Annotated in this window: 39 protein-coding genes (1 of these 39 running past the window's edge); 14 read left to right on the top strand and 25 right to left on the bottom strand. The window is 45.5% G+C overall.

All coding sequences use genetic code 11. The annotated features are described in order from the left end of the window. Together DW640_RS14540 and DW640_RS23770 are read right to left on the bottom strand one after the other, a co-directional pair. A protein-coding gene (locus DW640_RS14540; protein WP_054960385.1) for a TonB-dependent receptor crosses the window boundary here: on the bottom strand, window positions 1–1,057 show its beginning. Its footprint begins 2,051 nt before the window's first position; only the first 1,057 of its 3,108 coding nucleotides appear in the window; the start codon lies at window positions 1,055–1,057; its stop codon lies beyond the left edge, outside the window. Window positions 1,058–1,088: 31 nt separating this feature from the next. Next, window positions 1,089–2,495: an IPT/TIG domain-containing protein gene (locus DW640_RS23770; protein ID WP_199610385.1), complete on the bottom strand. Its 1,407-nt coding sequence runs from the start codon at window positions 2,493–2,495 to the stop codon at window positions 1,089–1,091. 216 nt (window positions 2,496–2,711) lie between these two features. On the opposite strand from DW640_RS23770, the gene DW640_RS14525 reads away from it, so the two are divergent. Further along, window positions 2,712–3,572 carry an AraC family transcriptional regulator gene (locus tag DW640_RS14525; protein ID WP_008767033.1) on the top strand — a complete coding sequence of 287 codons (861 nt, stop codon included), beginning with the start codon at window positions 2,712–2,714 and terminating at the stop codon, window positions 3,570–3,572. 76 nt (window positions 3,573–3,648) lie between these two features. On the opposite strand, the gene DW640_RS14520 is transcribed toward DW640_RS14525, so the two are convergent. The 7 genes from DW640_RS14520 to DW640_RS14495 all read right to left on the bottom strand — a co-directional run bounded on the left by DW640_RS14520 (window position 3,649) and on the right by DW640_RS14495 (window position 12,856). Continuing rightward, on the bottom strand, window positions 3,649–4,038 hold the full coding sequence (locus tag DW640_RS14520; RefSeq protein WP_081030174.1) for an L-rhamnose mutarotase: 390 nt from the start codon (window positions 4,036–4,038) through the stop codon (window positions 3,649–3,651). An 11-nt stretch (window positions 4,039–4,049) separates the two neighbouring features. Then, window positions 4,050–5,693: an alpha-L-fucosidase gene (locus DW640_RS14515; protein WP_117578580.1), complete on the bottom strand. Its 1,644-nt coding sequence runs from the start codon at window positions 5,691–5,693 to the stop codon at window positions 4,050–4,052. A 118-nt stretch (window positions 5,694–5,811) separates the two neighbouring features. Further along, complete coding sequence (locus DW640_RS14510; protein WP_074858098.1) at window positions 5,812–7,728, bottom strand: glycoside hydrolase family 97 protein; 1,917 nt, start codon at window positions 7,726–7,728, stop codon at window positions 5,812–5,814. An 11-nt stretch (window positions 7,729–7,739) separates the two neighbouring features. Then, on the bottom strand, window positions 7,740–9,152 hold the full coding sequence (locus DW640_RS14505) for a glycoside hydrolase 43 family protein (RefSeq protein ID WP_233525445.1): 1,413 nt from the start codon (window positions 9,150–9,152) through the stop codon (window positions 7,740–7,742). Continuing rightward, on the bottom strand, window positions 9,095–9,256 hold the full coding sequence (locus DW640_RS23580) for a hypothetical protein (RefSeq protein ID WP_008767038.1): 162 nt from the start codon (window positions 9,254–9,256) through the stop codon (window positions 9,095–9,097). Before DW640_RS23580 ends, DW640_RS14505 begins: the two co-directional genes overlap by 58 nt. 99 nt (window positions 9,257–9,355) lie before the next feature. Continuing rightward, window positions 9,356–10,741, bottom strand: coding sequence for a family 43 glycosylhydrolase (locus DW640_RS14500; RefSeq protein ID WP_062695788.1), 1,386 nt, complete (start codon window positions 10,739–10,741; stop codon window positions 9,356–9,358). A gap of 171 nt (window positions 10,742–10,912) precedes the next feature. Further along, the gene (locus DW640_RS14495) at window positions 10,913–12,856 is read right to left on the bottom strand and encodes a glycoside hydrolase family 97 protein (RefSeq protein ID WP_117578576.1); all 1,944 of its coding nucleotides are present in this window, start codon (window positions 12,854–12,856) and stop codon (window positions 10,913–10,915) included. A 227-nt stretch (window positions 12,857–13,083) separates the two neighbouring features. On the opposite strand from DW640_RS14495, the gene DW640_RS14490 reads away from it, so the two are divergent. After that, window positions 13,084–15,933 carry a two-component regulator propeller domain-containing protein gene (locus DW640_RS14490; RefSeq protein WP_233525444.1) on the top strand — a complete coding sequence of 950 codons (2,850 nt, stop codon included), beginning with the start codon at window positions 13,084–13,086 and terminating at the stop codon, window positions 15,931–15,933. 84 nt (window positions 15,934–16,017) lie between these two features. Beyond that, window positions 16,018–18,492: a glycoside hydrolase family 31 protein gene (locus tag DW640_RS14485; protein ID WP_080979824.1), complete on the top strand. Its 2,475-nt coding sequence runs from the start codon at window positions 16,018–16,020 to the stop codon at window positions 18,490–18,492. Between the two features lie 875 nt (window positions 18,493–19,367). Here DW640_RS14485 and DW640_RS14470 read toward each other — a convergent pair. The 12 genes from DW640_RS14470 to folP form a co-directional block, all read right to left on the bottom strand. Further along, the gene (locus tag DW640_RS14470; protein WP_117578574.1) at window positions 19,368–21,836 is read right to left on the bottom strand and encodes an alpha-L-arabinofuranosidase C-terminal domain-containing protein; all 2,469 of its coding nucleotides are present in this window, start codon (window positions 21,834–21,836) and stop codon (window positions 19,368–19,370) included. A gap of 69 nt (window positions 21,837–21,905) precedes the next feature. Then, on the bottom strand, window positions 21,906–24,341 hold the full coding sequence (locus tag DW640_RS14465; RefSeq protein WP_117578572.1) for a family 43 glycosylhydrolase: 2,436 nt from the start codon (window positions 24,339–24,341) through the stop codon (window positions 21,906–21,908). 50 nt (window positions 24,342–24,391) lie between these two features. After that, on the bottom strand, window positions 24,392–25,363 hold the full coding sequence (locus DW640_RS14460; protein WP_117578570.1) for a glycoside hydrolase family 43 protein: 972 nt from the start codon (window positions 25,361–25,363) through the stop codon (window positions 24,392–24,394). Between the two features lie 70 nt (window positions 25,364–25,433). Then, the gene (locus DW640_RS14455) at window positions 25,434–27,770 is read right to left on the bottom strand and encodes a beta-galactosidase (protein ID WP_055229081.1); all 2,337 of its coding nucleotides are present in this window, start codon (window positions 27,768–27,770) and stop codon (window positions 25,434–25,436) included. 296 nt (window positions 27,771–28,066) lie between these two features. Then, window positions 28,067–28,633, bottom strand: coding sequence for a hypothetical protein (locus DW640_RS14450; RefSeq protein ID WP_008767050.1), 567 nt, complete (start codon window positions 28,631–28,633; stop codon window positions 28,067–28,069). 37 nt (window positions 28,634–28,670) lie between these two features. Further along, a complete protein-coding gene (locus DW640_RS14445; protein WP_055229080.1) occupies window positions 28,671–29,459 on the bottom strand; it encodes a DUF1266 domain-containing protein in 789 nt (262 codons plus the stop codon). A 28-nt stretch (window positions 29,460–29,487) separates the two neighbouring features. Continuing rightward, window positions 29,488–30,519 carry a DUF3137 domain-containing protein gene (locus tag DW640_RS14440; protein ID WP_055229144.1) on the bottom strand — a complete coding sequence of 344 codons (1,032 nt, stop codon included), beginning with the start codon at window positions 30,517–30,519 and terminating at the stop codon, window positions 29,488–29,490. A gap of 7 nt (window positions 30,520–30,526) precedes the next feature. Beyond that, window positions 30,527–31,087, bottom strand: a complete 561-nt coding sequence (locus tag DW640_RS14435) for a LemA family protein (RefSeq protein ID WP_008762595.1) — start codon at window positions 31,085–31,087, stop codon at window positions 30,527–30,529. 293 nt (window positions 31,088–31,380) lie between these two features. Further along, window positions 31,381–32,700, bottom strand: a complete 1,320-nt coding sequence (locus DW640_RS14430; RefSeq protein WP_008762594.1) for a TldD/PmbA family protein — start codon at window positions 32,698–32,700, stop codon at window positions 31,381–31,383. Between the two features lie 31 nt (window positions 32,701–32,731). After that, a complete protein-coding gene (locus tag DW640_RS14425) occupies window positions 32,732–34,273 on the bottom strand; it encodes a TldD/PmbA family protein (RefSeq protein ID WP_016269758.1) in 1,542 nt (513 codons plus the stop codon). An 18-nt stretch (window positions 34,274–34,291) separates the two neighbouring features. Beyond that, on the bottom strand, window positions 34,292–35,056 hold the full coding sequence (cdaA, locus tag DW640_RS14420) for a diadenylate cyclase CdaA (protein ID WP_008762592.1): 765 nt from the start codon (window positions 35,054–35,056) through the stop codon (window positions 34,292–34,294). A 74-nt stretch (window positions 35,057–35,130) separates the two neighbouring features. Further along, a complete protein-coding gene (gene folP / locus DW640_RS14415; protein WP_008767053.1) occupies window positions 35,131–35,994 on the bottom strand; it encodes a dihydropteroate synthase in 864 nt (287 codons plus the stop codon). 127 nt (window positions 35,995–36,121) lie between these two features. On the opposite strand from folP, the gene DW640_RS14410 reads away from it, so the two are divergent. Next, a complete protein-coding gene (locus DW640_RS14410; protein WP_008762590.1) occupies window positions 36,122–38,137 on the top strand; it encodes an ATP-binding protein in 2,016 nt (671 codons plus the stop codon). A 74-nt stretch (window positions 38,138–38,211) separates the two neighbouring features. Further along, the gene (gene murF, locus DW640_RS14405; RefSeq protein ID WP_061473613.1) at window positions 38,212–39,510 is read left to right on the top strand and encodes a UDP-N-acetylmuramoyl-tripeptide--D-alanyl-D-alanine ligase; all 1,299 of its coding nucleotides are present in this window, start codon (window positions 38,212–38,214) and stop codon (window positions 39,508–39,510) included. A gap of 131 nt (window positions 39,511–39,641) precedes the next feature. On the opposite strand, the gene DW640_RS14400 is transcribed toward murF, so the two are convergent. After that, on the bottom strand, window positions 39,642–40,034 hold the full coding sequence (locus DW640_RS14400; protein WP_117578568.1) for a hypothetical protein: 393 nt from the start codon (window positions 40,032–40,034) through the stop codon (window positions 39,642–39,644). Between the two features lie 103 nt (window positions 40,035–40,137). On the opposite strand from DW640_RS14400, the gene DW640_RS14395 reads away from it, so the two are divergent. Together DW640_RS14395 and DW640_RS14390 are read left to right on the top strand one after the other, a co-directional pair. Continuing rightward, entirely contained in the window at window positions 40,138–41,508 is a 1,371-nt protein-coding gene (locus DW640_RS14395) for a sodium-dependent transporter (protein ID WP_008762587.1), read from the top strand. Then, window positions 41,508–42,437: a helix-hairpin-helix domain-containing protein gene (locus DW640_RS14390; RefSeq protein ID WP_117578567.1), complete on the top strand. Its 930-nt coding sequence runs from the start codon at window positions 41,508–41,510 to the stop codon at window positions 42,435–42,437. The genes DW640_RS14395 and DW640_RS14390 overlap by 1 nt, the downstream gene beginning before the upstream one ends. Before the next feature lie 202 nt (window positions 42,438–42,639). On the opposite strand, the gene DW640_RS14385 is transcribed toward DW640_RS14390, so the two are convergent. The 3 genes from DW640_RS14385 to DW640_RS14375 are packed head-to-tail and all read right to left on the bottom strand — an operon-like array spanning window position 42,640 to window position 46,157. Beyond that, window positions 42,640–43,296: an ABC transporter ATP-binding protein gene (locus tag DW640_RS14385; RefSeq protein WP_008762585.1), complete on the bottom strand. Its 657-nt coding sequence runs from the start codon at window positions 43,294–43,296 to the stop codon at window positions 42,640–42,642. A 9-nt stretch (window positions 43,297–43,305) separates the two neighbouring features. Continuing rightward, entirely contained in the window at window positions 43,306–44,022 is a 717-nt protein-coding gene (locus DW640_RS14380) for a ThiF family adenylyltransferase (RefSeq protein ID WP_022472078.1), read from the bottom strand. Continuing rightward, on the bottom strand, window positions 44,022–46,157 hold the full coding sequence (locus DW640_RS14375; RefSeq protein WP_008762583.1) for a cation:proton antiporter: 2,136 nt from the start codon (window positions 46,155–46,157) through the stop codon (window positions 44,022–44,024). Before DW640_RS14375 ends, DW640_RS14380 begins: the two co-directional genes overlap by 1 nt. 184 nt (window positions 46,158–46,341) lie before the next feature. On the opposite strand from DW640_RS14375, the gene DW640_RS14370 reads away from it, so the two are divergent. The 7 genes from DW640_RS14370 to DW640_RS14340 all read left to right on the top strand — a co-directional run. Beyond that, complete coding sequence (locus DW640_RS14370; protein ID WP_117578565.1) at window positions 46,342–48,081, top strand: ATP-binding protein; 1,740 nt, start codon at window positions 46,342–46,344, stop codon at window positions 48,079–48,081. Window positions 48,082–48,148: 67 nt separating this feature from the next. Next, window positions 48,149–49,156 carry an aspartate-semialdehyde dehydrogenase gene (locus tag DW640_RS14365; protein ID WP_008762581.1) on the top strand — a complete coding sequence of 336 codons (1,008 nt, stop codon included), beginning with the start codon at window positions 48,149–48,151 and terminating at the stop codon, window positions 49,154–49,156. Window positions 49,157–49,905: 749 nt separating this feature from the next. Next, window positions 49,906–52,719: a TonB-dependent receptor gene (locus DW640_RS14360; protein ID WP_062695796.1), complete on the top strand. Its 2,814-nt coding sequence runs from the start codon at window positions 49,906–49,908 to the stop codon at window positions 52,717–52,719. Window positions 52,720–52,723: 4 nt separating this feature from the next. Continuing rightward, entirely contained in the window at window positions 52,724–53,959 is a 1,236-nt protein-coding gene (locus DW640_RS14355; protein ID WP_062695797.1) for a DUF4876 domain-containing protein, read from the top strand. Continuing rightward, a complete protein-coding gene (locus tag DW640_RS14350; protein WP_117578563.1) occupies window positions 53,952–55,460 on the top strand; it encodes a DUF6850 family outer membrane beta-barrel protein in 1,509 nt (502 codons plus the stop codon). The genes DW640_RS14355 and DW640_RS14350 overlap by 8 nt, the downstream gene beginning before the upstream one ends. Before the next feature lie 32 nt (window positions 55,461–55,492). Continuing rightward, window positions 55,493–57,115: a fimbrillin family protein gene (locus DW640_RS14345; RefSeq protein WP_117578561.1), complete on the top strand. Its 1,623-nt coding sequence runs from the start codon at window positions 55,493–55,495 to the stop codon at window positions 57,113–57,115. A 57-nt stretch (window positions 57,116–57,172) separates the two neighbouring features. After that, window positions 57,173–57,671 (top strand): hypothetical protein (locus DW640_RS14340; RefSeq protein WP_117578559.1); only part of this gene is annotated, 499 nt, incomplete at its 3' end.

Raw genomic sequence — 57,671 nt, 5'->3', positions numbered from 1 at the left:
TAAAATATTTACTGGATTTATCCTGTTGGTAAGCAGAAGTCTCGTTAGAACCATTTAAGCTGATAAAGTACCGTGCTATACTACCACCGCCCCGGGCACTCAAATAATAGGTTTGTTGCCAATAAGACCTTTTGAGAACTTCATCCTGCCAATTGACATCCGGATATAAATCCGGATCCAGGCCGTATTTAATGATATCCAGTTCCTGATTCGTATATTTAGGATCATCGCCACGTACTACGAGTGCTTCATTCGCCAATTTCGCATAGTTATATCCGTCACAATATTCCGGCAAGCGCTTTAGCCATGATATAGTAGCATTTGCACGTGCGGTAAAACTCAGTTTTTCTTGTTTTCCCCTTTTGGTGGTGACAAGTACTACACCATTTGCTCCACGTACTCCATACATGGCTGTTGCCGAAGCATCCTTTAATACGGAGAAGCTTTCAATATCAGCCGGGTCTACATCATTTAGGCTACCTTCCAGACCGTCAATGAGAACAAGTGCTGATGCGTTTGCTCCAAATGTTCCGATACCACGTATCCAGAAGTCTGAGATATTTTTACCCGGTTCGCCACTGCCTTGTGTCGAGATGATACCGGCAACTCGTCCTCCCAGCATATTAGCCAGGCTAGTGGCAGGAGTCTGTAATGTCGCTACATCTACGGAAGTGACGGCACCTGTCGTTGTTATTTTACGAGTCTTGCTTCCATAAGCTTCTACTACCACTTCATCAAGTGCACTTACATCCGGTACTAATTGGATAACCAGTTTTTTTTCAGTTTTTAATGCTAGATACTCGTGTCTGGCATATCCTATAAAACTGAACTGCACTTTATCTCCACGATCGACTTTCAAAACGAATTTTCCGTCCATATCGGTATTTGTACCTATGCCTGTTTTATCTTTTACATATACGCTGACTCCCGGGACAGGCTGTCCTGTTTCATCTTGGACTATACCGGATATCTCAAACTTTTGCTGTGCTTGTGCCATTATGGTAATGGAGCAGAAAAACAGCATAAGATATATTCTATTTGTTATATAAGCTTTCATTTTTTCTTCTTTAAACGATTACTACTCATCATTACATAAATGCCAGTTTCATTATTACTTTATTACCTGCATCTGCAATGTAAATGTCATTTTCGGGAGTTATACAGATACCATAAGGTCTGTTCATTCTTGAAACTGTAGGATTTCCGGCAGCATATCCGGATTTCCCGCCTATTCCTGCTACGGTACTCATTAATTTTGTTTCCATATTGTACATACGTACACAGTTATTGTTGGCATCACAAATGTATATCACCTTTTCTCCGGTTTCAGGGTCGTGCATTGACAAAATCTGTTGAGGATTGTTCAATCTTGCCACAGAAACGTGTCCATCTTGATATGCTCCTGGTCCCTGTATGCCGCAGACATCTGTCTCAAAGCCGCTGTCTTCCGGATTCTTTGTCAAATCAATACAGGTTATTTTGTTGTATTCATTCAAGGCACAATAAATCTTGGTCGGGTCGTCGGGGTCTGTAGCCAGACATGCATCTGATTTGGCAAAAGTGGTGACATAATCGTAGACACGATCTTCAAGTTTGAAACGGAAGAATTGACCTTGCCACGTCCGGCAATAGATAAAACTTTCGCCATTAGCATCTGTTGCACGAGCATAGGAACACATATACTCCAACTTCTGACCGCTTGGTACCGGACGATATCCTTTTGCCTGATAACTGGCGTCGGGAGCAATCAACTTCCTTTTCACAAAAGACCATGAATCCTTAGGATCAACTTCCCAAAAAAATGGAGCATGGTGCGCACAGAAGTAAACCTTCTCTGTTTTTTCATCATAATACGGAGTGCTAGGCGAACCTCCGTTTTCAGTAGATGCCCCATAATCCAAAAACTTAGAGTAGTTCTCAGGTTCATTAATATAAATAAGACTGCCACTTTGACCTGTATTTTTATGGTTCATATATATGATGCCACTGGGATCGCACGCTAGATGCTGCATACTATTGGCAAATGTTGTGGTTTCCAAGCTTCCTTCTACAAATGTTTCTGTATTGGAGTTGAGCTGTCCGGCTACATATATCAACTGATAATTCTTTTCATAGGCGAAATGCTTTTCTGCGAAAATAGTATCGGTGGTGTTACCGTTTAAAAGCATACCTATCTTACAATCATCACCCGGGAGTTTCGGGACATGAACCAGTACCCGATCGCCGGATGCTCCTACAACAATCGCTTCTTTTTTATTAAAGAATACACGTACCTTTTTAGGGTTGTTGCCAAAGTTTTCACCCTGGAGGATTACTTTATCAAAGTATCCGCCTTCCTGGGGAGACAATTCGCTAATTCTGACCGGAAGATTAGGGTTATACCCGTCTTCTTCTTTGTCATCGCTGCATGAAACAATTGTAAACGCTGTGGTCACAAAAAGAAAAGTTCGGAGTCCAATAAGAGGAAGCCATGTGTTTTTTCTCATACTTTTCATAAATATTCCTATTAGATTATATACCGCAAATGTAACAACTCGGCAGTTCACATTGTAGGACTAATACGATTTAGAGTAATACAATATCGACATGAACGACTATAGTAGGATTTATTATAAAACAATATCGATATATTATTTAAAATTATCGACATCAAAAGAATTATATTTATTTTTTATATATCTTTATCTTCACATTAATAAACCCTATATGCTATGGCTTCATTTGTTGATAAATTGCACCCGCTTGTTTTGAACATAGGTTTGGCTATTCATAATGCCGATTGGAACTGGAAAAATGTCAATAGCCCTTTTACACGTTTATATTATGTGACAGAAGGTACTGCACAAGTCTTAATATCGGGTAAAACTCAGATTCTAAAAGCTAACCACATGTATTTTATTCCAGCTTTTACCAAACATAGCTATATCTGCAACTCTTATTTTTCCCACTATTATCTGCATATATATGAAGAACACCAGTCAGACAGCAACTTACTGGACAATTGGGATTTTCCAATAGAAATCCCGGCTGTCGAAATAGATTTGGCATTATTTCAGCGGCTCTGCACTATAAATCCACATATGACCTTACAGAAATCAGACCCGACTTCTTACGATAACAATTACACCCTTATGCAGAATCTGCTAAAAAACAAACAACGGACCTTGTCTGATAAGATAGAATCAAGAGGTATCGTATATCAATTGCTAGCACGTTTCCTAAAAAGAGCTCAAGTAAAAATGGAATTGAAAGACAATCGGATAGAAGAAGCCATTCACTATATCCGTAAACATATAAATGAAACTATTGATTTAAGAGTACTCGCTGAGAATTCCTGTTTATCAAAAGACCATTTTATTCGTCTATTCAAAAAAGAGACAGGAGATACCCCCTTAAAATACATTAACCGTAAGAAAATAGAAAAAGCTCAACTCATACTAATAACCGATGATATGTCAATCAAAAATGTTGCATTAAATCTTGCTTTTGAAGATTATTCATACTTCAACAGGTTATTCAAAAAAATCACAGGTATTACTCCCCAAGAATATCGCACCTCTTATCACTCTTAAGCAGAAAAAAAGGAATAGCAACTTTCACACTATTCCTTTTTTCTCAACACGTAGTAAACGATTACGTTATCCTCAACTAATCTTCATACAGATAAAACATACGTTCCATCAACTTCCATTTTTCAGCAGAAGAACTCAAACACGGACAGTCTTGAAATTTAGACACATACTTTTCCCACTCAGCCTGCCGCGGAAGATTAGACAGTTTATCCATAGCTATCTTCCAATCAAAGTCCAGTGGAGTTTCTATAATCATAAAAAGTTGTGATCCCAATATATAAATTTCCATTTCCAGAATCCCTACTGCACGTATCCCCGCCCTTATTTCCGGCCATGCCTTTTCTTCACTATGTATCTTACGATACTCTTCAATCAGAATCGGATTATTTTTAAGGCTTAAAGTTTGGCAATACCTCTTTGTAGGCATGCTATACTCTTTCATTTTGTATCCCTGAATAGACGACATAGTAATAACTTTTATTTTCTAATTTTCAAGACAGGGGCTATATTCTTCAACGATTTAGCGGGTATATCAACAACAAGTCCCTTATCAGTACGTGTAAAAGATACTTTTCCGTAACCAAGCAACTCTACTCTGCCTATTTTAGTGGGATATAACCCGTTACCTTCCGCTAAAGACCTAATTAAGATTTTCCCATCTTCAGGCCATCCTAAAACTGTAACATACAAATTTTTATCTGTTTGTGTAAAACGTATTTCCTTTGCATCAGCTTTACTATAGGCCCATTCGTTAAACCCCTGGGCGTTGAGTTGAACATCTTTATCCGCTATAGGTCCCTCACCAAATATTTTCCATGGACGCGTTTGATAGATTGCTTCCTTATTGATATTCATCCAATTACCAAATTCATTCAATATCTTTTCTTCTTTTTCATCAAATGTACCATCTGCACGCAACGGGACACTCAGAAGTAAGTTACCATTTTTACTGACAATATCAACTAACAGCTTCACTACGTCAGCTGCCGACTTATATTGATTATTATTATAAATAGACGTATTATAATGCCACCCGCCAAGGCACGAACATGACTGCCAAGGTTCATCTATTATTTTATTAGGAGCTCCACGTTCTACGTCCCATACCAAAGCTTTACGTTGATTTGCATCAAGAATCTTACCAAACATTACGGCATTCAATTTACCCTTTTGCATTGACATATTATGATTATAAAAATGAGCCGCAATTTTTAAGCCTGCATCACTTATAGGATAAAAAGGTGCAACAGTTACATCAAAATACAACAAATCCGGATTATAACGGTTTATTACATCAAGTGTACGATTATAGAAATTAGTGCAATATTCCTGTGTTGGTAAACAAACTCCATTTCCCCATGCCCATTGCCTATGAATTGTACCATTATCCCAACTATCCTGACTTAACGGATGATTCTGAGCATACAAGTCCTGAGGATCATATCCTTCCCACCACTTTCCTTTTCCATCAGCTTTCGTTAATTTCCCATCATACGGAATACCTTTTTTAGGACCTTGAGTATCGTGTCTTTGGGAAGTCTCATACCAACTCCAAGCATGGTCTGCATGCAGACTGACCCCCAAATAAAGTCCATGTTTACGCGCTGCTCTTTCCCATCCTTTCAATATATCTTTTTTAGGCCCCATATTAACCGAGTTCCATGGTTGATACTTACTATCCCAAAGGTCCATATTATCATGATGGTTACCCAAAGCAAAAAAATACTGAGCACCTATTTTTTTATAAAATGCAACCAACTTATCGGGGTCCCATTTTTCAGCCTTCCATAACGGAATAATATCTTTAAAGCCAAATTCAGAAGGATGACCATAGTTCGCTATATGATGTCGATATTCAGGCGAATTTTCCATATACAAAGAACGAGCCATCCAATCGCCAGATCCTTCCACACATTGGGGGCCCCAATGAGCCCAAATACCAAACTTTACATTTCTAAACCATTCCGGTATTTTATAATTAGCCAATGATTCCCAAGTAGGCTGGAATTTCCCTTGCATCATAGGTTCATCTTGCTCCGAAACAGGAACCTGATAGTTTTGAGCAGATAAAGTCTCCGTTATAAATAACAAGGATAGTAATAGTAATTTTTTTGCTTTCATAAATATTACGATTGAATTATATAATGCAAACGTAGCGCTTTTTTAGTAGAAAAAAATAGGATGAATACGATTTACAATAAAACAATATCGACATTTAAAACAATATCATTTATTATCCTTACTTTATTACTGCCACAAATCCTCCACGAGGAAGACATGACATATCCATTTTATCGTTTGATAACTGGATGTTTTCTTCGATGGCAAAACTCTTATCGTCCACCCCATCCTTAAATACATCCATCGTTTTTCCTTCAACTTGCAGAGGAGCCAATGAAAAAGAAAGAATTTTATTCTCGTTAGTTCCGTTCAATCCTCCAATATACCATACATCTCCCTTACGTCGTGCCAGTACGATGTCAGTACCCGGATAACCACACAACAGTTTTGTATCATCCCAGGCAGTAGGTAATCCCGAAAGGAATTCTCTTACTTTTCGAGGTAATGAACTGTACACCTCCGGCCTATCAGGCATATGCTGCAATGCTGACTCAAACACAACAGACAAAGCTAGTTCATGCCCACAAGTAGTGATATGAGGATGTTGGGAATCAGAGAATGTACCAGGTGTATAATCCATTGAGCCAATGACATTTCTGGTAAATGGCAATGTTACATTATGTTCAGCAGCACGATCTGTAAGTATTGGCTTATTGTTATACCACTCTGCCCCATAAACGGCTTCCATAGTCATCAGATGAGGATAAGTCCTTTGCCATCCACGAGGAATAGTAGCTCCATGAAAATTGACCATTAATTTATATTTAGCTGCATCTTCCAGCAAATCAATATAATAATCTATATTAGACGAATAATCATCAGGAAAAAAATCAATCTTAACCCCTACTACACCTGACTTTTGAAGCCAAGTATATTCCTTTATTCTATTTTCCTTACTATTCAAGCGGTAAAGAGGACCCGGCCCCATCCAAGCAGTTGACGAATTATACCAAATCATAGGCTTTATATTTCGACTAAGAGAATAGGTTATCAAATCTTCAATATCTCCACCGTTTGACATTTCATTCCATTCCGCATCTATCAGACTATATGGCCACTTCATATCAACAGCCAAGTCAATGTAGTCTTTTACAATCTTGAAATTTTTGGAACCATGATTATGCGCCCAGTATACCCATGATGCAGAGCCCGGCATAATCCAACTTGTATCAGAAATTTTGTTAGGTTCAGAGACATCTGTCACTAAAGTAGATTCTACAACATCAGACAAAGAACCTATCATAAGAACTCTCCATGGCGATGTGAATGAATCACCCAAGGCTAATTTATCATCTGTCATCCGCACTTGATATTGATTCATATCATTTCCATTATACAATCTGGAACCACTATGTCCACGAAGTATATTGGCCTCAGTTATCAACACAAACAATGAATCGGCTGGTTCCAAAAGTAATGGATAGCCCCACATATTGTCTTTGCCTCTTTCTGCTCTGGTTTTCAATGGATAGAAACCTTCATAACCAACAGAATAATTCTGTATCCATCTTTTCGTTCCTTCTGGAATATAGTAAGCTGTATGTTCAGATGTCAGACTATCCTTATCTTGAACAGATGGTAAGCTATATCGAAATACAATCCCGTCATCGTAAGCCCTGAAAACGATATCTAAGGTTTCTGCCTTCTCATTCTCAAACCGAAATATCCTTTCATTTCCTCTATTCTGACAATGACTTCTTTTACCGGTAAGCATCACATAATCATCTTCAATTAGTTTAGTACCGGACACAGATTTCAACCTGATGTTATCGGTAAATGACATAAGCTGGGTTTCCAAGCCAATTCGGGTATCAGATAGAACCCTTCTGGAAGTTTTACCATCTTTGTACTCTACATTAAAAAAGACTTTGCCAAAACCGTCTTTTTCAGTATCTTCCTTTATTTCAACAGAAAGACATATCTTCCCATTAGGAGAAATCACACCTGTATCTTTTTGAGAACAAGAACAGAATGGAATACAAATGAGCACATAAAGCAGTAATTCATAACTTAAACAATTAAAGGAATGTTTCATACACTAAACAGTTAATATAAATAAATAAACTCATCCACATCGATATACCCCGCATCCGCTATATTATTAAAACAGTAAATCCCAATGCGGCTTCCCCGGTAATATCCCCATTCAAGTTGATATACCTCTCCGAACGGGGTAAACTTCCTGCCATCTGTACTATATGAAAATTGGCTTTTTCCATCCAGCCCCCATACAGATTTAATCCACACCTTGTTTCCCTTTATCGCAGGACCTGTGATTTTCTCTTTATTGGTCTGAAATTCCAGATTCCGGTCTTTGCCGGACTGGCGTACCCCCACCATGGCATAACTCTTAGAGTAATGACACAGTCCGGCTTTCTGTCCGTCAACCATGCCCTCAATGTTCATTTTTACAATAACCTCATTTTTGTTTGTACAAAAACAACGCTGAGTCAAGGTATTTCCCGCTTTCAGCAAATTATCCGTGACTAATGGACGAAAAGCTTTTAACCGCAAATTGCCTGGTCTTTCCGTTAATGACCACATCTCGTCCCGGGGCTGGTAGTTCCATTCCCATTGAGGAGAAAGTACCGACTTGCTAAAATCATCAGATGATTGTGGAGTCCGAACCGGATACTCATTGGAAGGCTTGGCCGCTTGCCATACCATTGTGCCAATGCCATCCTGCCCAACCTCACCAATAATCGGCCAACCATCGACCCAATATACCGGTAGCAGACTAGCAATCCGACCTGCCCAGTCACCCGTACCATGGTGGGTAAAAAAATACCACTTCCTGTCAGGACCTTCAACAAGTCCGCCTTGATTAGGCTCATTATATTCACGCTGTACATGACTTAATTGTTTCCTTTCAAGATACGGTCCTGTAATTGAAGAAGAACGTTGCATCATGATATATCTACCGCCATTTTTAACTTCACTGAAAAAATGATAATATGTTCCGTTGATTTTATAAAGTTTACTTGCCTCGCGACCATACCCCTCATTAATTAATATTTTAGAGTTTTCGATCAAGGTCTTCCCATCAGGTGTCATCCGGTACAGGTAAGTTTTGTATTTATCAGCAAAATGGGTACCTACAAAATATAGTTGCCCGTCATCGTCAAAGAAAGGACAACAGTCATCCCATCCCTTTTCTGCTTTTACACAGTGCAACGGTTCCCACGGTCCCGCAGGATCGGTAGCTGTCGACATAAAATAACCTTCATCCGGTGTACCGAAATACACATAGAATTTTCCCTGATAATAACGAATTGCCCCTGCCCAAATACCTCGGCCATAACGATTCATACGCGTCCAGTTCATTTCTTCACTGATCTGTCTCAGATCAGAAACCACATGACCTTTAATCGTCCAGTTCACCAAATCCTTGGAATGTATGATCACCATACCTGGGGAATATTGAAAGGTAGAAGAAATAGCATAATAATCATCCCCCACACGAATACAATCAATGTCACTGTAATCGGAAGGAAGGACAGGATTACAATAGGTGCCATCTCCCTGATCGCCCCAAGTTGTCCATTCTCCTCACTTGTAATCATTCTGTGCAAATACATTTACTGTTGACAAAGTAAAAATCAATACTACAATACATGTGGGGACTTTCATATTCATTTTTATATTCATACACTTTTGGCTTATTAATAAATATTCCATTCCCAGATACCGGGGACTCCTTTTAGGATTTTAATTCTCAGATAACGGAACCTTTTATTCAAGACATCGGTATGTGGTGAACACATCTTCCTATCTTGATGGACAGCGAACTCTTGCCAGACTTTTCCATCTATCGATGCTTCAATAACATAAGCATGTCCGGCAGTAGGGCGTACAAAATAAATTTCACTGCGTCTGACCTTCTTTACAGTACCCAAATCTGCCACAATCCATGGATTAATACTATCTTCGGCAGCAGACATCCATCGGGAACCATTTGCCCCGTCCACCGCAAAAGAAGGAACAAAATATTCTGTCCGCAGACATGTCGGGTCTTTCATCGGTTCAATCTTCAACGGCACTTCAATACTAGACGCATAAACAGTATCTATTTTTATTTTTTTATCTGATTTCACCTTCTTCAATGCCCCCACTCCATCCATTGTTAGTTCGACAGGGCGAATCGTACCGTCTTCATTAAATTTCAGTTGATTCACATATGTCTGACGGTTTGTACTTCGCCTGCCAAACTCTAAATATGCGAAATAATAATTATCCGTACCCTCAAGATGAAAGACACAACCATGTCCCGGTCCGAAGATTCCCCGTTCATAATTGGTAGTAGATATTATATCCTGTTCAGGAGCTTCAAAAGGTCCCATAGGGGAAACCCGGCTCATTACATACGCATATTGATATTTCTCATCCCCTCCGATAGTGTACAAATAATAATATATTCCTTTACGTTTGAAAAAGATAGGTCCCTCAGAGTACTCCTTGCGAGGAGTAGAAATTACCTGTACTACAGAATCCACCGTAATCATATCCTCGTTGAGTTTGGCTACATGCCTTCGTCCCCAAAACACATAAGCCTGTCCATCGTCGTCAACAAAGATTTCAGCATCAATCCCGCCCGGATTCTTACTCTGCAATAAAGTAGAAGGAGTAAAAGGCTTATAGAATTCGTCTTTCCCACGTGCCAGTTTAAACGGTCCTTCAGGCTTATCAGCTACAGCAGGATACATATACCCATTGATAGTGGGATATATATAATATTTACCATTAGCAAAAATTGCTTTACTGGGAGCCCAATACTTCTCCTTTGCAGCCGAAGGGAAGTAAGTTCCATCAAAACTCCAGTGTACAAAGTCTTTTGATTTCCATACTACCGGAGGGCCTGATGTTTTAAGTCCCTGCCCATAGCCATCAGTAGTGGCATAGCAATAAAAGACACCATTAATTTCCTGAATACTCGCATCGGCAATCATATCCGGAATCAATGCATTGCCAAAAGGATTATTGTGCTGAGCTTTCACTTTCCCTAACAACATCATTACCAGCACAAAACTAAAAAAGATCTGTTTTTGCATACTATTATCTATTATCCAAAGTTAATGCCTGATTCATACAAAAATTACAGTTGAATAAGACAATGCAAACGTACTTTTTTTCTGGTAAGTTTAATAGGATAAATACGATTTACGATAAGACAATACCGATATTTAAAGTAACAGCATTTACAAATAAACCATATTGACAGGCTACTTTATACAAAGAATACCTCCTTGAGGGCGGATTTCCAACTGCACCTTACCGTTTTCCTTCACTTTCAGTGACGTTAACTCCGGTTCTCCCTTTTTATCATCCTTATAAAGAGCCACCGTCTTTCCGGCAAACATTTCCAAATCCAGTTTTAGTTTCAGCGGTTCTTTGCCGGCATTTACAGCCGCCAGATACCAGGTATCTCCCTGACGACGGGCCAACACCACATACTTCCCCGGATAGCCATCAACAAACCGTGTCTCATCCCACGTTGTGGGCACCCGCTTCATAAAGTCCATGCAAACAGCCGGAACATCTTTCAGATTGTTAGGAGCCAGTGCAAAGTTCTGAACCGGATTCTGAAAGAGAACGGTAGTCGCCAACTGGAACACGTCCGTAGTCCGGCGTGTCGTACCGCCGTCGTTATTACGGTTCAGGCGCTTATTCAGAAAGCAGCCGCCAAACTCCATCGATCCCACCGTATTGCGGATAAACGGATGCAGGCAAGTATTGAACGCTTCCTCATCACAGAAATGCTGATTGAACACCATATTTTCCGAAGCCAGCACTGCTTCACTGCCCACATAATTCGGATACATACGCTCCCATCCGCGAGGTAATGTGCAACCGTGGAAAATCACCATCAATCCGTGATCGTCCGCATCGCTCAGAATATCTTCATACAGCCGCATTGTCTCCTGCTTGTCACCGCCGAAGAAATCAACCTTGATTCCCTTCACACCGAGACTTTGCAGCCATTTCATTTCACGTTTACGAATGATTGCATTATCCATTCGGTTCACCGGTCCCTGTTCAATGTCATTCCAATAGCCGGAAGAACTATACCACAAGAACAACTCGACACCTTTATCGCGTGCATACTCAACCAGCGACTTCATACGCTGATGCCCGATTCTAGTATCCCACCAGTTATCGATCAACGCATACTCATATCCCATAGCCGAAGCAAAATCAATGTAACGTACCTGATCATCATAGTTGATACTGCCGTCCTGCCAAAGAATCCAGCTCCACGTGCCACGCCCGAAACGATAATCATGTTTTGTTTCATAAAGCGGGCTTACCACATCCCACGGAACGGTTGTTTCTACAATCGGCTTCAGATGATCTCCCACTGTGATGGTACGCCACGGAGTAGCGCCGGGCAGTGCAAAAGCAGGAGCGACCGTTCCGTTTCCATTATTTTCTTCCGCCATCGGAAAGGCGACCGTATATAAATTCCCTTCACTCACATCACTCAAACGTGAACCGCAATAACGACTGTCCACACCCGTCTCGCTGACCAGCACCCAACCGTCATTTCCTATACGAAACAAACAAGGGAACGTATACCCATGTCCGTACTGCGAACGGTCGCTCATCGGCGCATCCGCTTTATATTCTTCTTCATAACTGGGTTTCGTACGTTTCCAGCCAATCATCGCATCGCTCTGCGGACACAAGAAAGTAGTAGTCTGCTCCGGAAAGCGGAAACCTGTTTGTTCTTCCTTCACCGTCACACTCGCTTTTCCTCCCTGATGCGGCAAAGTATAGCGGAAAGCCACATCATTATCACTCACCCGAAAAACAACTCCCAGCTTTTGTTCCTGCTCATTCTCTAAATGACAAGTCAGTTCATTGGCACGGTAATGTACGTTGGAAACTTTGATACGTGTCTGTTGATAAACAGTGTCGATCTTGTCGACGGAATGTCCGGTCAGTTTAAGATTCTTCGTAAAATCACCGATATTGGTATTCATGCCTAAAGGAGACTTTTCCAACATCGTCTTTCCGTTGTAACTCACAGAATAACAAGGCTTCGTCTCGTTTTGCACAAATACCGCCAACTGCAACTTTTCGTCCGGTCCTTTTACAACCACATCCTGTGCTGCAAGAGTGCTTATACCAAGAATCGCTGTCAAAGTGCTTACAAGTTTCTTCATAATATTATTTTTCTTTTATGATTAAATGTCCTCATTGTAACAAAAGCAAAAATAGGGAATATAATTATATTCGCATACAAACTTTCATCGTTTGCATGATTTCCCCCCTTTTTTGATTGATATGCAGACATTCCCTCCCGAAACCCTTTACAAAAAGAACAGTTTATCCAAGTATAACCCCGACTTTTTTTATCTTTGCATCATCGAACATCATAATCCTTATCCCAATGGCGGCAAATAACCAGAAAAACACCCGAATACTACTATTCCTCCTCCTGTGTATCAGGATAACACTGACGGTGGACGCCAATGACTTCCTGTTTACATCGATCAACACGGCACAAGGATTGAGCGACAACCAGATACGCTACATACTCCAACTCCCCGACGGAAGAATGGTATTCACCACCAACGGGAATGTCAATCTGTATGACGGCGTACATTTCAGCTACCTTCACCGCACGGCAGAAGACATTTCCCCGCTGAAACAGTATGAAGGATGTTACCGCATCTATCAATGCGGAGATTCACTCCTATGGATTAAAGATTATCATAAACTGATGTGCATCGATCTCCATCAAGAAAAATACATACCTCACCTTGACTCCTATTTCCGGGGAAAAGAGATACACGAACCGGTAGAAGACCTTTTCGTCGACAATTCGGGACGTATCTGGCTACTTACTTCTCAGGAGTTGCGGGAACTGGAAACGGGCATCCGCCTCGCCCTGCCGGAAAATGAGCATCGAAAGCTACAGGACATACATTCGGATGAACTTGCGGTTTACCTATTCTATCATACCGGCGAAGTCGTTTGCTACGACCCGAAAGCCGGAAAGCAGTTGTATGACAGAGCTGCTTATCCCGCCTCGGAACAGGAGGACTTCAACCGTACTTCTCTCGTTGTCAAAAGCCAAAAAGGATTCTACCAGTTACGCAACGGCCGCAAAGGAGGATTCTTCTACTTTAATCCCCAAAACCGGACATGGGAGAAGCTGTTCGAACAGAACTACACGCTCAACACCCTGATCATCACTCCACAGGGCGATAAAGCTTATATCAGTTGTGTTCACGGTTTCTGGATCATCGACCTCGAAAGCAGGGAACAGCAATACATCCCCGTACTGGAAACAAAGAAAGGACAGCTCGTTTCGACCGAAGTCAGCACCATCTTTCAGGATGCCCAGGGCGGTTTATGGGTCGGCACACTCAATCGGGGATTACTCTATCATCATCCTGCCACACACAAACTGATTCACGTCAGCCGCACTGCTTTCCCCGCATCACCGGAAGAGGATGTCGCTGTCAAAGCCTTTGCAGAAGATGATAACGGCAATATCTATCTGAAAAGCCATTCCACAATCTATCAGTTAGCTGTCGATCAGGACGGTTCACGGACTCTGCTGCCTGTACCAGCCTCATCGGTCTCTGCAGAATTGGCAAAGGAATTAGATCAAAGAGGTGGAAACAAATATTACAGAGGGCAATCATACACCGCCCTATGCACCGACACACGGGGCTGGACATGGGCAGGGACAGCCGACGGACTGGAACTCTTCACCGATCAAGAGCAAACACCGGATAGCAAACCGACCACACAAACAGCAGATAATCAATCCGCCTCACCTAATAAACAAGCCCACCGCATTTTCTATCGTGAAAACGGACTGAGCAATAACTTCGTACAATCAATCATCGAAGACAGAAACAACTATATCTGGGTAACTACCAGCAATGGCATCTCACGTATCCATATCAATCCGGAGAATCAGGAAATCGGCTTTACCAACTTCAATCAACTGGACGGGGCTTTAGAAGAGGAATATATACAGGGAGCTATCTTTGAGTCTTCGGACGGTACACTCTATTTCGGAGGCATCGACGGCTTTACCATTTTCCGTCCCGACCATGAATCCGCCACTCCGGGCCTGCCTTACAAACCGGTTTTCACCAACTTACATCTCTACGGTGAAAAAGTAAACACAGGAGAAAAGTACGGAAACCGCATCATCCTGCCGCAAGCCGCCCCTTACACAAAGGAGCTAGAACTGGACTATAACCAGAACTTTCTGACCTTCGAATGTTCGGCACTGAACTACGTGAACAGCGAACGCACCTACTACCGCTACCAACTGGAAGGCATCGACCAACAATGGATGAACGCTTTTGCCAGCGGACAAGGGAATGCAACAGTCGGCAACGGCATCCTGCAGGCATCCTATACCAATCTACCGCCGGGAGAATACACATTCAAAGTCGCTGCATCCGACAACCTGTTACAATGGAACGATAACATCACAAAGATACACGTCACTATCCACGCTCCCTGGTGGAAAACGACTACCGCCTACGTTCTGTATACGGTTTTCGTGTTACTGATTGTCTTAGCAAGCATCCGCCTCTATATCTATCAGACCAAGAAAAAGATGAAACAGCAACATAAAGAAGAAATCCTGCTGCTCCGCATCCGCAACCTGATAGAGCAATGCAACAGCTATGAAGCCGAACAGAAAGCCCGTTCGGAGAAGAAAAGCCACCCTTCCGTCTGCGACAGGAACGAAACGGCAGATGATAATGAAAAGCCAAACGGCATAGAACCGGACAGTGCAGAGTCCAACCGTACTGTACAAAATATCCCCGAACCGGACAGTGCAGAATCCGCCTTCCTGGTACAAGCGATAGAACTGGTAGAAAAGAACCTCGACGTCAACGGCTACTCCGTAGAGCAACTAAGCCGTGACCTCTGCATGGAACGCACCGGACTCTACCGCAAGCTGGTGACTTTGCTCGACCAGTCCCCCAGCCTCTTTATCCGCAACATCCGTCTCCAACGGGCAGCGCAACTACTTGCCGAAGGCAAACTGAGCGTAACCGAAATAGCGGAACGTACCGGCTTCAGCAGTTCCAGCTACCTAAGCAAATGTTTTCAAGAAATGTATGGATGCCGTCCCTCGGAATATACAGAGAAAGCGAAGAGAATGGGACAAGAAGAGAACAGAGCAAAAGCAGGGCAAGCAGAGAACGAGAAGCCACATGAGAAAGCAAAAGAAGAAAAGGAAATGAAGAAATCAACCTGATTGTTGTTTGTTTCAACATAGCTATTGTCCGCAAAATGTCCTTCCATCCTACCTTTGCCGTATCATAAAGCACTTAAAGAAACCATGAAAATGAATCTAAGAAAAACAGGCATCCTGTTGGCATGGGCCATGATCATTGCCGCAAACGGTACGGCACAAAACGTACAACGTACTTCCCAAGGCATCAAGTATGCAGCACAAGGGATGAACGTCAGTGTAGAATTTTATTCGCCTTCCATCGTCCGGGTATATAAGACGCCCGGTGAGACAGCTTCCGACAAAGAAAGCCTCGTTGTCATCAAAGCACCGGAACAAACCCCGGTTTCCTTCGGTGAAAACGGGAAAAATGTAACATTGAGCAGTCAGATGATACAAGTGGAAGTGAACCCCGAAACAGGCGGCATCTACTTCTTCGACAAGCTAGGGCAACGGCTGCTGACCGACAAAGACTACGGAACACAGTTTACCCCTTTCAATGACGCGGGCGTCCCCTCCTACAATGTCCGTCAGGCTTTTCTGCTGGATAAGGACGAAGTAATCTACGGTCTGGGCCAACAGCAGACCGGCAAAGTGAACCAACGCAATCAGAAACTCTTTCTCCGCAACCAGAACATGAGTATCTGTATCCCCTTCATCCACTCCATCAAAGGCTATGCCCTCTACTGGGACAATTACTCCCCTACCACCTTCCTCGACAATCCGCAGGAAACCTCCTTCGACTCGGAAGTAGGCGACTGTGCCGACTACTACTTCATCTACGGCGGCAACGCCGACGGAGTCATAGCCGGAGTACGCGACCTGACCGGACAAGCCCCGTTGTATCCTCTCTGGACACTGGGCTTCTGGCAATGCCGCGAACGCTACAAAAGTCCGGACGAACTGTGCGAAGTCGTAGACAAATACCGGGAGCTGAAAGTTCCTCTGGATGGAATCATCCAAGACTGGCAATACTGGGGCTGCAACGAGAACTGGAACTCCATGAAATTCCAGAATCCCCGCTACATCAACAAGATGGGTGACCCGGAATACATGAAATTCCTCCCGAACGGAGAAGACAAGAATGCCGACTACGGCACTCCCCGCATCAAAAGCCCCAAAGAAATGATCGACTACGTGCACAAGCAGAACGCCCACATCATGATCTCCGTATGGGCCTCCTTCGGTCCGTGGACAGAAATGTATCAGAAGATGGACAGTCTGAAAGCACTGCTCCATTTCGAAACGTGGCCGCCCAAAGCCGGAGTCAAACCTTACGACCCGTATAATCCGGCAGCACGGGACATCTACTGGGAAGCGATGAAAAAGAACATCTTCGACCTCGGCATGGACGCCTGGTGGCTCGACTCCACCGAACCGGACCACATGGATATCAAAGACCAGGACTTCAACACGCAGACTTATCTGGGTTCTTTCCGCAGGGTACACAACGCCTTCCCCTTAATGTCCAACAAAGGCGTATACGAACACCAACGCGCCACTACTTCCGACAAGCGCGTATTCCTGCTTACCCGTTCCTCCTTCCTCGGACAGCAACGGTATGCTTCCCATTCATGGAGCGGAGACGTAACTTCCGAATGGTCCGTCATGCGCAAGCAACTAGCGGCAGGACTGAACTATGCGTTATGCGGCATCCCGTACTGGAACACAGACCTAGGTGGCTTCTTCGCATGGAGATATAACAATAACGTAAACAACATCGCCTATCATGAACTGCACGTCCGCTGGTATCAGTGGGGAGTATTCCAGCCGATCATGCGTTCGCACAATTCCAGTCCGGTAGCCGTAGAAATCTACCAGTTCGGCAAGAAAGGCGACTGGTCATACGATGCACTGGAGAAATACACTCACTTACGTTACCGCCTGCTGCCATACATCTACAGCACTTCCTGGGAAGTGACCAGCAAAGCAGGCAGCATCATGCGCCCGCTCATGATGGACTTCCCGAAAGACAAGAAAGTGCTCGATATGGACACCGAATATATGTTCGGACGCAACTTCCTGGTTCGCCCGGTGACGGATTCATTGTACACATGGCAAGACAAGAAGCAAAACGGTCATCAGAAAGACATGAGCAAAATCGGAAAGACCGATGTTTACCTTCCCCAAGGTGCCCGCTGGATCGACTTCTGGACCGGACAAACACTGGAAGGCGGACAGACCCTGCAACGTGAAGTTCCGATCGACATTATGCCGATCTACGTCCGTGCCGGCTCTATTCTCCCCTGGGGTCCCGCCGTGCAATACTCTACGGAAAAGAAATGGGACAATCTGACCATCCGTATCTATCCGGGAGCGAACGCGGAATTTACCCTTTACGAAGATGAGTTCGACAACTACAATTACGAAAAGGGAGCTTACTCTACCATTACCTTGAAATGGAACGACCAAGACCGTACACTGACCATCGACGACCGGAAAGGCAGCTATAAAGGAATGCTGAAAAGCCGCAAATTCAACCTCATAGTTGTAGAACCGGGAAAAGGCTGTGGCGACGGAGACGCAACCACCTTTGACAAATCCATCTCCTATAGAGGTAAGAAAGTGATTGCCAAGCTATAAACTGACGATAATCAGATAACTAACACGAGTTCGATATGGCCCAACTTGTTGGATTATATCGAACTCGTACCATAGTAATAACATGCTTTTCTATTGTCACTTATCACCTTTGAAGGATAATAAACTGATTATCAGCAATCATTTGGTGATAATAAGGGGTGATAATAGGGTGACAATAGCCATATATCACACATTTTATTGTCACCTTTCCCCATCCTACCACATATTACCTATTACTTATGATTCAATGCCTATTACTTATTACTTGTTACTTATTACTTATTACGTTCCCCTATATTCGGCCCCTGACCCTATACAACAAATACCATATACTACCGGTATCTTTCACTTATAGTGCCTTTATTCTTCCATTAAGACGCCGATATTGTTAGTTGTTCACGGCCGTGGCAAGAATTGATCACAACCGTGAGCAATGCTCTTCACGGATGTGATCAGACCTGTTCACGGCCGTGAACAACTAAAGATATCGGCGTCTTATTCCTACTTTCCCTATAGGAAAAAGCAAAGATGCAAGAGGTTAAAGAGAACTTTAGTACTATCTTACGGCTGATTACACTATAGACAGCAAACGAACCACCCGTTCGGTGAAAGATGAAAACCATCTTTTCTATTATGAAGAAGAAAAGAGAAGGTACAAAAGTCAATAATACCTAAACCTGGGCTGACTAAAAAGTCGATTCTATCTCGAATCTCCTCCTTCGGGAAGGAGGAGTGGTCGAAGACCGAGGTGGTAGGAGAAATAATGTTTGTTCCTATTTCTTTGTAAATGATAGGATTATGTATTCACCTACCACCTCCCCAAAATAAACTAACCCCTATTGAAAACCAGTTTATTGTTTATAGTTTATAGTTTCTTATTTCACCTTTTGTGTCTTCAAGCGGATGACCGTGAACGAATAAGCAGGCAATTCCTGCTTAAAGCTGGTTCCTGCCTCTATCGTATCCGTCACCGGAAGCGGAGTCGCCTCGGGTGCACCTGCCAGTACAGTCCGCGTAGCGGAAGACTGGATACCATCCATTCCCGGCAACCGGACATCGGTCTCTATGCTGACGGGCAACAGATTGACTAACTTCACAATCACATCCCCCGTCTTACTGTCACGAACGATGGAAGAACCAACACGGAGTTTTACGCGACTGTCCTGATTATCAAGGTTTACCTGTGAAGGGATGTAATGGTCGCCTGCGTGCTGACCGTAGAGTTTCTGCACATAGTAACCCGTTGTCGGTCTTACTTCCCGATTGTTGAAGTAGATCAAGTCCGGATTCCACTGCGTCCGTCCGTCTTTTGCCAGCAGAGGAGCATAAGAAGTCATGTGCACTACGTCTCCATTCCGTTCCAAAGCAGCCAGATAAAGCGCTTCGGTCAAAGCAGTTTCCATATTCGCTCTGCGTCCGGAGATATGAGTGGCATATTCGCCCAGATATACTTTCGTTTTTTTAGAGCGGTCGTACTTGTCATAGAAGTCCTGATTGTGCAGGAACCATCCCGGAGACTGATAATAATGTTCGTCTACCATCGGAACACCGAGTTTGTCCGCCAGTTTCCAGCCTTCCACATAGTCTGTTCCCTCATTGAAAGGGCCTACCGTACCGACAACGATCATCTCCGGATACTTCTCTTTGATAGCAAGGTATATCATCGTGAAACGTTCTTCGAAGACATCGGTGATCAAGTCTTCATTGCCGATGCCGATATATTTCAGATTGAAAGGCTTCGGATGACCGGATTCGGCACGTATCTTGCCCCATTTGGTCTTCCTTGCATCACCGTTCGCCCATTCTATCAGGTCGAGAATATCCTGAATGTAAGCACCCATTTCACTCATCGGGATACCGCCTTGCTGACCGCCCCTCAAATCGCCATGACAGGCGGAGTTCTGACAAGGAACACCTGCCGCCAGTACCGGAAGCGGTTCCGCACCTATGTCTTCGCAGAACTGGAAGTATTCATAATAACCCAGTCCCATGCTCTGGTGATATCCCCAAAGGTTACGGGCAGGTTTACGGGCTTCCAGCGGTCCGATAGTATTTTTCCATTGATAGATGTTCTTCAAACCGTCTCCATGAGCCACGCAGCCTCCGGGGAAACGGACAAAGCGCGGGTGCATATCGGCAAGTGTCTGTGCAAGGTCGGGACGCAAACCGTTCTTTCTGCCTTTGAATGTATTCTGCGGGAAGAGAGAAATCATATCCAGTTCAATTTCACCTGCCGATTGCGGGCGAAGTTCCAGACGGGTATCGGCGGACGTTTTCGCTGTCAGCACTGCTTTATACGTTTTCCACGAACGGGAAGAGACGGTAACTGTCGTTTCACCCTGTACGGTGCCGTCGGCATCTACGAGGCGTACCAGTAGTTTTCCGGACTTGCTGCCTTCCGGGATACGGGCAAACAAGGAGAAATCATATTTCTCGCCTGCTTTAAGGGCGATTCCGTCAAAACCGGTGTTGGTCAGAGCGGCTCCCGGCTGGTTCGTCTTCAAGACGGCATAATGCGGATTGTTCGGATGGATAGGATCCGAAGTCGATATGGTAAAGGTGGCGTTTTCTCCTTCCAGCTTCCATGAATGGGTGCTGTTCCAGTTCTTGTCCCCTTCACGGTCGGACGGGTCGTATTCGAAGTCCCGGTTCTGGATCAGTTCGGCATACAGGCCGCCGTCGGCGGAGTAGTTGATGTCTTCGAAGAAGATACCCATCAATAAATCGCTGATTTCTTTTGTTTCTTCCGGTTGTGCTGTGACGGTGGCTTTGATCGGTTTCAGTCCGGCAAAGCGTTCTTTATCTTGTACAGGGCGTTCGCCATACAGGGAGTTACGGTATTGGTTCCGTTCGTACGTCCGGGTCAGTCCGTCCACTACCGACCAGGGCACTTGGCTGACGGTTCCCGTTTCTTCGTGTCCGGCAATCTTTGCTTTGACTCTTGTTCCTTCAAAATCGGAAGTCGTACGGGGATATTGCTGGGCTTCCCAGTAGATCAGGTCTTTTGATCTGGCCTGACCGTATCCGTCGTGGTCGTTCAACTTCCAGATACAGAGCCATTCTCCGCCGGGAAGTTGTTTCAGATTCGGGTCGAGCATCTTCTTCTGCGATCCCCAACGGCCGTAATCGCAACGAAGATAGCCGTAGTTTTGTCCTATTTCAAACCAATGTTTCCCGTCCATGCTCCATGCAAAGCGGAGTCCGCTACGGCCGTCGTCACCTCGGGTGGCGTAAGCAAAAAGGGATACTGAATCGGGAGTAGCAGTCGTTTCATGCATTGCGGCAAATGCGGCCGGCTGCAACGATAGTAGTAATACACTAAATAGTAGAAGTAAATGTTTCATGGTATAAATTATAATATAAGATCTCTGCAAAAAAGAGTACGTATTCACTAAAAAAGGTCTGATACTCTGTTATTTCCTGTTTTCCCAATGACTTCTCAGTTTGGCGGCTTCTTCTTTTGTCAAATGGATCACCGCGCCGTGTTTGGGCGACGAGAAATTAGTCGTCTTCATCACTCCTTCGTTGAAACGTCCCAGGTTCTTGAAATTCACGAAGTCGGAAGTTTCGATGAAAGCGAAGTTATGGGGGTTGATGCCGTAGACGTCATACATCAATACCCATTTGTCTTCTCCGATACGCTTCCAGAGGTTGGGAGCTTCGCAGGCCCTAGGTTCGAAGTCGTACCAGCGAGGGTCATATTCGTAATCACCGTTGATGCGGTCTGATACGGCCTGTTTGATTCCGGCGCCTCCGTCGTGCGAAACGTAGAACATACGATACCGGTCGCCTACCTTGGTGATGTCGCCGTCGATAGCCGATATTTTCTCGTTGGGATACTCGAAGAGGATTTGCGGGAGTGTCTCTATCCGGTCGAAGTCATCGTTGACATAGACATAGTACAGTTTGTTCGCCTCGTTCTTGAAACGCATGGTGAAGTAAATCATCAGTTTACCTTTCTTGTCATCATAAGTCACTTCGGGCGCCCATACGCAGCCGATTTCACCCAAGCCTGCCGATAACAGGTCGAAACGGGCATTGGTACGTTTCCAGTTGATCAGGTCCCACGATTTCATCAGTACGAGTCCGCGGTTGTTTCCCCAGCCGTATTCTTTTCCGTCACGTTCCCATTCGGTATCACGGAAGCCGTCTTTCTGCGCATAGATGTGCAGGTCGGTCATGGAAAGGTAGAAAGCTCCGTCCGGACCGCGGAAGATGTGCGGGTCACGGATGCCTTTTTGCAGGGCGATGGTATCTCCGGCGATCACCGGTTTGCCATCGTTCAAGGCCGTAAATGTATATCCGTCGTCACTGACGGCCATGTAAAGGCTGTGCGTTTCGTCTTTATGGAAGACCATCAAGTAAGCCCCCATCTCCTTTTCCTGCGGGATGGCGTTGCGGTAACGAAACTGACGGAAGCCGGCGCTGCCTTTTCCGGAGGAGAGCAGTCCGATGCGTAAAGCGTAGAAGCCGCCGTAGTTGTTATGGTGCAACTGAGATACATCCATGTTTTCTACCAGCGTAGTCCATTCCTTACCGTCCTTGCTGACTGCCAGCCGGACACTGTTTCCCTGATTCTGTATTTTGGCGAAGAAGCGTTTGCCCAACTTGTTAGGGAGGGTAAAGCTGTTTTCCGCGTTTCTGTAGATAGTGAAGTCCTTTCCGTCGGACACGACTCCAAAGTAGGCCTTTTCGCTGTAATATAGAAGAAGTCCGGCTGTGTTACCCTTGCCTACGTTGACTTCCACCTGTGTTTCGTAATTCTTGTCTTCGGCGGTGGTCAGCAGTAGGCGGGCATCGGAAGGGGTACTTCCTTTCGCATCCATCCATAAAGTCTGTTTCTTGAAGCTGAGCGACTGAGGGGCATATTCTTTCCAGAAAGTCCATTGGAGTCCCGGTTCCGGTCCTGCGAAATCATCCGAGAGGTTGAGTCCGTGTTTAATGGACGAATCGGTCTTGATGGGAGTGGCGGTGGATTTGGTTCGATACCATCCGTCGGCGGTCCATTCAATCGGTTCGATGAGGGTGGAGCGTCCCAGGGTGTGATAGCCTTTGGCATAGGCATGATATACGACCCACCAGTTGCCGTTCACATCATCAATCAGTGTGCCGTGCCCTTTCGACCACCAGTTGTCATGGGCGCTATAGGTATGCACTACCGGATTATAGGGAGAATTTTCCCACGGTCCGGTGACACTCTTCGAACGGGCAGCAACTGCCATGTGGCTTGTTGCCGGGCCGGCTGTTCCTCCCTGCGCGGAAGTCAGGTAATAATAACCGTTATGGTAATTCAGCTTCGGCGATTCCAGACACATACATTCTGTTTCCCAATGGTTGGGATATCGCCAGCCTTCGTACACTTTCTGTTTTTGGCCGATGGTGGCCAGTCCGTCGTCCGTCAGTCGGATGACTTCTCCTTTGTCGACATATAAATATCTGTTCCCCTCCTGATCGGCTATGTGTCCGGGGTCAATGCCACTCACTTTCAAGTCGATGGGTTTGCTCCACGGGCCCTTGATGTCATTTGCCCAGATCACCCAGTTTGTTCCTTTGGCCGGATAATAGATGTAGTATTTTCCTTTGTACTTCAATAAGTCGGGCGCCATTGCAGAGCCTTCGTATTCGGGCATTACGCGGCAAACGGGTTCCCAGTTCATCAAGTCACGGGAGTGCCATATGAGGAATCCGGGAGCGTAGTAAAAAGGAGAATGAGTCATGTAATAATCCTCACCATCGCGCATGACAGAAGGGTCCGGGTAGTCACCCGACAAAATGACTTTCGGGTATTCTTGCGAATAGGCCTGTACTGTTGCACAGACAAGCAAAATGAACAACAGGAGTTTTTTCATGGTATTTATTTATGGGCTATTATAACCTGATGATGGTGCATCTGATGGCTTTACATCTTATCGGGTTTGCCGTAGGCCTTGTACAAGCGTTTCAGCTCCTTGTAGGTTATCGGCATTACGGTGCCGTGGCGCGGATGGAAGTTCATGCTAATGGCATTGTCTATGACTTTGAAATTCTCCAAATCGGTGCTTTCCGTAAACTGATACTTGCCTTTCATATATACATCGTACATCAGGATGTACTTGTCCGTACCTATCAGCGGGAAGATGCCGGCACCTTCTACAGCTTCTTTCGTCTGTTGCTTATAATCTTCCGATTCTTTCCATTGTCCGGAGGTCAGGGAGGCGGTGGTTGCTTTTTTAATTCCATTGCCGTCTCCTTCCGTTTTATAGAACAGGTGGTAAAGTCCGTCTTTGTAAATGATGTCTCCGTCAATACAGGACTTGCCATTCTTCGGGAGGAACAAAGTTTTGGGTTCTCCTTCTATATCGGTGAAATCTTTGTTGGCGTATGCGTAATAAATAATGTCCGGGCCGTTGCCATGCTGCATTGACCAGTAGACCATGTATTTCTTCGCTTCTTTATCATAAATAGTTTGCGGTGCCCATACCCGTTTCAAATCTTCCTGGTTCGGGTATTTCTTCTGGATGTTCACGATGTTGGAGGTCCAGTTGACGAGATCTTTCGATTTCAACAGTACCATGGCACGGTTAGAACTCCATCCGTTGCCGGAGACCATGTCGGTTACGACCATGTAGAATGTCTTTCCGTCTTCACAACGAAGGATGTGCGGGTCACGCACTCCACCCGTAGAACTGATTTCACGGGAATCAATGACCGGCTGGTTTCCGTTCAATGCATAGTAGTTGTATCCATCGGGGCTGACAGCCATCCGGATGGCTTCCTCACTCATCCTGTTTCCGGTGAAATAGACAAACAGGTAGGCAGACTGCTGGCTGTATCCTGTCAGCACTCCTACTAAAAGGAGTGCCAGAAGTAAAGTATATTTTTTCATATTCATTTGAGAGTAAATGCTTATTTATAAAGTGAATGCTTTATTATCAAAAGGCCGATATTGGCTTATTATTGGTTTAATACTTGAAATCAGACGGTTTCACATAGACGCGGTATTCACGAATCATGCCCGGAAAGTCCTTCTCGGCACGGGGCAGATAACGGAAGCCAGTCACTGTTTCCACTTTGCTCAGGTCGATTACCAGTTGGTGGGGATAAGCGACATTATCAACGGTCATCCAGAAAGTGGATTCCTGCAAGTCGAATATCTTATCCGCCGTACGGTTTCCGCTGCGTGTCTCTTCGCTATCGGCATAACGGATTTTCCAATGTTCGCGGGATACGGGTTTGCCGTCGGCTCCCAGCACATCGAACTCTGCAATAGCGGCAATATTGTTATTGGCTTGCGGAGAGAGTGCTTCCAGACAGAAGAAACGTCCTTTCACCGGAGCGGCGAAACGTACTTCCTGCCAGCCGTTGCCCGGAGTGAAGGCTCCTTCGTGCGCAACCTTTTCTCCTGTCAGCTTCAACTTTTCTCCATCCTTGCGATGTGTTTCCGGTGCTTTCTCGCGGAGTACGTCGAGGATCGGTTTCTTCAGACCTTTGATTGATGATTTCGTCGGACCTTTCAGGTCGAGAACGAGAATTTCATTCTCGCCTTCTTTCAGCCAGCAGCCCGGTATGAAGAGTGTCTGCTGGGGACCGATTTCCCAGAAACGTCCCATCGCATGACCGTTCACCCATACCATACCTTTGCCCCATGTGCTCATGTCGAGGAAAGTGTCGCCTACTTTATCGAGTTTGAAAGATGATCGATAGTAAGCGGGCATAGTCGGTAATATCTTCGTATCCTTGTAGTTCTTGTTCTTGATAAATGAGTAGTCTACGGGGAAGTTATATACAGTCCAGTTTTTCAGTTCTTTCACCTGATTGCCCGAAAGGAGTTCTACCTTTTCGGTGATTCCCTTCCGGTCGTGGATGGACTTATCAAAGTTGACACGTCCCATTGCCTCTACCAGAATATCCAGTTGCGTACCTTTCTTCAAGGCCGGCAAGATAGTGGTAAATTCTCCTTTGCGGCGGTCGAGACGGGCCAGCAGCTTGCCATCAGCGTAGATTTGTGCCCAGTCGTGCACTTCGGTGATTTTCAATGTAGTGCCTGAGGTTACTGCTTCGGGCAATGTGGTACGGTACAGGATTGTTCCCCACCCTTGGTTGAATTGCTCCATCGGCTGGATATCCACCGACTGTTTGGCATCCGGCAAGTTGGAGAAAAGCGGAGCTACTTTGGTAAAATGAAATTCGGGTACTTCAATGACCGGCATTGCAGCAGGGACTTCCGGCAGTGCTTCACCGGCAGGAAGATACGTTTTCAGCAGGTCGCGGAGGAGATAGTATTTCTCTGTCGTCCATCCGGCTTCGCTGATCGGGGCATCGTAGTCGTAAGAACTGCACATAGCGGAGTAGGCAGGATTGTTGGCACCACCCCAATGTCCGAAAGTCGTTCCTCCGTGAGTCATATAAAGGCTGAAGGAGATGTTGCGGTCGAGCATTTCTTTGATGCCCTGTACCATATCTTTGGCAGGACGTGTTTCATGTTTCCGTCCCCAGTGGTCGAACCATCCGCTCCAGAACTCGCTGCACATCAACGGAGTTTCCGGACGAAGTTCTTTCAGTTTCTTAAATTGCTGGTCTATATTGGCGCCTGTTCCGAAGTTGATGGTCCAGATCAGGTCGTCGAGTGCATTCCGTGTAAAGTTACTGCTCCAGTCGCATTGGAAGAGAGGTACATCGGTAAAACCGGATTCGCGCACCAAGTCGCGTACGGCAGAAACATAAGGCTTGTCAGTGCCGTAAGAACCGTATTCGTTCTCCACCTGCACCATGATAATATTTCCGCCCTTATTTACCTGTAGCGGCGCCAGTTGCTTACCGACTTCTTTCATGAAGATGCCTACCCGTTCCATATAATAAGGATCGAGCGTGCGCAGTGCCACATCTTTCTTCTTCAGCAACCACCAGGGCAGGCCGCCCATTTCCCATTCCGCACACACATACGGACCGGGGCGGATGATGACATACATTCCGTGTTTCTGAGCGGCACGACAGAAGGCAGCGATATCATTCTGACCTGTAAAGTCAAACTTGCCTTCTTCCTGTTCGTGTATATTCCAGAAGATATAAATACAAATAGTGTTCATTCCCAACGCCTTACACATCTCAATACGATGATCCCAATAGGCTTGCGGAATACGGGTATAGTGCAGTTCGGCAGCTTTTACTACGAACGGCTTCCCGTCCAGCAAGAAAGTATTCTTGCCTGCCTCAAACTTACGGGCAGTAGTCTGCGCCTCTGCACTACTGAAAAAGATGACTGTAAAAAGTACTAGTAAAGCAATAAATCTGTGTCTCATGGCTTTTATCTCAATATAGAATTATAATTATATATAGTATACGGCAAAGATAGGCGATTCACCTAAACCGCAGGTACCAATTATCATTCAAAAAAGGTTAGAAATAAAGCAAAATCCCCTGAGACAGATTATTTTTAAAGGAAATACGACCTTTTGTTGACAGGTTACTTGTGTCTGTACCCGCCCCTCCGGTCGATTTCCTTTATAGTATGAATGTTTTTCTTTCTTGTGTTTTTTCTTCCATTTAGAAGAGTTTTCTTCTCCTCAGAGCTGTTTTATAATCCAGCCCCGATGAATCAATTATCTTCTTCGTCTTTAAACATTTGTTTAATTAGATCAATATTATCATCATAATCATTACCCGATAAAGTGATGACATCTGCCAAACCTACAATATTCGAATCTGAATCATAAGTGGTCAGCAAACAGTACATTTCACGTCCTGTGGCGTCTTCTTCAATATGAAGTTGTACCGGTTCACTTCTTCCTCCGGGAAGGTCTGCCAGATATTCAAAGTTCCTGGATAAGAAAGCTTCCACTATCTTCGCAGGGTTTGTCTCATCACGCTTAAACTTCTTGACTCCCATACTCTTGACTTTTCCTCCACTTTGAAAGTTGTATATATCAAAGTTATTCAGATAGGCAGCTATCAGGCAAACCAGTGTCATGATGATTCCGGCTGTACGCACCAACCAGCCTGCCAATGGAAGCAAACCGGGAAAAATAGCCAGAACGGCTCCTACCACGGCCAAACCTAAATATAACACAGGTTTCAGATTGTTCTTTCTTTTTTCAAATTTAGTCGGGTTGGCGGCATAATACTCGCTGATGTAACTGTAGTACTTGTTGTTCTTTTGTTCCATAATTATGTGTTTTTGTGATTAAACTATCTTGATCAATTTACCATTTGATTTGCACCCAAGGGCTCTTAGGATTAGACAACAGATCGTCTGCCATTCCCTTCATTCCTAAATTGTGAGCATTGGTCCCTCCCCAGATAGCCCTGCCAATAACATAACTTATCGCCATATCGTGCCATGATGTGAAAGAAGAATGAGCCAATTCATACGCCTTGTCGATATAATTCCACGCTTCCATTTCTGAGATATATTTCATATCGCAGCAGGCACGGGCAACAAAATTAATTCTGCCGGCATCCCAGCCAATCACTCCATAGCGGACTATATCTTCTTTAGAAGTAATCACTTCATAAGCTATCAACTCCTCATAGACCTCTTTCAAATTTTGCAGTTGCCCGACAGCTTTCTCATAATCTTCCTGACTCTCCATGTTCTGCTGGAAAATATCGTCTTGCGCATTTTCATCGTCAAGCAAAAAAGCCTCATAAACAAACGGAAAGTAGTAATCATAACCTTTCCGGCACAAATCATCCAATGTTTCGCGGGCATCATGAGCATTATTTATTCCCCACCATTCACCGAGAATAGTAGGCAACTTATCTTTGATATCCAACGAGAGAGTGTTCAGATATCCGCCTTGCTGCAAGGCATACAATGAACCTATAGACAGTTTTTTATACTGTTCTACGGATAATTTTGATTTTGATTTAAAACGAGGCCCCCGAAAAGCTCTTATAATAGTACGGACAAATGGCCATACCTTCATATAAAGAAAAGAAAGGACCATTACTCCGCCTACGACCCAAGGCATCCAACTCATGTCTGTCATAAATAGTGTTTTTGTTTTATTGTTAATACTAATTCAATCTTAATTCCTCTGCCACTTTGCAGGACAGGCTGATATCATTATATATGTCCTCGAGCAGCTTCCCGTCATTCAACGCACTTGGACGCACACATAAAAAACCGGAAGGCATCACGGCGGCATAGTAGAAAGTACCTCTGCTGAACGAAAGCATGATATCGCATCCGAAAGTCTGGCGCAGCGCCGTCATATGACGCATCATCGCAGGAGTGAGCAACATACGTGCTTCTACTTCATCATCGGCATAAACGGCAAAATAGTTCTCAAACTCCTGATCTTCCAGTTGCACCAGTCGGGCACTATAGCGCTTCTTCAACCCCTGGATATTCTTCGCCAGATATCCGATCTTTTGTTCTAAGTGGTCGGGCAATATGATAATATTTCCTTTGAATCGCTTGTCTATCTTACACCAGGCAAACATACCCCGAAAATTGTGCGGACTGCTATCCAGCCGCGAGGCAAACAGCGGACGAAGCACAAAACGGTAGATCATGACAAAATATCCCAATACAGGATTGTACTGCAACTTATTCAACAGCCCGTAAGACACACCGATATCCGCCACGTGCAAAGAGTGCTCGCCGTGCGGAAACTGAATATATCCATATGTATTGGCTGCCAGTGCCGGATCAGAAAAAGAGGCGGAAAAGAGTTTGCTGTCTCTCAATATCCGGCTGTCTACCTGAGAGGAAGCCGAGAAATAAACGGTAGGAAACAGAGTAGACATAATGTGCTGCATAGCTTCCGACTCCCGTTCCTGAAAGTTAGTCATACAGCGGGTGAAAACGAAGTTGACCACTATAAATCCAATGAATACAGGTATTATATACTGCGTGAACTGCATATAGTTCTCAAGACCTATATAAGATACAAGCGCACCGCCAAACAACACAAACATAAACCAGCAGAATACAAAAAGATAAACTGCAATACTTCCTGTTCGTACCACCTTTCTCCAGCCATTTACCCGTAAAAGCTCCGAACGAAGCTGTTCTGATAATTTCTTAAAATCAATTGTGTCCATATTCGTATTATCTGAGAAGTTCGGCGACATTTACATTCTGTTGTTCCGGTTCGGGAATATCAATCAGTTCTTCCTGATGATGACCTTGCTGACGGGCAACAACGGAAGAAGGAAACATCTCGATGGTATTATTGTAGTCTGTTACTGCCGCATTATAGGTGCGCCGGATGGCTTGCAGTTGCAGTTCCATGTCCTCAATACTGTTTTGCAGGCGATGGAATTGTTCATTCGCTTTCAGTTCAGGGTAATTCTCGACCGACAACTGTAATTTGGTTAACAGACCGGACAATTCATTGCCACTTTTTATTTGTTCGGCTTCCTGTGAAGGTTGGAAAGAATGTGATCGAAGTTCCGTAATGCGGGTAAGAATTTCATTTTCATGACCCATATATGACTTAACGGCGGCCACCAAATTAGGTATCATGTCATTTCGCTGCTTTAATGCCACGCAAATACCGCTACGACATTGCTTCACCCTGTTTCGCTTAGCGATCAAATTGTTGACTGCCCAAATATACCAAAGTGCGATTAGCAGTATAAGTCCCGATCCAAAATATATAATTCCCATGCTTTTACTTTTGTGTGTATATCAGTTTTCAATAGTTATATCCTATTCAATTTTGACACAGGCAAAAGTAAACAGCATCCCACAAATTAGCAAACAAAGAGGGGGTATAAATACAGGTAAGCAAAAATCAGATAATACGTTAATTAATAAAGCATTAGTTAGGCAGAAGACGGGGTATAGCAGGGTATATTTATAAAATTCAGAGGGTAATATTACAGTAATGGTCAGAAGATGATGTCCATTTTATGACCATCATCTCCTGACCATTACTTAAGTCTATTCAAAGTCAGTGTCTACAATCCGCTGAAATCGACTCCCTCAAATACCAGTGAAGGGATACGCCAGGAGGAGTTCAGACGCGGGTCGTTTCCGGTTGCAACCAACGAGTTCCACAAGGTAATCAGATTGCCGGTAACATTCATCTCGGATACCGGTTGCGTCAGTTTTCCATTCTCAATCAGGAAACCTTCGATGCCATAAGAGAAATCTCCGGTCGAACTGTTGTTGTTACCACCATTAAAGCCCGTAACGAGGATACCTTTTTCCACTCCGGCAATCAGTCCATCCAGATTCTTATCTCCCGTTTCCATGACCAAAATAGATGAACCGCTGATAGTCGGATCGACTCCCATCTTCTTAGCATTGTAGGTATCAATGAAATAGGTATTCAGTACTCCCTTGTCAAAGATGGAGCGACGTTCCGTAGCAATACCTTCGTTGTCGAAGTAGCGGGCGCCGGAAGCTTTCACCAAATGAGGTTCGTCCGTCAAAGTCAGTCGGTCACTAGCTATCTTTTCATTCAATTTATTTAATAAGAATGAGTTTTTCTGTTGCAAAGCCGAGCCGTTCAGCGCACTGATCATCGGACTTAGCAAACGGCTGGAATTCATCGGATCGACCACCATCGTATATTTGCCGGACTGTACTTTCTTTTGTCCCAGTTTGCGTAATACACGTTCCAGCGCTTTCTGGCCGATTCCTTTCTTAATCAGATCGTTCATATAAAGCGACGACTCATACCAATAAGCAGAAGGACGCGCCTCGCCTTCCCCTCTGATCGTGATGTCGGCAGAAAGTGAGTACCACGTACTTTTGGTTTCTCCTTCAAAACCATTGCTGATCAGGCGGTAAGCAAAGTCCTCGCCATCGCCATAGGAAGAACCGACAGAGATGATCCGTTCGTCCTTGCCTAGTGCTTCTTCCGCTACGGCTTTCGCCATCTCTATTTTATCGTCCGGATTTAAGGATGCGAACTTGGCATCATATAGCTTTAAGTCCGGTTTCCCACCTTTATAGTAACGGGAAGGGTCCGCCAATACACGCGCCTCATCTTTAGCCAGATAGCGTGTAGAGTCTATTCCGTTTTTGATAAATGTTTCGAGCTCTTTCCGGTTCAGGCGGTTGGTAGAGATACTACCATAACGTCCGTCCACATACAGGGAAAGGCTTAATCCGCCTTCCGATGCCTGTTGCAATCTGTCCATCTTCGCATCGCGCAGTTCGAAAGAAGTGTTCGAAGAAGAGTATAAAAGGACTTTTGCTGCCTGGCAGCCATTCTTCAAGGCGTAGTCCATCGCCCACTGTGCCAGTTTCTTATTTTCGTCTGTAATCATAGGTTCGTCTTTTTAAAGTAAGCATTTACTTCTAGTTCTCTCCACCGACAGTCAGTTTGCTAACCAAGGCTGAAGGCATACCGCAAGTCACCGGACAGGATTGTCCGTCTTTTCCGCAAGTCCATGTACCGTTGTCGATCTTCGCATTGGTAGCTACCATCGTGATATCCGCCAAAGCTTTCGGACCGTTACCGATAATATTAATGTCCTTGATCGGTTGCGTCAGTTTACCGTCTTCGATCATGTAGCCCGACTTCACAAAGAATGTAAAGTCTCCGGCACCGATCTGTACCTGACCGTTCGTAAAGTTATCTACAAAGATTCCCTTCTTTACAGAAGAAATGATATCCGATTCGCTCACATTTCCGGCTTCCATATATGTAGCACGCATACGGGGTATCGGCATATTGCGGAACGATTCGCGACGTCCGTTGCCGGTTGGTTCCACTCCGTAGTGCTTTGCACTGATACGGTCGTGCAGATAACTAGTCAGTACTCCGTCTTTAATCAGATAAGTTTTCTGTCCTTCGGCACCTTCATCGTCGAAATTCACCGAGCCCCGATTGAACGGAATCGTACCGTCATCCACCACGTTGATATGTTCGTTGCATACTTTCTTATTCAGCTGATCGGCAAATATGGAAACATTCTTCCGGTTGAAGTCCGCCTCAAAAGTATGTCCGATAGCCTCGTGAAGCAAGATACCCGATCCTCCGGCACCCATGACAACAGGCATTTCACCGCCTTTGGGTTTGATAGCCTTGAACAGAAGAGAAGTCTGGTCTACCGCTTCGCGGGCGATTACGTCCACTACCTCGTCCGACAGGAAATCGAATCCTCTGCGGTAAGCACGGGCAGCGTAGCCGTTCTCCGTCTTTCCGTCTTCTTCCATGATGCACACGGCACCCAGCGTCACCATCGGACGGTAATCGTAGAACATCACTCCCTCCGAATTGCAGAAGAAGATATGCGAAGTGGTATCGCTCTGACTTGCCTGTACTTTATGTACCCGTTTGTCCAAAGCGAAAATCCGGTCGTTCAGTTTTTGCAGATAAGGCATCTTATCTTTCAAGCTGACTTCCTCCCACGGGGAAGCAACGGTATAATAGTTCTTCTTCAGTTCCTTTTCGGTGAGATTCAGCGGTTTGTTGCCTTTGTTGGCGGAAGCGATGCGGGCGGCAGTACGGGCAGCTTTCAGCATATCCTCCACAGTAATATTCTCCACGTAGGCATAGCCACTCTGGTCTCCAATCAGTACACGGACTCCGACTCCATAGTCAATATTCGAATAACTGTTGTTCACTGCACCATCCATCAGGCGGATGCTGTTGGATATCGTGTGTTCAAAGAAAAGGTCGGCATAATCGCCTCCTTTCTCCAATGCCGCGGCAAGCACCTTCTTCAAGTCTGCCTCGCTTACTCCGAAATGATTCATAGCCAAAGCAACTGCTGCTTTCTTGTCAGCTCCTTCGCCGCCCAATGCACCCGGGGTAGTCAGAGCCATAGCAGAACCTGTCGCCAATGATCCGAGTAGAGCTATACCTCCGGTTTTTAGAAAATTTCGTCTGTCCATGTTCACTTATATTTAGTTTCAGTTTTCTTTTGTCAGCAGACTTTCCAGTTCTTCGGCATTCAGACGAAGATAGAATTGTCCGCGATAAGCTACAGAAATAGCTCCTGTCTCTTCGGAGACGATGATGGCGTGCGCATCCGATTTCTGCGAGATGCCCATAGCCGCACGGTGACGCAAGCCCAGTTCTTTCGGGATGTTCAGGTCGTGAGAGACTGGCAGGATACAGCCTGCGGCTTTGATCCGTTTTTTGCTGATAACCATTGCTCCGTCGTGCAGAGGACTGTTCTTAAAAAATATATTCTCAATCAGACGCTGGCTGATAGCCGCATCTATAATTTCTCCTGTACGGACCACTTCATCCAGCGGAGTGGTATGCTCGATCACGATCAATGCGCCTACTTTCTGCTTTCCCATGCTCAGGCAAGCCATTACCACCGGCATGATATCATCATGTTTCAAGGCTTCTTTCCTCGCCCCGCTGAAAAAATGCGCCAATGCACTGACATGCCGATGCGAGCCCAGCGTCAAGAGGAAACGACGAATCTCATCCTGAAAAAGGACGATCAAAGCAATCACACCCACATTCATCAAGGTATCGAATATGGAGCCCAGCAGTTTCATCTCCAGAATCTGAGTGACCACCAGCCAGATCAGGATAAAAACCAGAATGCCGGTAAAAACCTTGATAGAGCCGGAGGCCTTCATCAGTTTGTAGGTGTAGTACAACAGAAGGGCGACCAGCAGTACATCGATAAAATCTTTTATGCCAACGTCAAAAAACACGGTACTTATTACTTATTACAAGTTATTAATTCACAAACGACAAGAGAGTATCACCAACGGATAATGCCATTCTATCATTTGCCATATTCACTCTCAGTTCTCAGTTTATCCACAATCCGGACGGCTTCCACCGCTTCGCGCACGTCATGCACCCGAAGAATGTTCGCTCCTTTCATTAACGCAACGGTATCCAGTACGGTTGTTCCATTCAATGAATCCTGCGGAGTTCCTCCCAATAGTTTATAAATCATTGATTTCCGGGAAACACCGACTAACAGTGGAAGTTCGAAAATGCTGAACTCTTCCAAATGAGCCATCAACTCATAATTATGCTCCAGTGTCTTCCCAAAACCAAAACCCGGATCGAGTATAATGTCTTTCAGACCCAATTCACGAAGTTGTTGCACCTTGCGAGCAAAGTACATGAACACTTCCTTCATCAAATTATCATAATGGGGTTCTTTCTGCATATTTTGGGGAGTTCCCTGCATGTGCATCATGATATAAGGCACTCCCAGGCGGGCCACAGTCTCAAACATCCGGTTGTCCATCTCACCGGCAGCGATATCATTGACGATAGCTACGCCATACTCCTCCACACACTGTTCGGCTACATCCGCCCGGAAAGTATCGACCGAAACGATAGCATCCGGATGATTCCGGTTTACGATCTCCAGTCCGGTACGTAAGCGGTTCATTTCTTCTTCGGCGGTGATGTGTTCGGCGTTCGGGCGCGAGGAGTAAGCTCCGATATCAATGATAGAGGCTCCTTCATCGATGATCTGCCGTGCCCTCGCTGCAATTTCCTCCTGCGTCTGCATCCGGCTGCCGGAATAAAAAGAATCGGGTGTCACATTGAGAATACCCATCACTTGCGGAGTAGCAAGATCGAGCAGACGTCCTTTCACATTTATATAAGTTGGAGAGATCAATTTCATTCTTGATTATATTCCAGTTAGACTGTTGCAAATGTAGATAAAAAAAGCAAGTATTCGTATTAAAATTAGGAAATAAACGTATATTTGCAATCAATAGCAATCAATAGAACTACCGAAAACGAATACCATGAGCCGATTGTCCCGAATTATCTTAGGATACCTTGTCTCTTTTTTGTTCATCGTTATTCCTGCAAAAGCCCAGAAAGAAGCTGAAGTTTATAACGTTGATTCCTCTTTGTATGCCTACTATCAGCGTTGCCAGGAACATTTGCTGGAACCGGTCGTGCTGAGTATGTCCGATACGCTGTTCCGTATGGCTAGCGGACAAAACGACCAGCGGATGCAGGCGGTAGCTCTCTCCACCCGGCTGGACTATTATTATTACCAGGCCAATAATGAAGACAGCATCATTTTTTATACCAATAAGGTAAAACAATTCGCTAAAGAAATACAGCAGTCCAAGTACTACTATTTCGCCTGGGCCAACCGGCTGATCCTATATTACCTGAAAACCGGAAGAAGTAACATCGCCCTCTATGAAGCCGAAAAAGTGCTGAAAGAGGCACAAGCCGAGGACAACAAGACCGGACTCATGTACTGCTACAACATCATGTCGCAGATTTACACAATCAAGAACTTTGATGTCATGGCGTCCGAATGGCGCGTGAAAGAAATCGAACTGACCGAAAAATACAAATTAGAAAACTATAACATCAGTAATACTTACGCTCAACTTGCCAATTACTACATTACGCATCATCAGCCGGAACCAGCGCTGGAAGCACTGGAAAAAGCAGTAAAAACAGCCAACTCCGCCAGCCATAAAATACTGGCAAAGCTGACATACGTAGAGTATTACAGTGAATTTAAAGATTTCTCAGCAGCGGAGAAGATGCTGAAAGAATGCAGGGAACTGTTCGACCAGGACAAAAGGCTGGACTCACTCAAAAAAAGGTTTTACCGCACAGAGGCTTTCTACTACCAGCGCAGCAAACAGTTCGTCAAGGCACTGGAAGCTGTCGAGAAGCAGAAAGCCGAAGAGCAACGGCTGAATGAGTACGCCATGAGCAGCGGACAATACCGCCTCAAAGGAGAAATCTACAGACAGATGGGCAGACCGGATGAAGCGGTGAAATTTCTGAAAAAGTATATTGAAGTAGACGATTCTTTGAAAATAGCCAATGAACAACTGGCGAGCAGCGAATATGCCACGCTGCTAAATGTAGAAAAGCTCAATGCGGAGAAAAAGGAATTAATGCTTCGGACAAAAGAAAAGGAGTTGAGCAATAAAACGACGCTGATTTTTTCATTGATCATCCTGTTAGCCATCCTCTTCTTGTTCTTATATCGGGAAAGCCGTCTGAACCGGAGGCTGAAGGCCTCGGAAAGTGAATTAAGAAATAAGAACGAAGAACTGACTTATTCGAGAGAAGAACTGCGCAAAGCCAGAGATCAGGCAGAAGCGACCAGCCAGATGAAAACGACTTTTATTCAGAGTATGTCTCACGAAATACGGACACCGCTCAATTCGATCATAGGCTTCTCACAAGTATTAAGTGACCACTACGGCAATGAGGAAACGAAAGAATTCGTCAACATCATCAAAGCCAACACGGACGATCTGCTTCGACTCGTGACCGATGTGCTCGCATTGTCGGAGCTCGACCAATATAACAAGCTCCCTACAAATATCCAAACGGATATCAATATGATCTGCCAGCTATCTATCGAAGTAGCTAAAATGCAGAAACAAGACACAGTCGAATTCCTTTTCAAACCGGAAAGGGAAAAACTAATCATACTCAGCAATCCGGAACGCATTTCGCAGTTACTTGCCAATCTGGCACACAATGCGATCAAATTCACGACTCATGGCAGCATCGAACTGACTTATTCGGTATTGGAAGCAGAAAAGAAACTCGAGATCAGCGTTACTGACACCGGTATAGGAATCCCTAAGGAGAAACAGGAAAAAGTATTCGAACGCTTCTACAAAATGAACTCCTTCTCACAGGGCACGGGCCTCGGACTGTCGATCAGCCGGACGATTGCCGAAAAGTTAGGAGGCAGCCTCCACATCGATTCATCCTATACGGACGGGTGCCGGATGGTGCTGACTCTTCCTTTGGTATATGCTGAGTAAAAAACGCTTCTGACCGATACCAAATCCGAAAGAATAGCCTATCTTTGCAACATTTAAAAATAAAAGCTCAGGCTATGAAACTTTCTGCTCTTTACCAGATATTTCTGGATTGCCAATTAGTGACGACCGATAGTCGGAACTGTCCTGAAGGATCACTGTTTATCGCTCTGAAAGGCGAGTCATTCAATGGAAACGCTTTTGCCGGAAAAGCATTGGAAACCGGTTGCGCCTATGCTGTCATCGATGAATCCGAATACGCGATTGAAGGCGATCAACGATATATACTCGTAGACGACTGCCTGCAAACATTGCAACAGCTTGCCAATTACCACCGCCGCCAGCTGGGTACACGAGTAATCGGTATCACTGGTACCAACGGCAAGACGACTACGAAGGAACTGATCTCCGCCGTACTCTCTCAGAGCCACAACATTCTTTATACGCTAGGTAATCTGAACAACCACATCGGCGTACCCTCTACCCTGCTCCGCCTGAAAGCGGAACACGACCTTGCCGTCATCGAGATGGGCGCCAATCATCCGGGAGAAATCAAATTCCTCAGCGAAATCGTAGAGCCGGACTGCGGTATCATCACCAATGTAGGCAAAGCCCATTTGGAAGGCTTCGGTTCTTTCGAAGGTGTGATAAAAACCAAAGGAGAACTTTATGACTTTCTCCGTAAGAAAGAAGGTTCTACCGTCTTTATCCATCACGACAATGCTTATCTGATGAACATTGCCGGAGGACTGAACCTGATCCCTTACGGCACCGAAGATGACCTTTACGTAAATGGACGCATCACCGGCAACTCCCCTTATCTCACTTTCGAATGGAAAGCGGGCAAGGACGGTGAAACCTATCAGGTTCAGACGCAACTGATCGGAGAATACAACTTCCCCAATGCACTGGCTGCCATCACCATCGGCCGCTTCTTCGGAGTGAAAGATGCAAAGATCAACGAAGCCTTAGCCGGATATACACCGCAGAACAATCGTTCGCAACTAAAGAAAACGGATGATAACACACTGATCATCGACGCATACAACGCCAACCCGACCAGCATGATGGCTGCCTTACAGAACTTCCGCAACATGGAAGTTCCTCACAAAATGCTCATCCTTGGTGATATGCGCGAACTGGGCGCCGAAAGCGCTACCGAACATCAGAAGATAGCAGACTACCTCAAAGAATGCACGTTCGAAAAAGTATGGCTGGTAGGAGATCAGTTTGCAGCAGCAGAGCACTCCTTCCAAACCTATCCCAACGTACAGGAAGTAATAAAGGAACTGGAAGCCGACAAGCCGAAAGGATACACTATCCTGATCAAAGGGTCCAACGGAATTAAGCTCAGTTCGGTTGTAGATTATCTATAATATCGCTGTTAATTTCTCAAAGTATTCTCATGCCTTTGAGAAAAAATTCTCACCACGATGAGAAAAAATACTCATGCCTATGAGAATATTTTCTCATAGGCATGAGTATGATTATGCATTACTACAGTCTTCTATTCCCTTCTCATCATTCGCGGACGAACCACATAATAAGCCACTAAACTGGCAAGGATGACACCCACCGAGTTGGCGGCAAAGTCCAGCCAGTCTCCTCCCCGATAAGTCGTGCAATATTCTTGCAGCAATTCCACACAGCCGCTGAACAGTATGGGACAGAGGAATGCCCCTACCCATGCGTGCCATAACGGTGCGTCATCACGACGATGCGCCCGCAGAAATTCCAGCCATAACATACCTGACATACCAAAGTACATACAGATGTGAACTAATTTATCTAAGTTAGGGATTTCATTCAAGTCCGTTTTAGGAGGTTTGAAGAAAGACAGATAAATCACAGTTAAGATGATAAAAAGTGAAATAGGATATTTCTTAATATAAGATAGCATATCTAAATAAAATTACGATTCCGGTACAAATATAACTATCATTTTCTATATTTGCATTTTAATACGTACATTTTATAACGATTTGTAAGACAAAACAAGATTTATGACGAAAATTGATAGAGCGAACTTCGGAAGTAAATTAGGCGTAATACTTGCTTCCGCCGGCTCGGCAGTAGGATTGGGAAACATCTGGAGATTTCCCTATGAAACGGGTAATCACGGTGGCGCAGCCTTTATACTGATCTATTTAGGATGCGTTTTTCTTTTGGGACTTCCCATTTTGATTGCCGAATTCCTAATCGGACGCCGTTCGAGGGCAAATACAGCGGGAGCCTATCAGAAATTAGCTCCCGGCACTCATTGGCGCTGGGTGGGACGCATGGGAGTCCTCGCAGCTTTTCTGATTCTCAGTTATTATTCCGTAGTGGCAGGATGGACGCTGGAGTATGTGTATGAAGCTCTTACGAACGGCTTTACGGGTAAGACTCCCACAGAATTCATCTCTTCCTTCCAGCAGTTCTCCAGCAGTCCGTGGCGACCGGTCTTGTGGTTGGTTCTGTTTCTGTTGGTTACTCATTTTATTATTGTCAAAGGCGTGGAGAAAGGTATCGAGAAATCTTCCAAGATCATGATGCCGACTCTGTTCATTATTATATTGATACTTGTAATCTGTTCGGTTACCCTGCCGGGAGCAGGTGCGGGTATCGAGTTTCTGCTGAAACCGGATTTCAGCAAGGTGGACGGAAATGTATTTCTGAGTGCGATGGGACAGGCTTTCTTCTCCCTTAGTCTGGGGATGGGATGTCTCTGCACCTACGCTTCTTATTTCAGCAAAGAAACCAATCTGACCAAGACAGCATTCAGCGTAGGGATTATAGACACGTTTGTAGCAGTATTGGCAGGCTTCATTATCTTTCCGGCCGCATTCTCCGTAGGCATACAACCGGATGCGGGTCCGAGCCTTATCTTTATCACACTGCCCAATGTATTCCAGCAGGCATTCAGCGGAGTACCGATATTGGCCTATATCTTCTCCGTCATGTTCTACGTATTGCTTGCCATGGCAGCACTGACTTCCACCATTTCCCTGCACGAAGTGGTCACCGCTTATCTGCACGAAGAATTCAACTTCACACGCGGCAAGGCAGCCAGACTGGTGACCGGAGGATGTATCTTCTTAGGTATCCTTTGTTCTTTGTCGCTCGGAGTGATGAAAGGATTCACCATCTTCGGATTGGGAATCTTTGACTTATTCGACTTTGTCACGGCTAAGATCATGCTGACACTCGGCGGTCTGTGCATTTCCATCTTTACCGGATGGTATCTCGACAAGAAAATCGTCTGGTCGGAGATCACCAATGACGGTTCGCTGAAAGTTCCCGTATACAAACTGATCATCTTTATATTAAGATATATTGCACCGATTGCCATCTCTCTGATCTTTATCAATGAGTTGGGACTTATCAAACTATAATGTGGAAAGACTTTTTTTATTTTACTAAAACCGAACGACAAGGCATTATCGTCCTTGTCGTTCTTGTTATAGGGGTATACACAATCCCCGCACTCTTGCAAGCTTTCTCCAGATCGGAGAAAACCGACCCGACTGAACAGGCGAAATCCGAAAAGGAATATAATGAATTTATCTCTTCCATAAAAGAAGCAAAGCAGGACAAGAAATATCCAGTTTACAGAGGCAAGTATTCATCGCCCGCCTATCCGAAAAAAGAAATCAGACCGGCAGCGTTCGATCCGAATACCGCCGACTCCGCCACTTTCCTCAGCCTCGGCTTGCCTCCCTGGATGGCGGGCAATATTCTGCGATACCGCAGAAAGCAAGGCAGATTCCGACGTCCGGAAGACTTTCGGAAGATATACGGGCTGACGGAAGAACAATACCGGACTCTTCAACCGTATATACGCATTGCCGAAACACCGGTTCTTCAAGATACCAGCCGGATATTAGTAGTACAAGCGACCGCACCATATGATACTTTAATGAAATACCCGCCGGGCACTATCATCGACCTTAATCAGGCGGATACTACCGAACTTAAAAAGATTCCGGGGATCGGAAGCCGGATTGCCCGATCGATTGTAAACCGTCGCCGGTTATTGGGAGGATTCTATCAGATAGAGCAGTTAGGAGAGATTCGGCTAAAAGCGGAAAAGCTCCGTTCGTGGTTCTCCGTGGATGCCGGAAAGATTCACCGGATCAACATCAATAAGGCAAGTGTAGAGCGAATGATGCATCATCCGTACATCAGCTACTATCAAGCCAAGATCATCGCAGAGTACCGGAAGAAGAAAGGGAAAGTAAGAGACTTGAAACAACTGATGCTTTACGAGGAATTCACACCCGCAGATTTTGAACGAATGGTGCCTTATGTTTGTTACGACTAAAATCGCATTTGTTGTGATATATAAAAAAAGATGCATTCCTATCACACCAGACAAGAATGCATCACACACAAACAAAACAAACACTCTACTGACATCTTCACAGACTTACGTAGAGAAGCGACTATAAATATATAGCTAAAAGATTGAACTCACACAATCTTCTAGTGATTTGGTATCCATTTTTAGAAGTTTGGTTTCCTTATTAATCTTTTTTAATTGTGCCATCCACCATATGTACCGTTCTATCGGTGATTTTGGCCAGTCCTTCATCATGGGTAACGATGACGAAAGTCTGTCCCAACCGGTCCCTCAGGTCGAAGAACAATTGGTGTAAATCTTCTTTATTATGTGTATCGAGACTTCCGGAAGGTTCGTCCGCAAGGATGACTGCCGGATGGTTAATCAAGGCACGTGCTACGGCCACCCGTTGCTTCTCTCCTCCCGACAGTTCGTTCGGCTTATGGGAAGCACGGTCGGTGAGTCCCATGAAAGCCAGTATCTCCATAGCACGTTCGTTTGCTTCCTTAGACGATACTCCGGCGATAAATGCGGGGATCATCACATTCTCCAACGCGGTAAACTCCGGCAGAAGCTGATGAAACTGAAACACAAAACCGATATTCTTATTGCGGAAAGCGGACAGTTCTTTCTCCTTCATCCGGCTGACTACCGTTCCGTCAATCGCCACTGTGCCCGCATCCGGTTCGTCAAGCGTTCCCATGATCTGTAAGAGAGTCGTTTTTCCGGCTCCGCTAGGTCCTACGATACTGACGATCTCACCTTTATTGATTTCCAGGTCAATGCCTTTCAGCACCTGCAAAGAACCAAAACTCTTGGTTATTCCTTCTAATTTTATCATAATAGCTTCTTAGATTCGTTTAATGACATATTCTGCCAGATAGCAGCCGAAGACTGCCGGCATATAGCTGACCGTTCCGCAGGTCGATTTCTTATTCCGTTCGTCATCCGTGAGCAATACCGCTTTCGGGTCCGCCTGTTCGGTACTGAATACGACGGGAAGTTTACGCTTTACTCCCATTTTCTGCAAACGCTTCCGCACCGCTTTGCTGAGTCCGCAGTGATAGGTATCCCAAAGATCGGCAAAGCGAATCTGCGTAATATCGCTCTTCGCGCCTGCGCCCATGCTGGAAACAATCTTTATATGACGCTTCATCGCTTCATAGATCAGAAAGCATTTGGGGCTGATCGTATCGATGGCATCCACTATGAAGTCAAACTTAGCGGAGTCCAACAGTTCGGGGATGTTCTCGTCTTTCAGATAGACGGGTAAAACGGTCAGTTCAATATCCGGATTGATGTCTTGGTAGCGTGCCGCCAACACTTCCGCTTTCGGCATCCCCAGGGTGGAGTGCATGGCAGGAAGCTGACGGTTCATATTGGTAGGCTGCACGGTATCCGCGTCTACAATCGTCATCCTGCCTACCCCAGCCCGGCAAAGCATTTCGGCAGCATACGCCCCCACGCCTCCCAGCCCGACAACCAATACATGCGAAGCACGGATACGCTTCATTTTCTCTTCTCCCAACAGGAGTTCTGTCCGTTGTTGCCAGTTATTTTCTTCCATCAGCTTTTCTTAAACCATTTATAAAACCATTTGCCCACCTTTTCATAATGCTGCGATTCGTTGTAACCACGCGGGTCGGAGAAAGACACAATCTCCTGCGGATCGCCGAACTGGTCGGGGTACAGGATAATCAGACTGTTGTTGGAGAAATACTTGCTCAGCTGTGCCGGCAGACGTTCAAAGGACGGATCATACGAGATAGAACCCCGACGGGCAGAGATGACAACGAATAAATGATCGTAGTTCACCTGTCCGGTCAGCAGCAGAAGGTCGCCCCACTCTTCGAGCAGAGAAAATTCGGTCGGGGTACCGCTGAATTTCTTCTTCACCAGTTGTTGCAGACGCATCAGTGTACGTTCGTTGGCAAAGAAGTGCACACGGCAGCCGAGAATGCTTCCCATCCGGCAGAAATGCTCTACCCATTTGGAAAAACCGGTTTCAAATTCGGCTTTGGGCGGAACGGCGATGATGATGCGGCGGAGCGTATTGACCGGCATCAGGAATTTGGCTATCATCACTTCGCGGTGAGTACCTTTCAGCAGGCTTTCGGCAAGGTTGCCAAAGAAGGAATCGACGATATTCGCCTTGCGGTGCAGACCGATCACTACATCCGTAGCCTCATATTCCTTAATCGTATGTATAATCCCCGAAGCAATGTTCAGATCGTAGCGGCTTACCATCGTCACCGGTACATCGGCGGCAGCGGCAATCATTGCGGCTTTTTCGAGATTCCGCTTGCCTTGCAGTTCCTTATTCTCCGAGCTGTTATTGTCATTAATCACATTCAGGGCAATCATGCCATTCTTCTGCTTGGCATCCTTGATCACCAGGGCGAGATTCACCAGGTTCTCAATCGTTTCCGGATTAGCTACCGGAATCAGAATCTGCTCCATCGCTTTCTTCGCTCCCTTATCTTCGGGCTGCGCATCTTCGTTCAGTGCAAACCGGCGGGCGGAACGTTCCGTTACCAGCGAACTGATGACACAGGTGAAAAGGATCATCACGACCGTACCGTTCAGTACGTCATCATTGAGCAGACGCTCTCCGTTTTCCATGATAATTTCGTGCCCGATCAGCACCGCTGCCAGCGTAGCCGCCGCTTGTGCATTACTGAGTCCGAAGATCATGCTGCGTTCATTGGGCTGCATACGGTAAATCTTCTGCGTGATCCATGCGGCAAGCCATTTGCTGAAAGTAGCTACCACTGTCATGACTACCGCCACTTTCAATGCTTCGCCCCCCGTAAACAGGCTTCTGACATCGATAATCATACCGACACCGATCAGAAAGTAAGGAATGAACAAGGCATTTCCCACAAATTCCAGACGGTTCATCAGCGGAGAGACATGAGGAATCAAGCGGTTCAGGACCAATCCGGCAAGGAAAGCTCCCAAAATTCCTTCCATTCCTACAAACTCCATCAGTCCGCCTCCGAGGAAAACCATCGCCAGCACGAACACGAACTGCATCACGCTGTCGTCATACTTCCGGAAAAACCAGCGACCGATGCGGGGAAAAAAGAAGATGATAAGGAAACCAAGGAAGGCTACTTTCGCAACGAGGAACACCCAGAACAGACCATCGACGGTGCCTTTAAACATTCCGCCAATAACGGCAAGGATGATAAGGGCAAGAGTGACCGTAATGGCCGTACCACCGATAGTAATATTGACACTGCGCAGACGGGATAATCCGTAACGGCTGATAATAGGATAAGCAATCAAAGTGTGAGAAGCGTACATACTGGCGAGCAGCACTGCGGTAAGGAAACCGTATCCCAGCATGCTCATACTGCTCCATATACCCAGCGCCATAGGAATCAGGAAAGTAAGCAAGCCGAAGACAACGCTCTTCATCCGGTTTTTCTTGAAGTCCTCCATGTCCATTTCGAGTCCGGCAAGGAACATGATATAGTAAAGCCCCACTTTACCAAACAGTTCGAAGCTGCTGTCACGGTCGAGCACATGGAATCCGTGTTCGCCGATCAGCACACCGGCCAGAATCATACCGATAATATGAGGTATATGAAGGCGCCCCAGAATCATCGGAGCAAAGAGAATGATAATTAGCACCAGAAAAAACACCCAAGTCGGATCAGTTATCGGTAACGCTAAATTGAATTCAAACAGGTTCATAGGTCCGTGGTTTTAGGATTTCTACGCAAAGGAACAAAAAAGTTCGCAGAATCACAATGCAGGTATTATAAATCTCATCCTCCTGTTTATTTAATAGGAATAATAGCAACAATTGCAGAAGGATAGTTGTTGGAGATAAAAAGAAAACTTAACTTTGCATCCATCCCAATAAAATGAACGCATTATGGCAAAAGGAATCCCATACGGCATATCGGACTTCAGCAGGCTGATAGACCAAAATTATTATTATGTAGATAAAACGCATTTCATTCCCCAGATAGAAGAAATAGCAAACTACCTTTTCCTTATTCGTCCCCGACGGTTCGGCAAGAGTGTATTTCTCACCATGATGCGTGCCTATTACGATATTTCACAGAAAGACCGTTTTGAAGAACGGTTCAGCAATCTATGGATCGGTAAGCACCCCACCCCGCTTCAGGGAATCTACCAGATGCTCTATTTTGACTTTTCCAAAGCAAACCTCGGACGTGGAAGTCTGGAAGACAACTTCAACAATTATTGCTGCATACAGTTGAACGACTTCTTCAGTACTTACCGTGAATACTACCAAGGCGAGAAGGAACTGGAGCAAATCATCGCTTCTACCGAAGCCGCTACAAAGCTGCATTGGCTGGAAGCCACCGCCCGCCGCCTGGGACATTTGCTCTACCTCATCATTGATGAATATGACAACTTTACGAATGTCATCCTGAGTGAACAGGGGAAAAACCTTTTCCGCGACCTGACCCACGCCAGCGGCTTCTACCGGGAATACTTCAAGCAGTTCAAGGGTATGTTCGAACGCATCTTCCTGATGGGGGTAAGTCCTGTCACGCTGGACGACTTATCCAGCGGATACAACATAGACTGGAATATCAGTGTGGACCCGCACTTCAATATGATGATGGGATTCAGCGAAACGGATGTACGGGAGATGTTCGGCTATTACCAGAAAGAAGGGGTGCTGAAAGGAGATATAGATGCCATGATTAATGAAATGAAACCGTGGTATGACAATTACTGCTTTGCAGAAGCCAGCTTGAAGACCGATCCGAGAATGTTCAATTGCGACATGACGCTATATTATTTGCGTCACCGGGTTAATTTCGACGCATCTCCCAAGGAATTGGTCGACAAGAATATCCGTACGGACTACAGCAAGCTGAAAATGTTGGCACGCCTCGACCATGAGAATGTGTCGGGGGGAGACCGCATGAGTACGATTGAAGAGATAGCTGCCAAAGGAGAGATACTGGTAAACCTCCACACATCTTTCCCGGCAGAGAAGATTGTTGAAACAGACAATCTCCGCAGCCTGCTTTATTATTATGGACTGCTTACAATGTGCGGCACACGTGGAGACCGTATTGTGATGTGCATTCCTAACAATTGCGTCCGTGAGCAGTATTTCGGATTCCTTCGGGAATACTACCAGCAGCGTAAGGAAGTATTCTTGCCTCACTTAAAAGATTTAATTGACGACATGGCCTTCGACGGACAATGGCGCCCTCTGTTTGAGTACATAGCCCTTGCCTATAAAGAAAACTCCGCCATCCGCGATGCCATCGAGGGAGAACACAATTTGCAAGGTTTCTTCAAAGCATACCTTGCTCTTGCTTCTTATTATCTGGTTCAGCCGGAATTGGAGATGAATTACGGATATTGTGACTTTTTCCTCCTGCCGGACAAATCCCGCTACCCGGACACGGCGCACAGTTATATTCTGGAATTAAAATACCTCCCGCGCACCGCCACCGATAAGGAACTGGAAGAACAGGCGGAAGAAGGCAGAGGGCAACTAAAACAATATAGCAGGGATAAAAAGGTAACGGCTATCAGTGAAGGGACTGCATTGCATTGCATTTTGCTCCAATTTAAAGGATGGGAACTGATAAAATGTGAAGAAGTATCTCCAAAATGCTGATTATATGATAAAATGTTCTAATTTTGCAGCGATTAACCACATTATTCACATTTAACAAAAGAAAAAGATGAAAGTAGCTATTGTTGGCGTAAGCGGAGCCGTAGGACAGGAATTCCTGCGCGTGCTCGATGAGAGAAATTTCCCGATGGACGAGTTAGTTTTGTTCGGTTCTAAACGCAGTGCCGGAACAACCTATACTTTCCGCGGTAAACAGATCGAGGTCAAACTCTTACAACACAACGATGACTTTAAAGGAGTAGACATTGCTTTCACTTCTGCCGGTGCAGGAACATCCAAGGAGTTCGAGAAAACAATCACCAAATACGGTGCTGTGATGATCGACAACTCCAGCGCTTTCCGTATGGACGCTGATGTGCCTTTGGTAGTGCCCGAAGTAAATGCCGCAGATGCGTTGGAGCGCCCGCGTGGCGTCATTGCCAATCCTAACTGTACAACTATCCAGATGGTAGTTGCACTGAAAGCCATCGAACAGCTTTCTCATATAAAAACCGTGCACGTATCTACTTATCAGGCTGCCAGCGGTGCCGGTGCTGCCGCTATGGACGAGTTGTACGAACAATACCGTCAGGTATTGGCCAACGAGCCTGTGACAGTAGAGAAGTTTGCTTATCAGCTGGCATTCAACCTGATTCCGCAGATCGACGTGTTCACGGAAAACGGTTATACCAAAGAAGAAATGAAGATGTATAACGAAACACGCAAGATTATGCACTCTGACGTGAAAGTCAGTGCAACCTGCGTACGTGTTCCCGCACTTCGTGCTCACTCTGAAAGCATCTGGGTGGAAACAGAACGTCCGATCTCGGTAGAAGAAGCCCGTGAAGCATTCGCCAAAGGCGAGGGTCTCGTTCTTCAGGACAATCCTGCTGAAAAGGAATACCCGATGCCGTTGTTCCTTGCAGGCAAAGACCCTGTGTACGTTGGACGTATCCGCAAAGACCTTACAAATGAAAACGGTCTGACATTCTGGATCGTTGGCGATCAGATCAAAAAAGGTGCTGCACTGAATGCTGTACAGATCGCTGAGTATCTGATCAAGGTAAAGAACGTATAAGATACATAGATAAAATGAAATAAAGGTCGGCTTGCTACACGACAATCGTCGCAGTGCAAGCCGATCTTCTTTATTTGCCTCGAAGTCACCAAGGCTTTCCTTTTCCCATCTCTCCTACAAGATTATTCTCCAAGAAGTAGTTCCAAATTCGGTTTCATGCCTTGAAACAAAAGGTTTCATGCCTTGGAACTAATAGTTTCAACCTTTGAAACCATTGGTTTCAAGCAATGAAACTAAAAGTTTCAAGCGCCTGAAACTATCCGAAACAACTGTCGATTGAAATGACTTGACCGTAACAACTGACTCATTTAACCTGTCCTTTCAAGCCATTTCAAACCATTTATCAGTCTATAATGAAGGAGTTGTCAGCTATTAACAACTGATTTCTCAGTTATTAATAGCTGGGATGCCAATTGTTAACAGTTGACACATCAGACATTAACATCCTGCAAATCAAAGCATAAAGCTAAACAAACGAGATTAAGTCCATGATGCAAGTGAGAGCAACCGTTTGCCCTCATACCTGCCGCCACAGTTGCTACCACACTGGAAACCACGATGAATAAAGGGATACAGACCGTTTGTTAGAGCATGAGAGCAAAACTGCTATCAAATCACTATGGAGAGAAATACCTATTTATGGGTACTCGCATACTCCCAAAATAGTCATTATTTGCGATTGTAGTATTAACGATATAGAACGAAATTTGCACAAAATTTGTTCTATGAGGTTTCTTACACTTAAAATAATGCTCTGCTTGCTTCTTTCTTTGATCATTTCCAGAATTGAAGCCAATACTAACAATTATTCTATTTCCGGTCGTATATCCGACGAAAGGACGGGTTCGCCGTTGCCCGGCGCATCCATTTTAATCAAAGGTACCTATTTGTGGGCTGTATCCGACCAGAAGGGGGAATTTACGATACAAGGAATACAGGAAGGCAAGTATCAATTGGAAGTTTCCTTCCTCGGTTATGTTCCGGCAACGGTTCCGGTGAATGTGAACAACAGCATCAAAGGATTAAAGATACAACTGAAGGAAAATACACTTGCCCTGAACGACGTAATCGTTACCGCACAAGCTCCGAAGACTGAACTGAACACCACGCTCAACATCGGGAGTAACGCACTGGAACATCTGCAGATATCGAATGTAAGCGATATTTCCGCCCTTCTTCCGGGAGGAAAGACGAAAGTCCCGGACTTGACCAGCAACAATATTTTCTCTCTGCGCGACGGAGGTTCATCCGCAGGCAACGCGGCTTTCGGAACGGCGATAGAAGTAGACGGAGTACGCATCGGCAACAACTCTTCTTTCGGCAATATGACCGGAATAGATACCCGCAGCATCTCTGTGGCCGATATCGAATCGGTAGAAGTCATCACCGGAGTACCTTCGGCAGAGTACGGAGACTTGAACAGCGGTATGGTCAAAATCCATACGAAGAAAGGGAAGACTCCGTGGAATGTACTGCTATCCATCAATCCCCGCACAGAACAGGTGTCCTTTTCCAAAGGGCTGGACCTCGGCAACGATAAAGGAATCGTCAACATAAGCGGTGAATGGATCAAGGCTACTCAAAAGCTTAATTCACCCTATACTTCTTATACCCGCAGAGGATTCTCCGCAGGTTACAGCAATACGTTCCGGAAAGTGCTCCGATTCGACATCGGGCTGACCGGTAACATCGGAGGAATGAATACGAAGGATGATCCCGACGCATATACGGGAGAATATACCAAAGTCAGAGACAACGTTTTCCGTGCAAACACGTCATTGGCATGGCTGCTCAACAAGTCATGGATTACCAACCTCAAACTGGATGCATCGGTGTATTACAATGATAACAAGTCGCATGCACATACACCTTATTCTTATGCGTCCGAACAGCCGGCAGTCCACGCTGAACAGGAAGGTTATTTCATTGCAGGCAAACTGCCTTACCATTTCTTTGCCGATCAGATTGTCGATTCCAAAGAACTGGATTATGCCGCTTCGTTGAAGTACGAATGGAACCGTCGTTTCAAGAACGTTACCAGCAATCTGAAAGCAGGCGTGCAATGGAAAGGAACAGGCAATGTGGGCGACGGAGAGTATTATCAGAATCCTTCGCTGGCTCCCAACGGATATCGCCCCCGTTCTTACTCGGCTTATCCGTATATGCACAATGTTTCGTTGTATGCGGAAGAAAGCCTGTCGGTAGCTGTCGGCAGCACCATGCTGAGGCTGATGGCGGGATTGCGTTGGGAGAATCTGTTCATCAGCGGAACGCAATACGACAAGCTGAACACACTGTCGCCACGTTTCAACGCCAGATGGCAGCTGAACGAAAACATAGCGATTCGGGGCGGATGGGGAGTGACCGAGAAGCTGCCTTCGTACTATGTACTCTATCCCCGACAGGAGTATCGGGATATTCAGACTTTCGGAGTCTCATACAATAACAATGAGTCGGCTTACGTCTATTACAGTCAGCCATATACTTTATTACACAACGAGAAACTCCGCTGGCAGAAGAATCAGAATGCCGAAATAGGAGTTGACATCAATGTAGCCCGCACCCGTATTTCGCTGGTAGGCTACTTTAACCGTACGAAGATGCCTTATAAATATACAAGTTCCTATACTCCGTTCGCATACAATGTTCTACAGTTGCCGGAAGGATTCGAGCTGTCCGCCAATCCGCAGATTACCGTAGACAATCAGACGGGCATGGGATATATACGGGACGATGAGGACAGTTACTGGACACCGCTGGACGTAAAGGTGAAAGACCAGACTTTCGTCAGGTCAACCTCTCCCGATAACGGACCGGACATCACCCGCAGAGGAGCGGAAATGATCATCGATTTTCCGGAGATCACTCCTCTCCGTACGCAGTTCCGTGTGGATGCGGCCTATACATATACCAAATACATAGACAATTCCTTGTCTTATTACTACCAAAACGGATGGTCGCACACCAGTCTCGCCAACCGTTCCTACCAATATGTAGGTATATATGCCAACGGCGACAACTCATCCACAACCGCCAACGGCAAGCGCACTCACTCGCTGGATGCCAATATCACAGCGATCACCCGTATCCCGAAAGCAAGGCTGATCATATCCTGCAAACTAGAAGCCTCGCTCATCAAGCGGTCGCAGAACCTCTCCGAATATAACGGTACGTCGTATGCGTTCAACGTCAGCGAAAACAGCAACGAGAAAACAGGAGGCAGCATCTACGACGGAAATTCTTATACGGCTATTTATCCGGTTGCCTACCTCGACCTGAACAACGAGGTACATCCGTTCACCGCCGCCGAAGCCGAAAATCCGGACTTCGCGCATCTGATACGTAAATCGGGCAATGCCTATACTTTCGCAGCCGACGGATATGATCCGTATTTCTCTGCCAATATCAGCATTACCAAGGAGATAGGCGATCATGTTTCGCTGTCGTTCAACGCGATTAATTTCACGAACTCACGGGCGTATGTGAAATCATACGCAACCGGAACCAGTGCAATCTTTACCCCGAACTTTTATTATGGACTAACCTGCCGCATTAAACTTTAGAAATATGAAACAACAGTCAATCTATATCGTACTGCTTTTCGTCACATCCTTACTCGGAGGATGTACGGACCTCGACAAAGGCAATCCTTACGAAGACCAGCTGCACACCTTGCAGGTGACTGCCGTCTATCCGGACGAATACGCGGAATACCTTCGGGAAGGCATCACCGTCCAAATCGAAGACATCGACCGCGGCAATTCCTACAAGACGGTAACCGACCAGAACGGTACAGCGCAATTCGCCCTGACCAACGGCATATACCGTATACAAATCAGTGATAAAGCCGACCAGCATATATTCAACGGACTGGCAGACAAGGTAAAACTCGTAAACGGGGATATCACACTCAACGTTCCGCTCACACACTCCAAAGCCGGTGCCATCATTATCAAGGAAATCTATTGCGGAGGATGTACCAAGCTGCCGCAGGAAGGTACTTATCAGGCTGATAAATACATTATCCTGCACAACAATGATTCCCAGACGCAGTATCTCGACCATTTATGCTTAGGTACACTCGATCCTTACAACTCCCAGTCCACCAACGTATGGGTGACGCAGGACGAAGCAACCGGAGCAACCATTTTCCCCGATTTCGCTCCTATCGTCCAGTGCATCTGGCAATTCGGCGGTAACGGCACTTCCTTCCCGCTGGCACCCGGTGCAGATGCAGTCATCGCCGTCAACGGCGCCATAGATCATGCCGCGCAATACCCGCTGTCGGTCAATCTGAACAAACCGGGATATTTTGCCTGCTACAACAATGTTTATTACTGGAATACGATGTATCATCCTGCTCCAGGCGACCAGATCAGCCGCGACCATTATCTGGATGTGGTCATCAAACTGGGACAGGCGAATGCCTATACATTCTCCATATTTTCTCCCGCCACTGTCATCTTCAAGGCTCAGGACACTACGATACAGGAGTATGTACAGCAAACAGGCAGTGTGATACAAAAGCCCGGCAGCACGGTAGATCAGGTCATCAAGATTCCGCTCGACTGGGTGATTGACGGGGTAGAGGTGTACTATGGCGGTTCGTCGAGCAACAAAAAACGCATTTCGCCTTCCATCGATGCCGGATATGTCAGTCAAAGCGCACTGTATGACGGACGCAGCCTGCACCGTCGGGTAGACGAGGAAGCATCGAAGGAGGCCGGTTATGAAATACTGGAAGATACGAACAACTCTTCCGCCGATTTTTATGAAAGAGAACAACAATCCCTGCATGAGTAATATGAAAGGAATATATATAGGATGTATGCTGTTGTGTATAGCAGCCGTAAGCTCGGCACAGACTTACGATGTTATCGAACGACGAAATTCATGGAATGCCGGAACAAACGTAACGGGAATCATGATGGACAGCGTCACCGTCTCCTACGCCGAAGTGTACGGCAAGAACAATCACGGTGACTTCCGCAACTACTACGAAGCCGACAAATTATGGAGTGCCGGTGCAGTAGCCAAGTCCATCACACACTTAAAGAAGTATTCTCTGATCGGCTCGTTCTCATTCGACCACACTTCCGGCAAAGATATGAGCGGCTCCATGTTCATTCATCCCGGATTTTATCCGGTAGACCTGCTGGAGTTTACCCCCGGCCGAAAGGATTTGCAAACTTATGCGTTTATGGGAGGTATAGCAGCAGATGCCGGCACCAACTGGCGCATCGGCGGAAAGATCGATTTCACCTCTGCCAATTACTCCAAACGCAAGGACTTGCGGCATACCAACTACAGACTGGACTTAAAAGTCGCTCCCGGCATCATGTATCATTCGGACCATTATGCGATCGGATTCTCTTATATTTTCAGCAAAAACAGCGAATCCGTTTCAGCAGAAGAGATCGGAACAGCCGCTACACCTTATTACGCATTCCTTGATAAAGGACTGATGTACGGTGCCTACGAAGCATGGTCGGGAAGCGGAGTCCATCTGAGCGAATCGGGTATCAACGGATTCCCCATCAAGGAACTGTCTCACGGAGCAGCAGTTCAGGCTCAATGGGGATCGCTTTACGGAGATGTGGAGTATCTGCATTCTTCCGGTACCGCCGGAGAGAAAGAGGTTATCTGGTTTAAGTTTCCGGCACACCGGATTACATCGCATCTGAGATACCGTTTCGCCAAAGGTAGTACCGAACATTTCCTGCGGATCAACCTCTCATGGTCACGCCAGACAAATGACGAGAATGTATTGGGACAGGAGATATCCAACGGAATCACGACTACCCATGTTTACGGTTCCAACCGGATTTTCGAAAGAAAGGCTTTATCCGTTCAGCCCGAATATGAGTTGATCGCTCCTAAAGGAGAATTGCGTGTCGGAGCCGAGATTTCGTCATTTAAAAGCATGACTACCCAAATGTACCCTTATGTCGCGTCACAGACAATGACTTGTGGACGGGTTTACGCATCCGGCGTACTTCATGCCGGAAGGTTCGATGTGAAAGCTGCCGCAAGTTTATCCATAGGAGACTTCACGGAGAAGAGCAGGACTACTGAAACGACAGCCGAACCGGGCGATCCTCCATACCGCCTGACAGATTATTACCATCTGCAGAATGAGTATGCAACTGCCCCACGGGCGACAGTGAACGTCGGATTACGCTATCACTTTCATCGGGGAATTTATGCCGAAATACAGGGCGGATATACGCACGGTTTCAACCTTGAATATATAGCAGGTTCGAGCCGTTGGAATGAGACGATTAAGTTAGGTTATACATTTTAAAATTATTCATTTACATAATATAAAACTATCAAATGATGAAAAAGGGGATATTATTTGTGCTGACAGCAGCATTTCTGGCATCTTGCCAGCAGGAGGAAAACGAGGGAGTAGCATCTGTGGACCGGGTGACCATCACTCCTATTATCACACGTGCCACAGAGGTTAATTTCGAAGATCAGGATCAGATCGGATTGAGTGTCACTAAAGAAGACGGCACTGTATATGCCACCAACGAGCTTATGACTTTCAATGACGGAGCTTTCGCCGGAAGTCTGAAATGGTATCCCGAAGGAGCAGACAAGTCTTCATTCGTGGCTTACTATCCTTACAGCGCAACCGGTGTACCGACTTCATTCACCGTGCATGCCGACCAGACCACCAACTACGGAATTTCCGACTTTATGGCGGCAAGCAAATCCGACGTACTTCCTTCGGTGAACTCCATCAGCATGATCTTCAAGCACATGCTGACCAAACTGGTTATTAATGTGACAAACGAAACGAATTTGGATATTTCATCTATAGTGCTCAAAGGTTCTGTTCCTACTGCCAATATCGATTGGGCAACCATGAAGACAACCGTAAACGAGAGCGCCGCCACAGACATCACAGCACAACAAGTGACAAAGAATAAGACTTTTCGTGCCATTGTAGTCCCGCAGACGGCTGCGTTCACTCTTGCAGTAACAACTTCAGATAACAATACATTGATGCAAAAGCTCGTATCCACAGATTTAGTTCAAGGCGGACAATACAGTGTCAATATACGTGTATTACCCGATAATATCATCGTTACACTCAGTGGTGAAATCGAGAACTGGACAGACGAGGGAGAGATCAAGGGAGATGAGCCGGAAGTTCCTTTTGAAGAGCATGACGGATATTTCATCTATGACGGCATCACCTACAATACGGTAACTCTCTCCAACGGAACAACATGGATGGCGGAACCATTACGCTATGTACCGGATGGATATACTCCGTCAAGTGATCCGGCTGCAGATTCTCACATCTGGTATCCGTACGAATTGGGTACAGTTGACGGTACACTTACCGCTAAAGCATTGCAGGACGAAGCCTCTATCAAGCAGTACGGTTATCTCTACGACATTCATGCCGCACTTAGCGGCAAAGCAGTTACTCCGGAAAACTGCTACGACTTTGAAGGAGCACAGGGCATCTGTCCGAAGGGATGGCACATCCCGACTCGCGCCGAATATTTCAGCCTTGTAGGTAATTCGACCAAAGATGTGGACGGCAATAGTCTGGAAAACGGAAAAGACGCTCTTTTCTATGACACAGCATATGACGGTGGTAAAATCCCGACACTCAACGAGGCTAAATTTAATTATCAATTCTCGGGAGTACGTATGTCAACCGGTTATTCAGCCGTCCCCAAATATCAGGCAACGGCAATAACCAGCAGCAACAGTACGGTAACCGAATGGTTTGGAAAACCCAGTATGAGTTATTACATGACTTCAACTGCATATAAGCCTATTTATAGTACAAGCACCGGCGACCTGACCAATATTCAGTTCTTCGGACTAATGAGCACATTCTCAATGGCGAAGTATCCGGAAGGCAGATTGTCTCTGAGTTATATCAGTGTACTTAGCGGTCAAACAGTTCGTTGTGTAAAGAACCAGAACTAAAAGCCATTTGCAAGTTCATAAAAAAGAATATAAACTACATAAAAACAAAAAGTAACAATGAAAACAAAAAAGCTAAGCATCGCAATCGCTCTACTGGCGGTTGCCGTTATCGGAACCTCTTGTGGAAACAAACAGCAGAAAAGTTCCTCGGACACAACAACAGAACAGACCACTTCGTCTGCTTTAGAAATTGACTCTCTTCTTGCAAATGCAGAAAACCTTGCAGGAAAAGAAGTAACCATCGAAGGCGTTTGCACACATACCTGCAAGCATGGCGCCAAGAAAATCTTCCTGATGGGCAGTGACGACACACAAGTGATCCGCGTAGAAGCCGGCACACTGGGAGCATTCGACCCGAAATGTGTGAACTCCATCGTCCGCGTCACCGGAACACTAAAAGAACAACGCATTGACGAAGCCTACCTCCAAAACTGGGAAGCACAACTCAAAGCGCAAGCTGCCGAAAAACACGGAACCGGTGAAGCCGGCTGTGACACAGAGAAGAAAGCACGCGGCGAGACAGCCAACACGCCCGAAGCCCGTATCGCCGACTTCC

Origin of the sequence: Bacteroides sp. AM23-12, from assembly GCF_003434395.1 — a bacterium.
GTDB lineage: Bacteria > Bacteroidota > Bacteroidia > Bacteroidales > Bacteroidaceae > Bacteroides > Bacteroides thetaiotaomicron.
The sequence above is the reverse complement of the archived record's forward strand: the minus strand, read 5'-3'. Positions and strand labels throughout refer to the sequence as shown.

What these genes read in the sequence shown, in the direction of transcription:
- DW640_RS23770 (WP_199610385.1), bottom strand. Translation starts at nt 2,495, where the DNA reads ATGAAAAGTATGAGAAAAAACACATGGCTTCCTCTTATTGGACTCCGA.
- DW640_RS14525 (WP_008767033.1), top strand. Translation starts at nt 2,712, where the DNA reads ATGGCTTCATTTGTTGATAAATTGCACCCGCTTGTTTTGAACATAGGT.
- DW640_RS14520 (WP_081030174.1), bottom strand. Translation starts at nt 4,038, where the DNA reads ATGTCGTCTATTCAGGGATACAAAATGAAAGAGTATAGCATGCCTACA.
- DW640_RS14515 (WP_117578580.1), bottom strand. Translation starts at nt 5,693, where the DNA reads ATGAAAGCAAAAAAATTACTATTACTATCCTTGTTATTTATAACGGAG.
- DW640_RS14510 (WP_074858098.1), bottom strand. Translation starts at nt 7,728, where the DNA reads ATGAAACATTCCTTTAATTGTTTAAGTTATGAATTACTGCTTTATGTG.
- DW640_RS23580 (WP_008767038.1), bottom strand. Translation starts at nt 9,256, where the DNA reads ATGATTACAAGTGAGGAGAATGGACAACTTGGGGCGATCAGGGAGATG.
- DW640_RS14500 (WP_062695788.1), bottom strand. Translation starts at nt 10,741, where the DNA reads ATGCAAAAACAGATCTTTTTTAGTTTTGTGCTGGTAATGATGTTGTTA.
- DW640_RS14495 (WP_117578576.1), bottom strand. Translation starts at nt 12,856, where the DNA reads ATGAAGAAACTTGTAAGCACTTTGACAGCGATTCTTGGTATAAGCACT.
- DW640_RS14490 (WP_233525444.1), top strand. Translation starts at nt 13,084, where the DNA reads ATGGCGGCAAATAACCAGAAAAACACCCGAATACTACTATTCCTCCTC.
- DW640_RS14485 (WP_080979824.1), top strand. Translation starts at nt 16,018, where the DNA reads ATGAAAATGAATCTAAGAAAAACAGGCATCCTGTTGGCATGGGCCATG.
- DW640_RS14470 (WP_117578574.1), bottom strand. Translation starts at nt 21,836, where the DNA reads ATGAAACATTTACTTCTACTATTTAGTGTATTACTACTATCGTTGCAG.
- DW640_RS14465 (WP_117578572.1), bottom strand. Translation starts at nt 24,341, where the DNA reads ATGAAAAAACTCCTGTTGTTCATTTTGCTTGTCTGTGCAACAGTACAG.
- DW640_RS14460 (WP_117578570.1), bottom strand. Translation starts at nt 25,363, where the DNA reads ATGAATATGAAAAAATATACTTTACTTCTGGCACTCCTTTTAGTAGGA.
- DW640_RS14455 (WP_055229081.1), bottom strand. Translation starts at nt 27,770, where the DNA reads ATGAGACACAGATTTATTGCTTTACTAGTACTTTTTACAGTCATCTTT.
- DW640_RS14450 (WP_008767050.1), bottom strand. Translation starts at nt 28,633, where the DNA reads ATGGAACAAAAGAACAACAAGTACTACAGTTACATCAGCGAGTATTAT.
- DW640_RS14445 (WP_055229080.1), bottom strand. Translation starts at nt 29,459, where the DNA reads ATGACAGACATGAGTTGGATGCCTTGGGTCGTAGGCGGAGTAATGGTC.
- DW640_RS14440 (WP_055229144.1), bottom strand. Translation starts at nt 30,519, where the DNA reads ATGGACACAATTGATTTTAAGAAATTATCAGAACAGCTTCGTTCGGAG.
- DW640_RS14435 (WP_008762595.1), bottom strand. Translation starts at nt 31,087, where the DNA reads ATGGGAATTATATATTTTGGATCGGGACTTATACTGCTAATCGCACTT.
- DW640_RS14430 (WP_008762594.1), bottom strand. Translation starts at nt 32,700, where the DNA reads ATGATTACAGACGAAAATAAGAAACTGGCACAGTGGGCGATGGACTAC.
- DW640_RS14425 (WP_016269758.1), bottom strand. Translation starts at nt 34,273, where the DNA reads ATGGACAGACGAAATTTTCTAAAAACCGGAGGTATAGCTCTACTCGGA.
- folP (WP_008767053.1), bottom strand. Translation starts at nt 35,994, where the DNA reads ATGAAATTGATCTCTCCAACTTATATAAATGTGAAAGGACGTCTGCTC.
- DW640_RS14410 (WP_008762590.1), top strand. Translation starts at nt 36,122, where the DNA reads ATGAGCCGATTGTCCCGAATTATCTTAGGATACCTTGTCTCTTTTTTG.
- murF (WP_061473613.1), top strand. Translation starts at nt 38,212, where the DNA reads ATGAAACTTTCTGCTCTTTACCAGATATTTCTGGATTGCCAATTAGTG.
- DW640_RS14400 (WP_117578568.1), bottom strand. Translation starts at nt 40,034, where the DNA reads ATGCTATCTTATATTAAGAAATATCCTATTTCACTTTTTATCATCTTA.
- DW640_RS14395 (WP_008762587.1), top strand. Translation starts at nt 40,138, where the DNA reads ATGACGAAAATTGATAGAGCGAACTTCGGAAGTAAATTAGGCGTAATA.
- DW640_RS14390 (WP_117578567.1), top strand. Translation starts at nt 41,508, where the DNA reads ATGTGGAAAGACTTTTTTTATTTTACTAAAACCGAACGACAAGGCATT.
- DW640_RS14385 (WP_008762585.1), bottom strand. Translation starts at nt 43,296, where the DNA reads ATGATAAAATTAGAAGGAATAACCAAGAGTTTTGGTTCTTTGCAGGTG.
- DW640_RS14380 (WP_022472078.1), bottom strand. Translation starts at nt 44,022, where the DNA reads ATGGAAGAAAATAACTGGCAACAACGGACAGAACTCCTGTTGGGAGAA.
- DW640_RS14375 (WP_008762583.1), bottom strand. Translation starts at nt 46,157, where the DNA reads ATGAACCTGTTTGAATTCAATTTAGCGTTACCGATAACTGATCCGACT.
- DW640_RS14370 (WP_117578565.1), top strand. Translation starts at nt 46,342, where the DNA reads ATGGCAAAAGGAATCCCATACGGCATATCGGACTTCAGCAGGCTGATA.
- DW640_RS14365 (WP_008762581.1), top strand. Translation starts at nt 48,149, where the DNA reads ATGAAAGTAGCTATTGTTGGCGTAAGCGGAGCCGTAGGACAGGAATTC.
- DW640_RS14360 (WP_062695796.1), top strand. Translation starts at nt 49,906, where the DNA reads ATGCTCTGCTTGCTTCTTTCTTTGATCATTTCCAGAATTGAAGCCAAT.
- DW640_RS14355 (WP_062695797.1), top strand. Translation starts at nt 52,724, where the DNA reads ATGAAACAACAGTCAATCTATATCGTACTGCTTTTCGTCACATCCTTA.
- DW640_RS14350 (WP_117578563.1), top strand. Translation starts at nt 53,952, where the DNA reads ATGAGTAATATGAAAGGAATATATATAGGATGTATGCTGTTGTGTATA.
- DW640_RS14345 (WP_117578561.1), top strand. Translation starts at nt 55,493, where the DNA reads ATGATGAAAAAGGGGATATTATTTGTGCTGACAGCAGCATTTCTGGCA.